Here is a 57,671-nt window from a genome sequence, read left to right on the forward strand (position 1 = left end):
TATTTATTAATATGCTATCAAACTTTAGGTATTTAACATGACTGCAAGCATGACCGCCTTCTCTCGCCAAGAAGCAGTATACGATTGGGGCACCATCAGCTGGGAAATTCGCTCAGTAAATCAACGCTATCTAGAGCCACATTTCCGTTTACCTGAAAGCTTTCGTGAGCTTGAATTCGCCTTTCGTGATGTGCTGAGAAAAAAACTCAACCGCGGTAAATTAGAATGCCAACTGCGCTTTCAAGCCGTAGACAAAGCAGCGGCAAGCCTAAATATAAACGCAAGTAATGCACAAGCACTTGCCGATGCTATTGATAATCTTGGTACTTGGTTTAAAGATTTGAACCCAGTCAACCCGCTCGATATTCTTCAATGGCCAGGCATCTTAAATAACGAAGGTAGCGACTTCGATATGATGAAAAAAGCCGTCTCTGAACTCTTTTCGCAAGGTGTAGAAGAACTTATTCAAGTGCGTTTACGCGAAGGTGAGCAACTTAAAACCATCATCGAACAACGCCTAGATGCCATTGATCAAATCGTCGTCGACGTACAGGCCAAATTGCCAGAAATTCTAGCGGCACAAAAGCAAAACCTGATCGACAAATTAGAAGCGGCCAAAGCGGATCTTGATCCAATGCGAGTAGAGGCAGAAATTGTCATGCTGGCCCAAAAAGCCGACGTAGCAGAAGAACTCGACCGCCTTGCTACACACACCAAAGAAGTACGCCGTCAGCTGCAACAAAAAGGCCCAATTGGTCGTCGCCTCGACTTCTTAATGCAAGAACTCAACCGTGAAGCCAACACGCTATCGTCTAAATCCATCGTCGTTGAAACCACTCAAAGCGCCGTGGAACTGAAGGTTTTGATTGAACAAATGCGAGAACAGATCCAGAATATTGAGTAATCACAAAAGTAAAAGGTGGCACAATGCTGAATCGAGAGGATCTAACACACACGCTAAGGCAGTTAATGCCGGAGGTTAGATTGGTCTATTTGTTTGGCTCACAAGCAGATGGCAGTGCCGCCCCTTCAAGTGATATCGACATTGCCGTGCTGCTCAAGAAAAAATTAGACCCAGTAGCACGTTTCGACCTAGAGCAAACCCTTGCCATCAAACTCGATAAGGATGTCGACTTGGTAGACTTATTAACCGCCTCAACGGTCTTACAAAACCAAGTCATCATGAATGGCGAGCTACTTTTCGGCAGCGAGAGCGAACAGGTTAAGTTTGAAATGCAGATCATGTCCATGTATCAGCATTTGAACGAGGAACGGGCTGACATTTTGCAGGAATACTTAAAATGAACGACTCAGTACTCAATAAGCTAGCAACGGTTGATCGCAGCTTGAAGCGCATCCGAGACGTTTACGATCTTGCGAAAGAGCAGTTCGATACCGATTACACTAGCCAAGATTCTATTATTCTGAACCTTCAGCGCGCCTGCGAATCCAGCATTGATACAGCTAATATACTTAACAAGCAGCACCAAACAGGCATCCCCCAAAGCAGTCGCGACAGCTTTGAATTACTCAAAAAAGCCGGTTTTATTTCTGCGCCTCTCGCGTTAAGTCTTCAGAAAATGGTTGGCTTGAGGAATATTGCAGTTCATGACTACCAAACACTAAACTTAGACATCGTGAAGTATGTGGTCGAGCATCGATTAGGTGACTTTGAAGAGTTTGTTGAGGCCGTTAAAAAAACAGCTTAGCTCACTGTTGCCTGTTGCTCATCATAAGCCAAGCTCATTAGGCTACGACTCAGCTCAATTAACTTCTAACCCGTTGTATAACATTCAATAAGCTCCATAGGATCAAGATAGAAACAACGAATTGGTGGGTAATCTTCATCGAGAATGGCTCCTTTTTCACCTCGCTCTATCATATGAACAGAATGAAAAGAGCCACTTCCTGGAAACACAAAGGCGTTCCCCACCTCAGCATTTTGAGCATAAACCTTTAATGCTTTGGCATAAAAAAACTGCTTTACGATATCCCCCCAACCTGGCGCACTTTGCATATCGCTTGCCCCATAGTATTTTGCATCGATCACGACAAAACTGTTGTATTGTGGGGCTTTCAAAACAGTATCTGTTCGCTGCGCTTTAGAAGTCGCTGGCTTAATCGTTATAAAGCTCACCGGAGTGAAGCGTCAAGATTGGATCAATTTGCAAGCGATAAGATGAGGTTAAAAACGCTTTATCGTAGGCAAAACTAAACACGCCACCTCGGCTTGAGTCGCTATAAGTAAGCAGCCCAATTAGTAAAGGCGCTTCAATTGGCTGCCAGTCGGCATAGACTTCGACGATTTCACGGCTCATTTTGAACCTTCCAGCAATTTTATGTTTTGCAGCTTGATACCCACTTCGTCGTGAGCGGCCATTTCTGCAAAGTTGCTTTCCATGCCAAGAACGGCCATCACTTTTAAGTAAGTGCCTATGGCAACGCCCGGATCACCGGCGAAGACTTTATTCACGGTTTTATGATCAAAACCAGTACGTTCACACAGTAGCTTTTTTGTAAAACCACGTCGTTTCATCGCCAACAGCAAGTCTTCACCAAAATGCGTCAGGATTTTGCGCTGCTTCGGAAACAGTACATTGTGTAAGTCACGCTTAGCCATATCACCAACCAAAGGGACTATATTCCCATTTTATTTAATATAATTGGATTTATATCCTACTTTTAGGCTTAGTTTGCGCGTTGGCCAAGGCGATGATGTGAATCCCTGAATGCCAAAGGCCATCAAATTACACTTTTATGCGCATAAAAATGTAAAAATACGCACTTTTATGCGCGTAAAAATGAGGACTGAGCTATACTACAGGCAGTTAACAGTCTTAATTGGCGGGAAATGACAATGCAGCGCAACTTACTCAACGCCCTAATAGCATGGAAAAATCAACCTGTGCGCAAGCCATTATTGATCGATGGCGCAAGACAAACAGGTAAAACCTATCTACTGCAAGAGCTGTTTGGGAATACCTTTGCCAACATCCTTCGTATCGACTTCCTTGAAAACCCAGCTTACAAAGAAGCGTTCGATGGCTCGTTGTCACCTGACGAGCTAGTAATGAACATTGAGTTGTTAACCAACCAAGCGTTCAATCCAGAAACCGACTTGCTGATATTAGATGAAATTGGCGAATGTGAACGAGCCGTAACTTCGCTGAAGTATTTTGCCGAAAAAGCACCGTCCTATTTTGTCGCAGCCAGCGGTTCGAACATTGGTTTGCTCAATACCTTCCCTGTAGGCAAGGTAGAACAATACAATTTACGACCACTGACCTTCCAAGAATTTATTTACGCATCCAACGAGCAAGCACTGATCAAAGCATTTGATAGTCAAGCAAGCACACCGGCGGTGCACACTAAATTGATGGATAAACTAACCGACTATTTTTTTACCGGTGGTATGCCGGAAGCCGTTTCTGCTTGGTATCAGTTTAAGGATTCAAGCATTCTAGAGCGTGTTGAAAAAGTCACAAAAATTCATGCCGATTTAGTTGAAGGTTATCGCCGCGATTTCGGTAAGTACGCGGGCAAGGTCGATGCCACACTGATTGAATCGGTATTTAATAGCATTCCAGCCCAGCTATCACTTGTCAGCGATGAGTCGGTTAAACGCTTTAAATTTAAGCATGTGCATGAGCGTAAATCTCGTTATAGCGATTTTGAAACCGCGATCCATTGGCTTAACTGCTGCCGCTTAGCTTTGCCAAACTACCCTATTGAAGGATTACCGAAATCTCCGTTGGCGGCCTATAAAAAAGACAATATGGTTAAACTATTTCTGTTTGATGTGGGCCTGCTCAATCATATGCTGGGCAGCAGTTATAAAGAGATTAAGCAACAAAACTATGAATACAAAGGCTATGTGGCTGAAAACTTTGTGCAACAAGAGCTCACAGCTATTGGCGTTGACCCAAGCTATTCATGGAATGACGCCCGCGCCGAAATCGAATTTATTTTGGCGACCGATGAAGGCGATATCATCCCTGTTGAAGTCAAAAGTGGTAAACGTACAAGAGCAAAATCGTTGGCATCCTACGTTGAAAAATGTACTCCAAGTAAAACCTTTAAGTTAACGGGTACACAAGGCTCTTCAGCGTTAGAACAAACCAATATCGTGATGCCTTTGTATTTCACGCAGTATTTACCTCAGAGATAGTAAAGGCACGTTGCTTAGCCCCGAGGTCTACACAAAGTGACTTTATTGGTAACAAGCTTTAGGCCTATTGAGAATAGTCGCCTTTTATAACCAGCAGCCCCCTCACTCAATGATAAAAGTGTGCGGCGGCTTTACCTATGCCGGTTGGCAGTTGTTTATCGTGTATCCATTGCTTCGGCGCTTGCCCATACATGCGTTTGAATTCTCGGCTAAATTGCGACGTGCTGACGTACCCCACATCCATTGCGGCAGAGCTGACGTTCATACCGGCGGCGATTTTCATGGCGGCGGTGTTGAGTCGCATGGCTTTGACAAATTGAATCGGTGACATGGTGGTCGCTTGTTTAAACTTACGGTGTAACACGGCCCTACTCATACCGACTTGGGAGGCCATGGTTTCGATATTAACCGGCTGATTTAGATTGGAAGATAAGTAGTCAATCGCTCTGGCAATTTCATTACCAACACCAAAAGCACGGCGCGCAGACGCCCCAGTCTCACCCTTCAATACGCTGTAATACAGCTCACGCAACCGGCCTTCACCCAAAATAGCAGACTCTGATGGAGCATCAGCTAATTCCAGCAAGCGTAATAGTGCATCAGTGAATGAATTATCCCAATGAGCCAGGGCAAAACCAGGCGGTAATGAACTTCCCTGAGGTTTATGAAGAGTCCCCATCGAGCGCTCCATTGCCAATGAAAGTTCAGTCATCACCTTAGTATCAAGAGAGATATAAACACCCAAAAGTGGGTTTTCAGGGGAAGCCATGGGGGTTCCCGCTTCCACTGGCATAGACATGGAGCAGCACATGTACTGGCGACTGTCATACACGTGTCTTTGGCCATCCAAAATCGCCTCTTTTGCACCACTAAGAATGGCAATCACAGCCGGCTCGTATACCGCAGGGGCACAGCGCATAGGGCTAGACACCCGAAACAGCTTTACCCCCTCCACGCCAGTTTCCACCATGCCATCTTGCGTGACCTTTGCTTCAATAATTTGCTTGATCTTGTCTTTGCTCATGCCACCAACATTCCTTAATAAACGCTAAGTTCAAATTAGCACTGGCAAAACAACAACTCAATCGAGCGATACAAATAGGCAATTTTTAGAGACTATTTCGCCTATTTACAGCTCCTCTTGAGAGCTATATTTGCTTGCAATGAAAACATCTGCGGCACAACAACCACAGCAAACTAATATCTAGGGATTTGAACAATGAAAACCAAATGCACCCAAAAAGGCTGGACACCCGAGCAACTTGGCTCCCTTATAGGCAAAACCTACCTGATCACTGGCGCTAATAGCGGCGCTGGATTTCAAGCCTCCCGCACCTTGCTCGCCAAGGGCGCAAAAGTCGTCATGCTTAACCGTAATGCGGCTAAATCCAACGCGGCAATTAGCGCCTTAAAACAGGAGCTTGGCCAGCAAGCAGACGTTTCTGTCATTCTCATGGATCTTGCTGCCTTAGATTCAGTACGCCAAGCAGCAAATGACGTGTTGGATAACGTACCAACTATCGACGCTCTGATTTGTAACGGGGCAATCGCACAGGTAGCTAAGCAAACTTTCACCAAAGAGGGTTTTGAAAGCCAACTAGGGGTGAACCACTTCGGGCATTTTTTACTCTGCGGTATGCTGTTTGAGCGCCTTGAAGCCAGCCAAGGTCGCATCGTTGTGGTCGGCAGTAATGCCTACAAAATGGGCCTCAAAAAAATTCAATTTAATGACCTTAACTTTGATAAAAAGTACACGGCGTGGGATTCCTACGCGCAAAGCAAACTGGCCCAGATGATGTTCGCTTACGAATTACAAGATCGCATTGCTGTGGCAAATAGAAGCGTCAAGGTCTATGTGTGTCATCCAGGTGCCTCCCGAACCAACTTACTTATGGACACTGCCAGTACTTTTAACAAGGTACTCTGGTCAGTATTGTCTCGAGTGATTGCCCAATCGGCTGAAAAAGGCGCTTGGCCTGAAATCATGTGTGCCACACAAAATGGCCTCACCTTCAAAACCCTTTATGGTCCCACTAAAAGAGCGGACACCGTTGGTCCAGTGGGCGAATGTTCATTACATAAAGTGGCGCTGGATAAGCAGATGGCGACGCAGCTTTGGACCCTATCGGAACAGAAAACAGCGTTTAACTGGTCATTATAGAAGACACATAAACATCGCCTTATTATTCAGATTAACGCTGCTTTCCAGAGGAGCGCAAACTGCGCCCCTCTCTCCTTCCCTTCCTGCCCTAATAAAACTTTATCGACCATTCCGGCATTTTTAACGATTTAAAGCGTGTTTTCCCTGATCTATCGGTTAATATAGGATATTCTGATCAGGTCATAACCAACATTCTCAGTTATGGAAAACGACAAATGACTGGCACAGGCTCCCGTTCATCGATTGTTGTCTTAATAATGCTTTTGTGCGGGCTATTGTCTTCGATCGTGAATGCGGCGCCACCGACGCTTCAGGTCAACCATGATTTTAAAAAGCTGGAACAGTTCCAGATGGGGTATTTTGTCGATCCATCCGGCAATATGCCCATTAGCCAAGTACAAAACCAACACTTTGAAGCGTCTTCTAACTCAATCACCTTGGGGTCCAACGCAAAGACAACTTGGGCAAAAATAGTACTTCAAAATACCAGCGACTCCCCGATCACTCTCTACCTTCATAATCCTTATGCTTACTACAATCATGCCATTGAACTTAATGAAGTAGTCAATGGCCAAGTCACCCGTAAGCGGCTGTTGGATATGGATAATAAAGACACCTACGAGTGGATGTATCAGGGCACTGCTGTGTTTGACATGACGCTCCCACGCCAACAGGTCACAACACTTTATTTGAAGAATGTTTCTTATATTTATCAAGTGTTTAGTGTCGAACTCTACAGCCAAGATTTATCCAAAAGAGTACTCATAAACCAATACAATGACATTACCTTGATTGTGGGTATGGTATTGGCGCTCATTATTTATAACTTCTTTCTGTTTTTGTCGTCGCGCTTAAAAGAACATCTTTTTTATGCCTGCTACTTGGTTTCAGGGGGATTTTGGATCGCCCTTTCATACGGCTTATTTGCCAGCTTTTTTGATGTCTTTGGCTCTATCACACTGAAATGGAATATCGCCCTCGGCACCATGCCGATCTGTTTGTTGTTCTTCATGATCAACATTTTTGAAACGAGAAAAAAATACCCGATCGAACACAAAGCTTTGCTGACGACCATTGCCATATTAGCCACCAATTCTATCTATGGTTTGTTTGACATTATCAGTGCGCTTGAATATGCCAGTACACTGGCCTTTATTGTTATGTCCATCAGCCTATGCGTCACCATTTCCATGTTTGTGCGTCGGCACCCTCTTGCCCTTTTATTCTTAATTGGCCATGGTTTTTTCGTTACATTTAGCGTGTTGGCTGTGCTGTTTTATCAGGGAAGAATTGGCTTTAACTATATCAATAGCCACGGAGTTGGCATTGGGATTTTGTTAGAATCGCTTGTGCTATCACTGATCATTGCCAATCGTATTCGCACATTAGAAAAGCTCGAGGCGACCCAAGCGGAGTTGCAGCTACTGGCTTCCACAGACCCATTAACACAGCTGCTGAACCGCCGATCATTTGACTTAGAAGCCAGTGCATTGTTAAACCAAGATAAACAAATACGATTCCCTCTTTCACTGGCCATTCTCGACATCGATTTCTTCAAAAACATCAATGACACCTATGGGCACAGCTTAGGAGATCAAGTCATTGTACGCGTCGCCGACGTGCTCAGAGCACAGTGCCGCCTGCAAGATATTGTTGCCCGTTATGGCGGAGAAGAGTTCGTTATTCTGATGCCAAATACCACCCGAGAAAAAGCCCACGTATTGGCCGAGCGCATTCGTACCACCTTGGCACACACTAGCGTTCAGGTTGACCAAAATCAGTTAGTCAACTTCACGCTTAGTGTGGGGATTTCCGAAGTGGATGCTAAGACCGCAGATCTACAAGCCGCTATAAATCAAGCAGATAAAGCCTTGTACAAAGCCAAAAACAGCGGACGAAACCAGTCTCAGCTGCACATTAGCTAATACTCTAGAGGCTGCGTTTTTTGCTATACCTCACAACTCACCCTGCAAAAGCCTGTTTAAAGGCGTCAAACAACCATTCATAAGCAGGGCCTCGCTGGGCGCCTTTTTTGGAGACTAGATCCACTGGCACCGACCAAGGTTTATGGTCGAAAACCACGTCTATTTTATGAATATTGTTGTCTTCTATGAGCGGCGAAACCAAGGGTAAAGGCAAGTATGCCCAGCCGACCTTCTGCATCACCAACTCCAGCGCGGCGTAATTGCTAGAGCACCACCAGACATTGGGCGTTATGCTGATCAATGCCTGAGGCTCTTTCTTACGCGTACCTCGAACCGTCACCTGACGATAAGGCGCTAGATCAGACTCTGAGCTCACTCTTTGCCCAGCTAAAGGGAAGGCTTCATGGCAAACGGCAATAAAATCGACCCCGCCCACATAGCAAAAATCGACTTGTTTATTGGCTTCAATTTCAGCAAACATCACACCTATGTCTATATTACCGGTAGCAACGGCGTTAACTATGTCTGGCGACGCCAAAGACACAAGCTCAATCTGAACGTAAGGAAACGTCAGCGCAAACTGTTGCAATACGGTTGAGACGTAAGGCGCTAATAAAGCGTCGTCTACTGCGATGGTAAGTCCGCTTTCCTCATTCCTCAAAATCGATTCTGCAATCTGTTCGAATTCATAAGATTGCGCCAAAAGCGACCTCGCGCTGCGAATTAAACGCTCGCCTTCTGGTGTCAACTTGGGGCTACGAGAGCTTCTATCAAATAGCTCAACGCCCAAGTCCAGCTCCAAATTACTAATCCCATGGCTAACCGCCGACTGCACTTTTCCAAGCCGTCTCGCGCACGCCGAAAATGAACCGAGTTCGGCCGACAACACCAGCATATTGATCTGTTCTAGACTTATCATATGAATAATATCGATAGTTAATAACTTTTAAATATCATAATAATTGATAGCATAAAGCGCAAACCTACTTTCTCCTTCCTCATACACACCGTAAGGAACTACCCTAATGAGCTGGTTATATTTGCTACTTGCCGGTCTTACTGAAATCGGCTGGCCTATTGGCTTGAAAATAGCGCAATCCGGCGGCTCCAAAATCGCAGGAATCGCCATCGCCGTGTTCTTTATGTTTATCAGCGGCACGTTACTTTGGCTCGCCCAAAAAGAGATTCCGATGGGAACTGCCTATGCAGTATGGACAGGAATCGGTGCCTCAGGCACCTTTTTAGTTGGCATTTGGTTTTATGGGGACCCAACATCCTTAATGCGTTATAGCGGCGTCTTACTCATTATTCTCGGTGTCGTTGTGTTAAAATTCGCACACTGATCACTCGAATCACAAGCAGCGTCTTGGCAACAATTATAATGCCCTTACTAACCGCGCTATAAAGTAGAATGCCGCCAACAAGCAAGCGGCATTTCCTTGATGGGTTAACAGGGAATAACACTCTCACTCTTTTCCGAATTTGGCTGATTACACTATGAATACCTTACGTCGCCTCGCACAACATGACGCCGCCTACTTGCTCGTATTTATTTTTCTTATCTCACTCAATTTGCGCGGTCCCGTTACTGGCTTGCCGCCATTATTAGACCGCATCAGCCAAGATTTACATCTCTCTAGCTCGCAATCCGGTTTATTAACCAGCTTGCCTCTGCTTATTTTTGCGCTATTCGCACCGGTGGCGTCTTGGTTAACCAGACATTTTCAGATCGAACGTATCTTAGCCACTGGAGTTGGTTTAATAGCCCTAGGGATGGTGGCTCGCTCCCTTGGATCACTCAGTACCTTGTACATGGGCGCTGTGCTGATTGGTGCCGGTATCGCCATTGGTAATGTTCTGCTGCCCAGCTTATTAAAACGTGAATTCCCAAATCACATTGTTCAGCTCACTGCCATTTATGTCCTGATGATGAGCGTGGGCGGATTCATAATGTCCAGTTTTGCGGTGCCATTAAGCGTGTTTGCTGAAGGGTCGGGCTTCACCCTACCAATGAGCAGCTGGTCATTCGCATTAGCTTGCCAAGGGTTAATGATTCTTTTGCCATTGGTGGTTTGGTTTACGTGCAAGATAACCCAGCACCACACGCCACAAATCAATAACACAGAAGTGTCCCCCAAACTGTGGCGTTCTGTTACTGCGTGGCAAGTGGCTGGGTTTCTCGCCGTTAACTCATTAGTAAATTACATCGTCGTCGCTTGGGTGCCTTCCATCTTGGTGAGCTACGGTTATACGGACTCAACCGCCGGCTTGTATCAAGGCTATTTACAGCTGGCTGGGGCGTTACCGTCGTTAATTCTCGCGCCCTTTATCCATCGCTTAGGCAGCCACCGCCGACTGTGCTTAATTGCAACAGGCTTAACTTGGTTGAGTATATTTGGCTTTTTATACCTTCCTAGCTGGTCTGGTGTCTGGGCCGTGAGCTTTGGTTTTGGGGTCAGCATGGGATTTATTTTGGGTTTATCCTTTGTCAGCTTAAGAACCAATAGTCCCAAGCAAGCCGCGGCACTCTCAGGTATGGCGCAGCTTATTGGCTACACATTAGCCGCCTTGGGTCCGGTGCTTATTGGGGCTCTTCATGACTGGCGTCATTCATGGGATGAACCGCTCTATGTGCTCTTAGTAATTGGCTTTTTGTGGATGATTCTAGGTTGGATGGCGAGCCCTAAACCGTCGAAATAACGCGATTGGCTTATAAAAGCGTAAGAAATACAGTTTTATCGGTGATCAAAAAAGTACTCAGTCGAAAAAAAAAGGGAGAGTGTTATACTCCATTTTTTCTCCATATTTGTCGCTTAGGAATCATCGGTTCATGTATCAAACGAGAGTTCGTTCACTGTTCGTCACTTTAACGGTTCAAATACTGTATCTCGTGCTGATTTTGATGGCGTCGCGCTATGTCATGTTGGCGGTTTTCTCTGAACCTAGTCAATTAGCCACTCACAGCGACGACGTACAACGCATGTGGACAACCGGTGTACGCTACGATTTGCGTGTCGGTGGTATGCTAATGGTGCCCTTTGCTTTATTGGGTCTCCTAATGGCAAGCAGTCGCATTACATGGCGCGCTTTCAGAGTCTGCTTACCTTGGATATTTGGCTTCATTGCTTTTGCCGTCGCTATGGTCGCCATCAGTAACTATTACTACTATCAGACCTACCACAATACCTTTGATGTGTTTGCTTTTGGTCTGGCTGAAGACGATACCGCCAGCGTCTTAGCGAATATGTGGGAAGGCTATCCCGTGATTCGAGGTTTGCTTGCCGCACTGGCTGCGGCCTATCTTTCCGGCCGCTTTACTCGTTATTTCCTAAAAGACAAAGCCCCTAAAAAGTGGAATCTAGCCCTCTTTGTTTTGTTCACTTTTATCATGATTCTTATCTTGGCGATTATTAGCCGCGGCAGTCTAGGCACCTTCCCATTAAGACGTGGTAATGCGCAGGTATCGCAACTTTTATTACTCAATAAAATCACACCAAATGGTTTGATGAGCCTCAACTGGGCCATCAATGACCATAACGAAGATTTGTCTTTTTCTCCGGTTAGCAAGGCCAAAGGCGAGCAATTAGAGAAACAGCTGGGCATCAGCAGTCTAATAGAAAAAACACCTAAAAACCCTTGGCTTGCAGAACACAAACCCAATGTTGTGATGGTGCTCATGGAGAGTTTCGGTAGCAACATGCTGCAATTTGATGAAGTCGGTAAGAATGATCTGCTCGGTCACCTTCGCCCACATTTTGCAGAAGATTTTGTCTTCAAACGCTTTGTCTCTGAAGACAATGGCACCGCGCCGTCTCTGGCCGCTATGTTCTTTCACAGCCCTCTGCAAAACATTAGCCACAGCTCAGCACAACACACCAAGCTAACGGGTACACCCTTCGATGTGTACAAGAAAGCAGGCTACAAAGTCATTTTCATCTCACCTGGTAATATGATGTGGCGTAACCTGGTGAACTATTTACCTGTTCAAGGCGTGGATGCGGTTTACGACCAAAACACCTTAATGAAGATGTACCCTGAATCTGCCAATGAAATCACCGATTGGGGCGTGCCTGATGACTACGCTTATCGTCTTGCAGAGAAGTTGCTAAAAGAGTCGAAAGAACCGACCTTTATCAGCATTCTGACCATTACGAATCACCCTCCTTATGTCACACCGGATCGCTACCAACCGCAACCTATCGCGCTCACGCCTGAGGTGAAACGACACGCTGAGGCACAAGGCCAAGAAGAGCTCAACATTCAAGAAACTTACCAATATGCAGCAGACGCCTTTGGTCAGTTTATTAGTTCCGTGGAAAACTCCGATAAGGCTGATAGTACCTTGATCGCCGCCACTGGCGACCATCAAATGCGCCGTCTCAAGGCCTATTACCCAGAAGAGCAAATGCTCGATCGTGCGGTGCCTTTCTATCTGCATGTGCCAAAGAAAATACTCGACAACAGCCAATGGCACTACGATCCAAGTCGCGTCGGTTCGCACAAGGATATCTTCCCAACGCTGTACAATTACTCATTATCAGACACCTCTTATCAAGCCATTGCTGGGCGTAACATGCTGGCAGTAGAAGACGATAAGCAACGTGCGTTTGGTTACAACACCACCCTTTGGATAGATGACAAGGGGGCTTATCCAATGAGTGGTCAACCGGCTTTTTACCCTTGGAAAGACGCAACCAGCTTAGAAGTTAAAAAACAAAGCCAACAGGTTCCCCCTTTTCAGCAAGCTCGCCAAAAAGCGCTGCCAGAGCTATTACGCTGGCAAATTAACGCACATATAAAAGGCTTTAAAGAGTAAACACAATCAAGGACCAAAGGCATCTAAATGCCTTTGGTCCTATCTTCTGCTTGCGTGTTTTGGGTTTGCAGCAAGGGGATGATAAGAGTAAATATCCTTCCCTCCCCTTCTTTAGACATCACTTCGATACGGCCCTTCATCAGTGCGCTCAATAAAGACAGTGCCATGCGCCCGTCTCCCAATGGCATACTCATTTCATGAACTAAGCCTGCCGCCACACTAAAAAGGGCAAGATAAGAAAGGCCACTCTGCACCTGATTGCGCCGTTAACTGCGCCATTCAAACCAGATCATTGCCTAACTAAAATAACTCGAATGGCATTTTCTTCAAATACAATGTGTTGCTTTTATACGCACACCCAAAAAGTCGCTTCCAATTCCTCAATAGAACATAAGCGGAGCGAAAAACAGCATATTATGATATAGTCATAGTCCTTATATTTTGGCTAATCTCAACTGGGTTTAAAGGTAATATGGATCGACACACGGGCAACTTATTTATCCTTTCTGCGCCTTCTGGTGCAGGCAAATCTTCTTTATATAAAGCATTATTACAAGCGGATGATAAGGTTCGTATTTCGATATCTCACACCACAAGAGCACCACGAAAAGGTGAAGAGCATGGTCGTGAATACTACTTTACTGAAGACGAAGATTTTTTAGATATGATTGCCGAAGATGCCTTTTTCGAACATGCTCAAGTGTTTGATAACTATTACGGCACTTCGAAAGCTTCGATTTTCAACATGCTAGAGCAAGGCTTAGACGTTATTCTAGAGATCGATTGGCAAGGCGCGCGCCAAGTGCGTAAGCTCTACCCAGATGCCATTGGTGTCTTTATATTACCGCCTTCTTTAAAAGCACTTGAAGAACGTTTGCATGGCCGCGGAACAGACAGTGAAGAGGTCATTCAGCGTCGCATGAGTAAAGCGGTTGCTGAGATGTCACACTATGATGAATACGATTTTGTCATCGTAAATGACGACTTTGAGACCGCGTTAACACAAATGCAGTCGATTTTTACCGCAATGCGCTCAAAAAACACCGTAATGAAACAAAAATATGGCAATCTTATCAATGATCTCTTGTCATTATGAGAAGCCGTTAAGTAGAATTACATTTGCATAAATAGATAACCGCAATACAGAGGTCAAAATGGCTCGAGTTACCGTAGAAGATTGTTTAGAAAACGTTGATAACCGCTTTGAATTAGTCATGGTGGCATCAAAACGTGCACGTCAACTTGCCACTGGTGGTGAAGAAGCGAAAGTGGCACTTGAAGACGACAAAGTAACCGTAGTTGCTTTACGTGAAATAGCTGAAAACTTGATTAACGCCAAAAACGTTGATCTTCAAAAGCAACCTATTCACGAGTTCTAATATTGATGGTGTCGCTCATACCACTGCCGTCGTGCTTTCTATTTGCTGTTGTGAGGTGAGCGATGTATACCATTGAAAATTTAGCTCAGACATTAAGTCAATATTTACCTCACGAGCAAGTCGCTCAGGTAAAACGCGCATACTATTACGCAGAACAAGCTCATGATGGGCAATGGCGTAAAAGTGGCGAACCTTATGTTACCCATCCACTTGCTGCCGCTGAAATCCTTGCGGATTTACGCATGGACAGTGAAGGGTTAACAGCAGCCCTCCTTCATGACGTTATCGAAGACACCGGCATCAGCCGTGAAGCGTTAACTGAGCAGTTTGGAGAAGGCGTTGCCAGTTTGGTTGATGGCGTTAGTAAACTGACGCATCTTGAGTTCAATAGCCAAATTGAAAAGCAAGCTCATAACTTCCAGAAAATGGCCATGGCCATGGCGGATGACATTCGAGTCATTCTCGTCAAATTGGCGGACCGTCTGCACAATATGCGCACGCTGGATTCGATGCCAGCTCACAAAAAACGCCGTATTGCTCGCGAAACTCTCGATATTTATGCCCCTATTGCAAACCGCTTAGGGATGTACAATGTTCGAGTGGCTCTGGAATCTCTCGCTTTTGAAGCTTACTACCCAATGCGGGCTCGCATGCTGCAGCGTGCTATCAACAAGAAATATGGCCACCGCAGCAAAGATACCGAAAAACTTGAAGATTTTATTCGCTCTGAATTAGCCGCCGACTATATCGACGCTCATATCAGTGTGAGAGAAAAACACATCTACAGTATTTATCAGAAGATGAGCAAAAAACGCCGCTCTCTTGATGAAATCATGGATGTGTTAGGTGTGCGTATCGTGACCGATCGCCACGACAGCTGCTATCGCATTCTCGGCATTATTCATGCCTTGTTTAAACCCATCGAAGGCCGCTTTAAAGATTATATCGCCGTTCCAAAATCCAACGGCTACCAATCACTGCATACCACGGTTGTTGGTACTAATGGCCTACCGATGGAAGTACAAATCCGCACCGAAGAGATGGATTTAGTCGCTAATAACGGCATCGCTGCGCATTGGGCTTATAAATTCAGTGGCAATGCCGCCGCGCCAAACAATCACGATCGAGCAACGAAATGGGTGAAAAGCTTGCTGGAAATCCAGCAAAAAGCAGGTAACCCAATTGAGTTTGTTGATAATGTTAAAAGTGATTTGTTCCCTGATGAGGTGTATGTATTTACTCCGAAAGGTCAGATCATCGAACTGCCATCTGGTGCTACACCGGTCGATTTTGCTTATGGCGTACACACAGAAATTGGTAACACCTGTATTTCTTGTCGCATCAACCGCCGCCTGGCACCGCTTAGCACTCAGCTCGAAAGCGGACAGACCGTTGAAATCATCAGTGCCAAAAATGCGCAACCTAACGTTGCTTGGTTAAGCTTTGCCATCACGGGTAAAGCGCGCACGAATATTCGCCATTACCTTAAAGACAAACAGCGTGAAAATGCGATATCTATCGGACATCGTCTGCTAACTCGCTCGTTAAATGCCTTTAAAACGAATATTGAAGAACTAACGAAAGAGCAAATCGATCAAGTCCTTGTGCAACATCAACTTAACACTCTGGATGATTTACTTGAGTCCATCGGCAAAGGCCGACATGTTGGTTATTTGGTCGCACGAGAGCTGTTCCCAAATTACGATGAAAACACTCTTATCACGCCGAAATCCTTTAAGGTGAACGGCTCTGAGGGAATGCTGATTTCGTATGCGAAATGTTGCTCACCAATTCCTGGAGACCCAATTGTTGGTCACGTTCAAGTGGATAAAGGGATCATTATTCATCATTTGAACTGCCCGAACATTCAAGATCATCTCTCCAGCCCTGAGCGCTTTATCCGTATGGTTTGGGGCAAAGATATTGAAGAAGATCTCAATATTAGCCTGATTGTTAGTTACATTAATGAACGTGGTGCCGTGGCAAAAATTGCCAGCTCCATCAGCGATACCGATTATCAAGTGTCTAACTTAGACATTATTGAACGTGGACGTGTCAGTCGCCTTCGTTTGAATATCACTATTTCTAGTCGTGTTGGCTTAGCAGACGTAATGCGCCGTATTAAGGCTGTTCGTTGCGTCGAGAAAGTCTCTCGTGAGACCATTGTTGGTCGTTAGAGCCTTTAACATGACCTCTATATTTTAACCCGCCTCAGTCAGAACAGACCGAGGCGATATAACATTGAAATGGGATTAAATATCATGGCAAAGCAAGTGATTCACACTGAAAAAGCACCAGCAGCAATCGGCCCTTATTCTCAAGCGGTTCGTGCAGGCAACACAGTTTACCTTTCTGGCCAAATTCCTTTGGTTGCTGAAACCATGGAAGTGATCAGTGAAGACATCGTTGAGCAAACCACGCAAGTGTTCAAAAACTTACAAGCAGTTTGTGAAGCCGCTGGCGGTTCTTTGGAAGACGTTGTGAAATTCAACATTTTCATGACAGACCTAGGCAACTTTGCAACCGTCAACGAAGTGATGACTCAGTTTATCAAACAACCTTACCCAGCTCGTGCCGCAATGGGCGTTCGTGCGCTACCAAAAGGCGTTCAGGTTGAAATCGAAGGCATCATGGTACTTGAAGACTAGTTATCCAATCATGTTGCTCGCAGCATGATGAAGATGATCTAAAAAGAGGCGCTCGACGCCTCTTTTTTTATGGCTAGTGTTCGGCTAGATAAGCGCTCACTAGCTCATCATAACCACTCACATAACTAGGGTAATGAAAACAAAATCCTGTTTCTTTGAGCGCTTGATTACTAATTCGCTTGCCTGAAGTAGGCAAAAAGTCACTGACCTTTTCAGGGAGATTCGCTTTAGTGTCTAGCAGCTTAGCAATACACAGCTTTACCTCCCACATAGTGACTGGCGTATCGTCAGTAACATTATAATGACTCGCCAATGCCGCACCACTAAGCACCTTGTCTGCCACATGACACAGAGCACGCACAACATCGTGACGATGCACACGATTGGTCCAACTGTTTGCTTCCCAAATCTCATCAGACATCACTTTGCTGAGCATTCGATACCGCTTCGGCCCATAAATACCTGAGCACCGCAGGGCAATCGAGGGCATAGCTTGCGAGAGCAATTGTTCCGTTTCTAACAAGATAGCCGCGGTCGCTTTACTGCCGAGCGGAGGTGTATTTTGATCAATCCATTCTCCTTTATTTTGCCCATAAACACTGGTGCTGGAGACAAAGATAATGGGCGTCTGGGCACTTTGATAACGCGCTACAAGACGCTTAGCCGTATCGTAATACGCGGCACGGTAAGCCGTTTCCGTTCGACCTGAAGGCGTCATGATTAACACAATAAGATCCACCTCAGGCAGATCGTCGTCTCCCAGTTGCGTGATATCACCGGTCATCCCATGAACCCCTTTGGGAAAGGCGCTGCCAGTACGACGAATACCGTAAACCTGATCCCCTCTGGCCACAAAATACGGCGCCATACCACGCCCTAAATCACCACACCCTGCGATCAGGATTCGTTTTGAATTCATGACTACCTCTTTAAGCAATAAAAGCGCAAACTAGATTATCTGGTACACTTTATCAAATTTTGTATTATCATAGTTATTAACAATGATTAGGTTGAGGGCACGATATGACATTAACTGAATTAAAGTACGTTGTTATGCTGGCAAAAGAAAAACACTTTGGCCACGCTGCCGAAAAATGCCATGTTTCTCAACCGACTCTGAGTGTTGCCGTGAAAAAGCTCGAAGAAGAGCTAGGCGCAGCCATCTTCGAACGCAGTAAAAGCTCGGTCTATATCACTCCCATTGGTGAGCAAATCGTGGCCCAAGCCAAACGCGTTATCGAGCAGGCTAACACGATTAAAGAGTTGGCGTCGTCCGGTCATAACCAACTAAAAGGTCCTATTAAAATTGGCGCCATTTTTACCATTGCGCCCTACCTTTTCCCAATGATGATCCCTAATCTACGCGCCATCACTAACGACATGCCATTGATCATTGAAGAAGATCTCACTGAGAACTTACGCCCTAAACTGCGTAATGGCGAGCTCGATGCGATTATTATCGCGCTCCCCTTCAATGAGCCCGACGTAGTGACCCAGCCAATTTACGAAGAAGAGTTCGTCGTATTAATGCCCAAGGATCACCCTTGGACTAAACTTTCTCACATCAACACGGATCAGCTTTCTACTGACAACTTGCTGTTATTAGGCAAAGGGCACTGTTTCAGTGAGCAAGTTCTAGAAGCTTGTCCTTTAGTGAAAGAAGAAGAGTTTAGCGAAGGACGCACCATTGTTAACGGCAGCTCATTAGAAACCATCCGCTACATGGTGGCATCTGGATTAGGCGTCACTGTGCTACCAAAATCCGCCGTCACAAACATCGACCATACTTTATTAGAAGTTCGCCCATTTGAAGAGCCTGCACCAAAGCGTACCGTTGCCTTAGCGTGGCGTGCAAGCTACCCACGCCCAAATGCCATCGACGTGGTAAGCCAAGCTATCCGCAACACCAGCAAGAAGCTGGATATCTAAGCTCGCCATGATAGACGACCTCGACACACAAGATGTGAGAGAGCTGAAAGGGGTTGGCGATGCCATGGCTGAAAAATTGGCAAAGCTGCACCTTCATACGGTGCAAGATTTGCTTTTTCATCTCCCCATTCGCTATCAGGACAGAACCCGAGTGCTGCCCATCGGACATTTGCGCTTTGGTGATGAGGCGGTCATTGAAGGCACTTCCACAGGTTGCGAAATAAAAATGGGCAAACGTCGCAGCTTGTTGTGTCGTATTAAGGATTCAACGGGCACCTTATGCCTGCGCTTTTTCCATTTTTCTGCGGCGCAAAAAAAGCAATTAGAGTCCGGTAATCGGATCCGTTGCTTTGGGGAAATACGTCGCGGCAGCACTGGATTTGAAATTTATCATCCTGAATACAAGATCATTAGTGACACAGACACACACTCAGACACGGATCAATTGACGCCGATTTATCCGTTAACAGAAGGCCTAACACAAGCCAAAATTCGGCAGTTGTGTGAGCAAGCATTGGAGCGTTTAACGCCCTACAATCTCAAAGAGTGGCTGCCCGATACCATACGTCAGTCATTTAGCTTGCCACCATTAGACGACGCGATTCGTTTTCTTCACCACCCGACAACTGACGCGAATTTAGAGCAATTACGAGCCGGTGCGCATCCTGCACAATACCGACTTTCTTTTGAAGAACTGATGGCCCATCAGCTGTCTTTGATTGGCAAGAAAATCAAAGCCAAAGAAGACAAGGCGATTCGTGTAACAGAACCAGGTCAACTGGCTCAAGGATTACTAGAGCAGCTGCCTTTTTCCCCTACCAACGCCCAGCAACGTGTTTTTCAAGAGCTCTTAACCGACCTCCAATCAGGCCACCCAATGCTCCGCCTAGTGCAAGGCGATGTCGGCTCAGGAAAAACACTGGTCGCAGCATTAGCGGCAGCAGCCATCGTCAATGCGGGTTATCAAGTTGCTATTATGGCGCCAACGGAGATCTTGGCTGAGCAGCACCTCGCAAACTTCACTCAATGGTTTACGCCACTGGGCTTAAATGTCGCTTGGATGGCAGGAAAGCTAAAAGGCAAAGCCCGTGAAGTCGAACTGGAAAATATCGCGTCGGGCGCCGCTCATATCGTCGTCGGCACCCACGCCCTTTTCCAAGAAAGCGTCCAATTTGATCGTCTAGCATTGGCCATCATCGACGAACAACATCGCTTTGGTGTTCATCAACGTATGGCATTGCGAGAAAAGGGCTTACAACAAGGGTTTCAGCCTCATCAGCTGATTATGACGGCTACCCCTATTCCTCGTACCCTGGCCATGTCAGCGTATGCGGATTTAGATTGCTCAATAATAGACGAACTGCCACCAGGAAGAACCCCAGTTAATACCATTGTGGTATCAGACCAACGCCGTAACGAAGTCATAGAGCGTGTAAAAATCGCCTGCCAAGAAGGCAAACAAGTCTATTGGGTATGTACCCTCATTGAAGAGTCAGAAGCCTTACAATGCCAAGCGGCGGAAGACACGGCTATTCTACTCGCAGAGCAACTTAACGGTTTGTCTATTGGCTTGGTTCACGGACGACTTAAGTCGTCTGAAAAGGCCGATATTATGGCAAGATTCAAAGCGAATGAGATACAGCTTCTGGTGGCCACCACTGTCATCGAAGTGGGTGTGGATGTGCCTAATGCGAGCTTAATGATCATTGAAAACCCAGAACGTCTGGGGCTTGCTCAGCTGCATCAATTACGCGGCCGAGTAGGTCGAGGGCAAACGGCTAGCCATTGTGTCTTATTGTATAAAGCCCCTTTAGGCCAGCAAGGGAAAGAACGCTTATCCACGATGCGAGAAACCAGTGATGGTTTCAAAATTGCTGAAAAAGATTTAGAACTGCGCGGCCCAGGTGAATTACTAGGCACTCGGCAAACGGGGCAATGGGAATTTAAAGTCGCAGACCTGCAAAGAGACAAAGCACTGCTTGACGATGTACAAAAAGCCGCCACGCAACTGCATCAGCACTACCCGGAAAGGGTCTCGCCTTTACTGGCTCGATGGCTGCCAAACCACAGCCAGTATTTGAACGTATAAACGCCTGTAGCGCCCTAAACAAAAGGCGCTGGAATATCCCTTCCGCGCCTTTTGTATTCGTTTCATATCGCTGTCATAAACCCTTATGGGATGCTAACGACCGTGGTGTTTTTCACTTCTTCCATCGCCACATACGTTCTCGACTCACGCACATGTGGTAAGGTCAGTAATGTTTCGCCAAGCAACAAGCGGTAAGAATCCATATTGGACACACGCGCTTTTAATAGATATTCGAAATCACCTGCAATCAAGTGACACTCAAGAATCTCGGGGATTTCTGTAACCGCGGTTTTAAATTCGTTGAAACCTTCTGGGGAAGTTGTTTTTAAACGAATTTCCACAAATACAAGTAAACCAGCATCCACCTTTTTAGGGTCCACTAACGCGCAATAGCCTGTGATATAGCCGTTACGTTCTAGACGTCGCACCCGCTCTAAACACGGGGTCGCACTCAAGCCTACACGACTGGCTAATTCAACGTTTGATAAGCGGCCGTTGACTTGCAGTTCACGCAGAATCTTTTTGTCCAAACGATCGAGCGGTTTAGTTGAGCTTTCCATTCGACATGGATCTCCTTAATCACACTAAAGTATTGTTAATACTATCATGTAGATAACAAAGTATGGGAAGCGCTTTCTAGAATATATTTCTACCCTAAAAACACCGTCATTTGAATTGCACCAATATAAAACAAAAGAAAATCCACGCACCAAATTGGTATTTTTTGGCTATTTTTAACCTATATCAGTAATATTGCTTCTTAGCTATGCACCATTAGGTGTCACGTTTTCTTACAAAAACACACACTTTTTAATAAACAAAGAAAACTGCCTATTTTTTAAACACCTCCCTGTTTTTATGGGCTTATTTTGTAAGAATTATGCACTAATAACCATATTTATAGCACTTTATCCTTGACTAGAGACCATCAACAGTCGTTCTATTAGGTAATGCAACATTCTTCTAGAAGAATGCTCTGTATCTAAAATTAAAAAAATAATCATGATGTTGGCAATATTTTTGCATTGTTTACCTATAAGTCCCAAGACTTATAAAAACGAAAAAAATACAACACACACAAAAGAAAGAAATGCCTGGGAGGCTATCAATGAAATCGAACGTTTGTAAACTACTCTCAACAGCCGCTGTTGCTGCCGCCATTAGTACTGGTGCTGCCGCAGGTACACTAGATGACGTTAAAGCAAAAGGTTTCGTACAATGTGGCGTAAGCCAAGGCGTACCAGGTTTCTCAAATGCTGATGACAAAGGTAATTGGACAGGGATCGACGTAGATGTATGTCGTGCTGTAGCAGCGGCCATCTTTGGTGATGCACAAAAAGTTAAATTCACGCCTCTTTCTGCTAAAGAACGTTTCACTGCACTACAGTCTGGTGAAATCGACATTCTTTCTCGTAACACCACATGGACTTATACTCGCGACGTCTCTCTAGGACTTGATTTTACCGCTACCAACTTTTACGACGGCCAAGGCTTCATGGTTCGTAAAGATCTTGGTGTAGAATCTGCTTTAGACCTTGATGGCGCAACCGTTTGTACTGAACAAGGTACAACAACAGAATTAAACATGGCTGACTTCTTCCGTAAGCACAATATGTCTTACGTTCCAGTTGTTGTTCAAAAAGCCGACGAAGCGGTATCCGCATACGACTCAGGTCGTTGTGATGTCTACACTACGGATAAATCCGGTTTGGCAGCACACCGTACTAAACTTAAAAACCCAAGCAACAACATCATCCTTCCAGAAACCATTTCTAAAGAGCCTCTAGGCCCTGTTGTTCGTCACGGCGACAACCAGTGGAAAGATTTGGTGACTTGGGTAATGTACGTACAAGTAAATGCCGAAGAAATGGGCATCACGTCTAAAAACGTTGCTAAAGTCAAAGCCGATGCGAAAGATCCAGGTATCCGTCGTCTTCTAGGTGCAGAAGGCAATATGGGTGACAGTCTAGGTCTGAATGCAGACTGGGCTTACAACGTAATCGCTGAAGTAGGTAACTATGGCGAAGAGTTCGAACGTAACCTAGGTAAAGACACTGCGCTTAACCTTCCTCGTGCCATCAACAATCTATGGAACAATGGCGGTATCATGTACGCGCCACCAGTACGTTAATATCTGAATTAGGTAACTCGCTTCGGGTTATTATCCAGCGGCCATCAGCCGCTGGATCTCTTCCCCTTTCTTTATACCTCTGACGAGCATATCTACTGCCTGAATCAAGATGAGCAATATAAAAAATACTCCTAGTAATAAAAGTTTTCTGAATGATGCCGGTAATCGCTCCCTCATTTTTCAGATCATACTTTTGGCCGTCGTTGTTTTCGTAGGTTATTACCTTTTCAGCAACCTACAAGCCAACCTAGATAATCGAGGAATTTCTACCGGTTTCTCATTTTTAAATGAGCCTGCAGGCTTTCCGATCCTTATACACCTTGTTAGTTACACAGAAGCCAGCACTTATGGACGTGCTTTCTTAGTTGCTTTGATCAATACTTTTGTGATCTCGCTCCTAGGTATTATTCTCGCCACTATTATTGGCGTTGTGATGGGCTTGGCTCGCTTATCAAAAAACTGGTTAGTTGCACGCCTTGCAACGGTTTATATCGAAACACTGCGTAACATCCCTTTGTTACTACAAATGTTTTTCTGGTACTTTGCCGTTTTAGCGGCTCTTCCAGTACCACGCAATAGCTATGAATTTGCAGACTTTCTACTGAATAAACGTGGCATTTACTCGCCAAACCCGATCGCTCAAGATGGTTTTGGCCTTGTCATAATTGGTTTCATCGTATCGTTAGCATTGGCCATTGGCGTGATTGTTTGGGCTAAAAAGCGTCAAACAAGAACGGGGCTATGGTTTCCAGCTTACTGGTCAGCATTAGGCATTATCATTGCTGTCACTTTTCTCTTTTTTGCTGCGGCAGGCTTTCCTTTAGAGTTTGATCTACCACAAAAAAGTCGATTTAACGTCACTGGAGGCATGGTATTACCGCCTGAATTTGTGGCTGTGCTAGTCGCACTATCAACTTATACCGGCGCTTTCATTGCTGAGATTGTTCGAGCAGGGATTCTATCGGTTAACTGGGGACAAACAGAAGCGGCTCGCTCTTTAGGCTTGCGCGACAGTATGACCCAACGTTTGATTGTTTTGCCTCAAGCGCTGCGCGTTATTATTCCACCGTTAACAAGCCAATATCTAAACCTTGCGAAAAACTCTTCGCTCGGTGCCGCTATTGCTTACCCTGAATTGGTGGCCGTGATCATGGGGACTACGCTGAACCAAACAGGTCAGGCGATCGAAACCATCGGTCTTTGTATGCTGGTATATGGTTCATTGAGTCTTTCGATCTCATTGTTCATGAACTGGTACAACAAAAAAATGTCATTAATTGAGCGCTAGGAGGCTAAACATGGCTATTGAATTTAAACCATCACCCAGCCTCCCACCACCGTCTACTTCGGTAGGCGCTGTGGCTTGGGTACGTCAGAACTTATTCTCTTCTCCATTGAATGTGTTCTTAACTCTGTTCAGCATTTACATTCTCTATCTGTTAATTCCGCCCATTGTTGAATGGGGCATTATTAACGCGACATGGGAAGGCTCTTCGAAAGCCGCTTGTACGGCTGGCGGAGCATGTTGGGCTTTCATCAATGTTTATTTTGAACAATTCATGTATGGCTTATACCCATCACAGGAAACATGGCGTATTAATTTAGCTGTGATCCTAATTGTTCTTCTCATTGGTATGTTCGCCATCAAGGCGATTAATAAGCTATTCCTGTCTTTGACCATTCTGCTGGTTTACCCAGTGGTTGCTTACTTCTTGTTTGCAGGCGGCGTATTTGGCTTAGAAGTAGTGGAAACATCTCGTTGGGGTGGCTTGTTCTTAACCGTCTTATTGGGTGTCGTTGGTATTGTTGCCTCCTTCCCTTTAGGGGCGCTATTAGCGTTAGGACGTCGCTCTAACATGCCTGTTGCGAAATCTGTTTCTTTGGTCTTTATCGAAACGATTCGTGCGGTACCATTGATCACTATTTTGTTTATGGCATCGGTAATGATCCCGCTGTTCTTACCAGAAGGTCTAAACTTTAATAAATTATTGCGAGTATTGATCGGTATCACTCTGTTTTCTTCTGCCTATATGGCCGAAGTAATTCGTGGTGGGCTACAAGCCATTCCAAAAGGCCAATACGAAGCCGCTGATGCAATGGGATTAACCTATTGGCAATCCATGATCCTAGTCATTCTGCCACAAGCCCTAAAGCTTGTTATTCCAGGCATTGTGAACTCGTTCATCAGCTTATTTAAAGATACAACACTGGTTTATATCGTGGGCATGTTTGACTTCTTAGGAAGGATACAAGCAGCCAACCATGATTCAAATTGGTTAGGAACAACAGTGGAAGGTTATGCCTTCGCCGCGATTGTTTACTGGGCTTTCTGCTTTGGTATGTCACGTTACAGTATGGCATTAGAGCGTAAGTTAGATACCGGACATAAGCGGAATTAGTTAAGAATTTGAGGCCTTTAAAATGACAAATACGAACATGGCACGCGCCCAATTAGAGACGGGTGAATCTACGATCATCGAGTTTAACGATGTTAATAAATGGTATGGCGACTTTCATGTACTGAAGAACATTAACTTCAGTATCAAAAAAGGCGAACGTATCGTTGTCTGTGGTCCTTCCGGTTCAGGTAAGTCCACAATGATACGCTGTATCAATCGCCTAGAAGAGCACCAGAAAGGTAGCATTCTGGTCGATGGCATTGAAATGAACAACAACTTGAAAAACATTGAAGCCATTCGTAAAGACGTTGGCATGGTGTTTCAACATTTCAATTTGTTCCCTCATCTGACCATTTTAGAAAACCTGACATTGGCACCGATTTGGGTACGTAAAATGCCTAAAAAAGAAGCCGAAGAAATGGCAATGCATTACTTGGAGCGTGTAAAAATCGCTAACCAAGCATTGAAATACCCAGGACAGCTATCAGGTGGTCAACAACAACGTGTGGCGATTGCACGAGGCTTGTGCATGCAACCTCGCATCATGCTATTTGATGAGCCAACCTCTGCCCTTGACCCTGAAATGATCAAGGAAGTATTGGACACTATGGTTCAGTTAGCAGAAGAAGGCATGACCATGGTGTGTGTTACCCACGAAATGGGCTTTGCTAAAACCGTTGCTGACCGCGTTGTGTTTATGGATGCCGGAGAAATCGTGGAAGCAAATGAGCCTCACGAGTTCTTCGATAACCCACAACACGATCGAACTCAAATGTTCTTGAGCCAAATTTTGAATCACTAATCATTCAAAAACTGCTATATTTAAAAGGCTCCTTTTAGGAGCCTTTTTTACGTTTTAAGCAACGATTCTATTTGAGCTGATTTATGAAGTTCGTAGCACCAGAATTAACCCATACCAAGAAAGTACGAGTGGTTCATTTGGCGGACCATACAGGGCGCTTACAGGTTATTTTCCCTGAAGATAGCATGCTAGACCTGGCCGCTATTGCACGTTTAACAAAGCGTCGCTTTGATCCCATCGCCAATTATAACACCGCAGGTGACCCTCTTTTACAATCTGCTAACTGCTCTAGCATCATAGAAAAAAGCCTTCTAAAAGAATCTTTTATCGAGATTCGCAGTAATGCGAACAGCCAATATCATCAGCTGTCTACTGAGGATTTTATCACCCGTTTCTCAGGCCCTCTTAGCCGTTTCGAAAACATTTCCATTCACATAGACGACATCCAAAAGCCCTCCAGTAATTATCTTAATGACGAACAACAAATGCTGGAGTCTCTCGGTCAATTCCAATCGATCCGACTCAAACAACGACTGGAAGAAACCTTAGAAATCCCGCCTCTGCCGGCGATTTCTAACCAAATAATACGACTCAGTTCCAATGAGTCATCCGGTATGGATGAGCTGTGTGATGTGATTAGCCTAGACCCAAGCTTGGCAGCACAAGTTGTCAGCTGGGCGGCCTCCCCCTATTACGGTGCAAAAGGGGGCATAGAGTCCGTTAAAGACGCGATTATTCGTGTGCTTGGCTATGATATGGTGATGAACTTGGCACTTGGTCTTTCAATGGGAAATGCTTTTGCGCAACCAGAAGACGGCCCTCGTCACTATGAAGATTTTTGGCTTAGCTCAGTCTCCCATGCCGCTTTGATGGAAGCGCTGGTCGCAGTCGTGCCTATTGCCCACCGCCCAAGTAGCGGGCATGCCTACCTAACGGGCCTGTTGCATAATTTCGGATTTCTCGCGATTAGCACTATGATGCCGCCCCATTTTTCTATTTTATCTCGCTACAAAGAAGCCAATGCCCACCTAACGTCAGACATTGTCGAAATGCAAATTTTGCGTTTCACCAAAGAACAACTTGGCTCATGGTTACTAAAGCACTGGGATATTCCAGAGAATATCTGTATTGCGATTCGTTACAGTAAATCCCCTAGCTACCAAGGTGAATACGCCAACTTAGCGAATCTTCTGTACATTACACACCAGCTTAATAGTCACCAAGAAATAGAGCCCTCTGTTCTTGAGCGCATGGGGGTTTCGTTAGAACAAGTAGAAGCCTGTCATAGCAAAGTCCAGCAATCTTCGGCAGAACTGTATAAAATGGTCGCCCTGATCAACGGTAAGAAGTCTTAAGCCCTATAATGCAGATCAACCATACCATTGCACAGCAATTAGATTACCGCTGGCACCCTATACACAGAGTGAACAAAGCAAAAATCCCAGCGGATTTATGGCCTTGGCTTTCCACTGCGGCCTCATTGACTAAGAAGTTACAACAAGCGGGAACCTTGAGCGTAGAAATCTTAGAGGACGGCTGGGGCAAGCCAACCCAAAGAGAAAGAAGAAAGTTGGGACTCTCTCCTCGGCATGCCGCTCGTATTCGCACCGTGCTCCTGAAGTTTAATGGCGAAGCTGTGATTTATGGCCGCTCGATCATTCCAGCACAATCGCTTCGAGGTCACTGGCGTAGAGTCAGCCAACTAAAAGAAAAACCGCTTGGCGGGTATTTATTTCGTCATCGCAACTTATCTCGCAGCACCATTGAAATCGCTGAATTACCGGCCTGCTTATTCCCAGACGTGAATAAAAAAATCTGGGCTAGACGCTCCGTCTTTCAACAATATGGACCAGGTATATTAGTTAACGAAGCTTTCTTTGATACTATTCTCGACATCAAGCCTATTCTGAGACCTCTATGAGTAAACTACACGATTACGCTGATCTAACTCGCTTTAATCGCCCAATTGGGTCGTTATTATTAATGTGGCCAACACTATGGGCGCTTTGGCTAGCGGCCGATGGCTGGCCCCAGTGGCAATTGGTGGTGATCTTTGTCTTGGGCGTTTTTAGTATGCGTTCCGCGGGTTGCGTTATTAATGACTACGCCGACCGCAAAATTGATGGCCATGTTGATCGCACTAAAAATCGCCCTCTTCCATCAGGGCGAGTCAGTGAGAAAGAAGCATTAGGACTGTTCGCTGGCTTGGTCGTATTAAGCTTTGTGCTGGTGTTATTTACCGATCTGCGTACGATTCTTTTGTCGTTTGTCGGCCTTGGTCTCGCGGCGTTATACCCTTTTATGAAGCGCTACACTCACCTTCCTCAGCTGTTTCTGGGGCTCGCATTCTCTTGGGCCATTCCAATGGCTTACAGCGCGCAGGGAGGCGATTTACTAGACCCCCAGCTATGGATGCTGTTTTTAGCAAATTGCCTGTGGACCATCGCCTACGACACCTACTATGCCATGACGGATCGCCCTGATGATCTCAAGATTGGCGTTAAATCAACCGCCATTCTCTTCGCACAATACGATCTGCTGGTAATCCTTTGTTTGCAAGCATTGACCCTATCTCTGCTACTGTGGATTGGGGTGCTTTCGCATTTACAATGGCCGTACTTTTTGTCCATTTTGGTTGCTATTGTTCTGTTTTACATGCAGTTTAACAAAGCGAAAGACAGAGAACGCTTACCTTGTTTCCATGCATTTTTAGACAATAATCGCATCGGATATTGTATTTTCATCGGCTTGGCCGTCAGTTATTTGGTTTAAATATGGCAAACATGTGACAATGTAACCTAATTGTCACATTTTGCGGATTAAATAAAACCGTTCCTGAGATGAGGGTGAATCCTGTGACCGGTAAAAAAGTATTAATCATTGATGATGAGTCTTCCATTCGCGAAATGATCGCGGTTGCCCTAGAAATGGCTGGGTACGAATACATGGAAGCCGAAAATAGCCAACAAGCCCATGAAATTATTGTGGACCATAGACCAGACTTAATTCTCTGTGACTGGATGATGCCAGGCGGTAGCGGAATTGAGCTGACTCGACGCTTAAAAAAAGACAGCACCACAGCGGAAATCCCCGTTATTTTATTGACCGCGAAAAGCGAAGAAGACAATAAGATTCAAGGTTTAGAAGTCGGTGCGGATGACTACATCACCAAACCTTTTTCACCTCGTGAACTGGTCGCTCGCTTAAAAGCCGTGTTACGCAGAGCAACGCCACAAGGGGTTGATGAACCGATTGAAATTGATGGTTTGGTGCTTGACCCAATTAGTCAACGAGTCACCATTGGCAGCACGCCCTTAGACATGGGACCAACCGAATACCGTTTGCTTAAGTTCCTCATGACGCATCAAGAAAGAGCCTACTCCAGAGCGCAGTTGCTCGACCAAGTATGGGGCGGTAATGTTTATGTTGAAGAAAGAACCGTTGATGTTCATATTCGTCGTCTCCGTAAAGCCATTGGCACAGATCACGACTCGTTAATTCAAACAGTCCGAGGCACGGGCTACCGATTCTCAGCTAAACGGACCGCATAACATATGAAAACCATTTGGCGACAATCTATTATCCGCTGGCTACTTGGGCTAGCGGCCTGTGTCGTTATCGGGTTAATTATTAAGCAGACTTTTCTTGTTGTCTTAATCTATCTGCTTGGCTCTCTTTATCACCAACTTTATCAGCTTTACCAATTCCATAACTGGTTACGCTATTCCGGCAAAGCACCACCGCCGGAAGCATCTGGTATCTGGGGGGATATCTTTGATGCCGTCTATCGCTTGCAGAAAAAACAACGCAAATCTAAGCGTCGTATGCAGCAAGCATTAACCAGAATCGAGCATTCTACCGCGGCGCTAAAAGAAGGCGTCATCATGGCAGACAGCGAGGGAAATCTGGAATGGTGGAACAATTCCGCCGGCCATTTTTTTGGCCTCATGCGACCGGTTGACCGTGGCCAAGCCATTACCAATATTATGCGCAACCCCAGCTTTTTTCGTTACTTCACACAGAAGCGTTTTGGGGAACCGCTGATCATCAAGTCCCCTGCGAAAGAAGGGGTGTATTTGGAAATTCAAACCACGCTCTATGATAAGAATGACCATCTCATTTTTGTCCGCGATGTGACCCGACTTCACTTGCTAGAACAAATGCGCAAAGATTTCGTTGCCAACGCTTCTCACGAACTAAAAACCCCTCTTACCGTAATCAAGGGCTACTTAGAGACCCTAGACATGTTCAAGGAAAACCTGCCTCCTAGCATGCAAAAAGGCATAGTAAACATGTCTGATCAGTCGGTTCGAATGGAACACTTAATCGAAGATCTATTGTTGCTATCTCGGTTGGAAAGTAACGAAAAACGCGAAGAAGATCAGTGGAATGCCATGCAAGATTTCTCGTCAGCCATCCAAAAAATGGCCACTCCGATTCTTTCAGAGAAACATCAGATACGTTTTGAGATCACCACTAATGATCGCATCTATGGCTCCTATAATGAGCTCTATAGCGCTTTCTCTAACCTAGTTGTGAATGCCATTAAGTACTCACCTGATGGCGGAGAGATTGTCGTGACATGGGAGTCGAGTGAGTTTAACGGTGTCTTCTCTGTGAAAGACAATGGCTTAGGCATTGACCCAAGACACATACCACGCCTTACTGAGCGCTTCTTTCGTGTCGACAAGGGACGTAGCTCTAAAACAGGAGGCACAGGCCTCGGACTCGCCATCGTTAAACATGTGCTCATGCATCATGATGCGAAATTACAAATCCGCAGTGATTTGAATCAGGGCAGCGTCTTCTCATGTCATTTCCCTGCAAGCCGAGTACGCAGTGACAGCATCCCTTCTGTCTCCGTTTCTAGCGCCCCGATATCCGAAGAATAAAAAAATGGCCCGCTAAAAAGCGAGCCATTTTCTAATAAGATGAACGCTTAGAAGTGATTAAATAACTTACCAATAAACGCCTCTTTTTCCGCATCTTGATCAATAAGCCCTAAGATCACGGTAAGAAAAGTGGAGTCGTGTTTCTTTTCTGTCGTGGCCACCGATTGAATATAGTAATTCAGCCGGTTCACTTGGCCAGCTAGCTCTAAATCTAATACCGCCTGCCCTAGTACCTGAGGCACCACATCATCGCTCTTAATCAGAATAGTCACATCCTGTTTACTCAGCTGAATGACCATGCAGCGAAACTGCTTCTCTTCAAATCTCACCATGGTTGGTATTTTCACGTCTTTACTCGTGACAGCCGTCGCTGCCGGATGAGTAAATTTCGTCGCCTGTACTGGCCGAGTCGATTTGCCAGCTCCCATTAGGACATCGATCGAAGCCGCCGCAACACCACCTTGTCCTGCCGCATTCGCTGCATTTCGAGGCTTTTCGGCAGCAAGCTTACTTTCCATTTTATGTTTTTTGGACGCGCTTAAAATTTTATTAACCAGCTGTTCGCTCGAAAATGGCTTACCTAAATAATCCGTAACCCCGGATTGCACCGCTTCCACCACATTACTTTTATCGCCACGACTGGTAATCATAATAAAAGGGATATCTTCCTTTTTATAATTTGCCTGCTCACGACACCATTTGAGCAGTTCAACACCCGTCATTTCCGGCATTTCCCAATCACACAAAACCATGTCAAATTGGCTTTTTTCAAGCATTTTCTGAGCTTTTCGGCCATTTACGGCTTCTTCCACAACAGACGCTGGGAATTGCTGGCGTATTGTTCGTTTGATCAAATCACGGGTAAAGGACGCGTCATCCACGACAAGAATTTTTATCGACATTATAAAAGTCCACTCGTACGGCCCACTAACGAAGACACATCTCCGTGTTGTGGTCTAAATACCGAAATCCACAATAAAGTCGCGGCAACCACCGCAATCGGCATCACAAATAAGTTAAGCAAAGGTATCGTTAGACACACCATAACGATGCCACCGAATGTCCAACATAACAAAGGTTTAGTGCGCAACATCTGACGCATATCGTGAAAGGCTACCTTATTGTTATCAAAGGCATAATCCATATATTGCAACGATAGCATCCAAGCAGAAAAGAGTAAGAGCAAGACAGGCGCAACAACATTGACGAGGGGAATAAATGACAGCATCAGCAGTAGAATAAAACGCGGTAAGAAATACAGTATTTTTTGCAGTTCACGCTGTAACGTTCGTCCCGTCATCACCAATATGGCTTTGGCATTAAGCGCCTCATCGAATACTTTTCCGGTTTGACGCTCTTCCACTTTTTCGGCAAGAAACGCCATAAAAGGCGCGGCCAAGATGTTGATACCAACCGAGAAGCTGTAAAACAGTAACACTGTGATAATGGCGGCAAAAATCAGATAGAACAACCAGTGCAAAAAGGCCAGCCAACCGGGTAGATAATCCATCGCGATGGTAATCAGATCATTGAAATAACTCAATGCCACCATGTAAAGCAGAGCCATTAAGGCAAAGTTTGCTAACAAGGGCACCACAATAAATATTCTCAACCCAGGTGAAACGGCCAAAGGTAATGCTTTCAAAAACGCACCTGCGGCCTTAAATGGCTGTGTAATCACTCTTCCTACCTTAAATTTAGTCAATTTTTATCATCAATCCTCAGAGAGTAACACGCGCTTATCATGGGCTCCATACAGAGTCTCGACTATCCAGATGACACGCCGCTATTTCCCCCTTAAGCCGCTTGAAAAGCGTCTTTTTAACCGGCTTAAACAAGGTCGATTTTATCCCCAGCGTTTATTTGACGCATAGCTTGATGCGGAATTTCGATTGTGACCTTTTGTAAATTGATGAACTATGAAAGCTCAGCAGTCGCTTAATGCCATGCGATGCACGGCTACCATTATAAAAATACATAAACAAAAGTTAACTACGAAGGGAACACTATGAAAATGACAAAAACGTTACTTGCGAGTGCGGTTATCGCAGCATCGTTTACCGCTATGCAAGTACACGCAGCCGATGTGCCGGCGGGTGTAAAGCTAGCGGACAAACAAGAATTAGTAAAAGGCGGTGAAGGAGAACCAGCGACACTAGATCCGCAGAAGATCCAAGGAACGCCTGGTTCTCTTCGCGCTAAAGATCTTTTTGAAGGACTTTACAGTGAAGGCGAAGGTGGCAAGCTAGTACCTGGCGTGGCCACAGGCTATACGGTAAATGACGACAATACCGTTTACACTTTTAACTTACGTCACGATGCAAAATGGTCCGACGGCACCCCAGTCACAGCCAATGACTTTGTGTATGGCTTCCAGCGCCTTGTCGACCCAAAAACCGCCTCTGTTTACTCTTGGTACGCGGCCCTTGCTGGTATCATTAATGCGCAAAACATCATCGACGGTAAGGCTAAACCGGCTGACATGGGGGTTAAAGCACTGGATAAATACACTTTCCAAGTCACTCTAGATCATCCAGTACCTTACTTCGTTAAAATGACCGTGAACTCGGCCATGTACCCAGCGCCCAAAAAAGCCATTGAAAAATTTGGTGACAACTGGACGAAACCAGGCAACTTGGTCAGCAACGGCGCTTACAAGTTAGACACTTGGATTGTTAATGAGAAAATGGTGTTTGTCCGTAACCATGATTACTGGAACGACAAAAAAACCATTATTAACAAGGTGACTGTCTTACCGATTAAAGATTCAACCGTCGAGTTCAGCCGTTACCAAGCTGGGGATTTGGATGTTACCTCTTTTTCAGGTATTCCGACTAACCGCTACAAAGAATTATTGAAAACCACGCCGGACGAAGTAAAAGTCACACCGCAATTAGCGGCCTACTACTACGACTTTAACAACCAAAAACCGCCTTTTGATGATGTTCGAGTCCGTAAAGCGCTTTCTTACGCGATCGACCGTACTATCATCACCAAATACGTCACTGGCGTTGGGGAGATCCCAGCCTATACATTTACGCCTCCTTCTGTTGATGGTTTTAAAGCAAAACAGCCTGAATACGCGAAGTGGACACAAGCTGAACGTAATGCAAAAGCAAAAGAACTGCTGAAAGAAGCCGGTTACGATAAGAACAACCCACTTGATTTCACCTTGTTGTACAACACCAACGATGGCCATAAGAAAATTGCCATCGCGGTGGCGTCCATGTGGAAAAAAACCTTGGGAGTCAACGCAACACTTGAAAACCAAGAATGGAAAACCTTCATCGACACTCGTAACCTAGGCAACTTTGGCGTAGCGCGTGATGGTTGGGTAGGTGATTACAACGAAGCCTCTACTTTCTTGGATTTGTTTAAATCTACCAATACCAGTAACAACGCCCATTACAACAACCCAGAATACGATGGTTATATGGCACAAGCGGCCAAAGCGAAGGACCCTGCGCCCTTCTATCAAAAAGCAGAAGATTTAGTGATTGATAAAGACATGGCCGTTGCGCCTATTTACCAATACTCAATCAAACGCCTAGTGAAAACCTACGTCGGCGGTTACCAACCCAACCTTGAAGACAATATCTACACTCGCGATATGTACATCATCGCCCATTAAGATTGCTTCGACCTCTCCCAGCGCAGTCATGCGCTGGGTATTTACTCCCAATTAACGGTTCCTAGTATTAGCCGCCTAGCGGCGACCTAATCAGGTGTTTTTTATGCTCAGATTTATTATTAAGCGCTTGCTTGAAGCGATTCCTACGCTGCTTGCTTTAGTGACTCTTTCGTTCTTTTTAATGCACTTTGCTCCGGGCAGCCCGTTTACCTCAGAGCGTGGTGTGCCGCCCGCCGTGTTGGCAAATTTGCAAGCCAAGTACCACATGAATGAATCCCTAATGAGTCAATATTTTCATTACCTTTGGGATCTGCTGCACGGCAACTTAGGGTATTCCTTTCGTTTCACCGACTTCACCATCAACCAATTGGTCGCACAAAGCTTTCCAGTCTCTGCTGAAATCGGCTTTTGGTCTTTTGTCGTTGCTGTCTCTATCGGTGTGTTATGTGGTGTGTTTGCCGCATTGCGTCAAAACTCTTTGCTCGACTATGGGGTGATGGCCTTTGCCAACATCGGCATGGTACTGCCAAACTTTGTAATTGCCCCCTTGTGCATTCTCTTTTTCTCCATTCATTATCACTGGTTGCCAGCCGGTGGTTGGAATGGCGGAGCTTGGCCTTACTTGATCATGCCTGTTATTGCCATGTCCACCAGCTACATTGCACAAATTGCCCGTATCACTCGCGGCAGCATGATAGAAACCATGCATTCCAACTTCATCCGTACCGCCAGAGCAAAAGGCCTGCCGAAGTCGCACATTATTATTCGTCATGCACTGCGCCCAGCGATGCTGCCTGTGGTGTCTTATCTAGGCCCGGCTTTTGTCGGCATTATCACCGGCTCCGTGGTGGTGGATCAGTTTTTTGGTACCGGGGGCATTGGCCAGCATTTCGTAAATGGTGCGATCAATCGTGATTACTCTATGGTCATGGGCATCACCATTTTGATCGGCACGTTGACCATTCTTTTTAACGCCATTGTCGACATCGTTTATGTCTTCATTGACCCAAAAATTCGTTACTAGAGCACGTCACCATGATAACAAATAAAGAAAATATAACGGCCGTAACACAATTCGCCGAGCAGGTTGTCGAAGTAGAAGGCCGCAGCTTATGGCAGGATGCTCGACGTCGTTTTTTCAGTAATAAAGCCGCGGTAATTAGCTTAATCATACTGTCGATAATCGCCGGATTGTCCATCTTTGGCCCTATATTAAGCCAATGGAATTACGCTGATATCGACTGGGAAGCCCTCTCCGATATCTCAACATTAGGCAGCCCTAGCATCGCCTCAGGGCATTATTTTGGCACCGACCCACTAGGCCGAGATATCTTTGTACGCACCATGCAAGGCGGTCAAATATCCTTAATGGTCGGGGTGCTCGGCAGCTTTGTCGCCATCGTCATTGGCACTCTATATGGCGCCACATCTGGCTATATGGGCGGCCGCGTAGACAGTGTGATGATGCGTTTTCTTGAAATCCTTAACTCGTTTCCTTTTATGTTTTTCGTGATCATTATGATGACGGTATTCGGTCGTCATATTTTATTGATCTTCGTCGCCATTGGCGCCGTTTCTTGGTTGGACATGGCGAGGATCGTTCGCGGCCAAACCTTAAGTTTAAAAAACAAGGAATACATTGAAGCCGCTTACGCTTGTGGTGTCTCCACACCCAAAATCATTTTGCGTCATATCGTGCCAAATGTGTTGGGCGTGGTGATCATTTACGCGACCTTATTGGTGCCGAATATGATTCTCCTAGAGTCCTTTATTAGCTTCTTAGGGCTTGGCGTACAAGAGCCAATGACAAGCTGGGGAGCCTTGATTTCAGAAGGCGCTCCAAACATGGAAATTGCTGTTTGGCAGCTAGCTTGGCCCTTGGCCTTTTTGGTCGTCACCCTGTTTTGTTTTAACTTCCTAGGCGACGGTTTACGCGACGCTCTAGATCCAAAAGACCGCTAGGAGGCGACCATGACATCCTTGAACAATACGCCCAAACAGGCGACCAACAATATTCTAGAAGTCGACCATCTGAGGGTCAATTTCACTACACCAGATGGCCAAGTAACCGCCGTCAACGACCTTAATTTCAATCTCGCTCAAGGCGAAACACTTGGCATCGTTGGTGAATCCGGTTCAGGCAAAAGCCAAACCGCCTTTGCACTCATGGGGTTGCTCGCCGGTAATGGCCTAATCGAAGGCGAAGCTCGCTTTGAAGGACAGAACATTCTTAGCCTAAATGAAAAGGCAATGAATAAGATCCGTTCGGAAAAAATTGCGATGATTTTCCAAGACCCTATGACGTCATTAAACCCTTACATGAAAGTCGGTCAGCAATTAATGGAAGTGCTGATTTTGCACAAAGGCATGAGCAAAGCCGATGCGTTTGAGGCGTCTGTGAAGATGCTCGACGCGGTCAAGATGCCAGAAGCCCGTAAGCGGATGAAGATGTATCCTCATGAGTTTTCAGGCGGCATGCGCCAACGAGTGATGATAGCAATGGCGCTATTATGCCAGCCGAAATTGCTCATCGCCGATGAACCAACAACGGCGCTTGATGTAACAGTACAGGCGCAGATTTTGACGCTCTTAAATGAACTGAAAGCGGAGTTCGATACCTCCATTATTATGATCACCCACGATTTAGGTGTGGTGGCTGGGCTCTGCGACAAGGTACTGGTGATGTACGCGGGTCGTACCATGGAATATGGCCTAACAGACGATATTTTCTACCATCCGACTCACCCTTATACGCAAGGCTTATTAGAGGCGATTCCTCGTCTCGATAGCAATGAGGGCACGTTGGCCACCATCGCAGGCAACCCACCCAATTTATTAAACCTACCCACTGGTTGCCCATTCCAAGAACGCTGCCAGCACGCAGAGGACCGCTGTCGTAAAGAAGCACCCACGCTAGAAGAGTACCAAGCAGGAAAATTGCGCGCTTGTCATAAACCGATTCATTGGGAGCAGGCTGTATGAATAACGCAACCAACACTGTATTGATGAAAGTAGAAGATCTAAAAGTCCATTTTAATGTCAAATCTGATAACGCATGGCCGTGGCAAAAAGGCCAAACGTTAAAAGCCGTCGATGGTGTCGACTTGACCATTTTTGAAGGCGAAACCCTAGGCGTCGTAGGCGAATCAGGCTGTGGTAAATCCACGCTAGCACGCGCGTTATTGCGCCTTGTGCCGATTACCGAAGGTCATGTTGTTTGGCTAGGACAAGACCTAACCGACCTCGACAAAAAACAAATGCGCGACAAACGCCAAGAACTGCAAATGATCTTCCAAGATCCGTTGGCGTCATTGAACCCACGCATGACAGTCGGTGACATCATTGCAGAGCCATTACGCACCTTTAAGCCTCATCTGTCCAAGCAGGAAGTGAAAGATCAGGTACGCGCTATCATGGACCGTGTTGGCTTATTGCCCAATGTCATTAACCGCTACCCTCATGAGTTCTCTGGCGGCCAGTGCCAACGCATCGGCATTGCTCGCGCTTTGATTCTCAAACCCAAATTGGTGGTCTGTGACGAACCCGTGTCGGCATTGGATGTGTCTATTCAGGCGCAGGTCGTAAATTTGCTTAAAGAGCTCCAAGCAGAAATGAGTTTGTCCTTGGTCTTTATCGCTCATGATTTGAGTGTCGTAAAACACATATCAGACCGTGTTCTTGTGATGTATCTTGGCAACGCAGTCGAATTGGCAAGCAAGCATGCTCTGTATGATAACCCTCGTCATCCATACACCCAGGCCTTGTTATCTGCCGTGCCAGTGCCAGACCCTAAGCATGAGAGAAACAAAAAGATCCAACTCCTTCTCGGCGACCTCCCCTCCCCGATCAATCCACCATCAGGCTGTGTCTTTCGTACTCGCTGTCCGCATGCGAATGAAGAATGTACCCAGCAAAAACCGGTTCTCGAAAAGCTATCAGACCAACACCAAGCGGCATGCATTCGCCTTGCTGAACTTGCGTAACCAAGCTTGACTCTCTCCTAACAGCGCCCTATATAACTTACTGGGCGTTTGTTATAACCATAGACGTTATTGTGCTCAATCACGTTCTCTGCAAATTGTCCGCACTTTGTTATGATGAAGAATGACTAAATCATAAGGGATCTATGTATGCGTGCATTTCTATTATCTGTGATGCTACTTTTCGTCACACCAGTGTTTGCACTGCCTCAGCCTACTGGACCCGTACTATTAACCTTAACGGGTAATGTCGCCAATACGAACGTTGGCGACAGCGCACAACTCGACAGAAAAATGCTGGAGGCCTTGCCTCAGCATAAGCTCACCACAACCATGGGTTGGGTTAGCAAAAACGAACGCCCACACGACTATATTGGCTTTTCCGCCATGGACTTACTAAAGCTAGTGGGTGGCACAGGCGCCACGTTAAGAATCAGGGCGCTTAATCAGTATGTCATTGATATTCCAGTTAGCGATTTTGTGAAGTACGGCGCTATTTTTGCCATTAAAAAAGACGGTAAAAACATTAGTATCAGAAACCTAGGGCCAATAATGGTGCTCTACCCATTTGATGATAATGAGCATTTGCGCAATGAGGTTTACTATTGGCGAGCCATTTGGCAAGTCAGCTCGATCAAGGTACTCACCAATAGCGCTCAGGAAGAATAAAATATGCTAACGCGATTTATGCAAAAACTCTTTCCGCCTAAATTGCAGCACTGGTACCTTTACGGGTTAGCCACTTTTTTCATTAGCACTCTATTACTCTCCTTCAGTCTTGTTATCTATTCTAGCGATGGCTCACAAGCGACCAAGCAACGAATTTATGAAGACTCTCTTTGGAACTCGTTACAGTTTCAGTTGCAGTCCTATCGCTTTCTTAACTATCTGGTAGAACTCGATAAAAACGATCTGCCTCTAAACGGCGCTGCCTATGCGCAATACGATCTATTAATGAGCCGTGTCGACCTGTTACGTAACGGTGAAGTGGGTTATCTGATTCGCGGCTTAACCGGTGGCAGAACCGTACGCCTGCTCAATATCATTACTGGTGAACTGGAGCTGATCAGTTTAAACCTGTCGAAAATCGAAGAAGGCGACCTTTCCTATCTCAATGATATGACGACTCGGTTAAAGCGACTCGATAACCAGGTTAACGAATTTACCGTACTAGTCAGTCAAGGCACCAATAAATACATCGCCCGACAAAGACGCGCCCTAGGGGACAACCTAGAACGCGTCCGCATCCTCATGGTGTGCTTTCTTGCGAGCTTGTTTTTACTCTGCTTTTGCATTGTGAAAGGCTTATCTGTGTTCAGAAAGAATCAGAAAAAAAACCAACAGTTGGTTCAAGAAGTTCAAGATATTCATGATGAAAAAGCCAAAATATTGGCGCTTGTCGTGCAAGAAACACGACCTCAAATCCAGGCGTTATTAGGGCAACCCTCCAGCTCAGCAGGCAAAAACAACGGCTCCAGCCCCACCTTCTCAACGAACGTTAAAGAATCGGCAAATGAGCTGCTGCATACGATTAATATGTTTTCTGATTTGGTCTTGATGGACGCGCAAAAGCTCAACTTGGTGACAACCACCGAATCATTGCAAAAGAACCTCGACGACTATGTGCATATTTTCGCCCATAAATTACAACCCAAAGGCTTAAAATTAGTGAGCTATATTGATCCTGCCTTACCCTCCATGATCAATCTAGACTTCAAACGCATAAAGGAAATCCTCTTAGAGCTACTGCAAAACGCCATTAGCCATACCTCAAAAGGCAGCATTAGCATTCATGTCAGACCTTCTAGCTTGGCGCCCCCGCAGAACAGCAACGGGGGCAATCGCTTTGCTATGTTACAAATAGCCATAAAAGACACGGGCTTTGGGTTAGAAAACTCGCTTCAAAAACACTTACGCTCGTCTCCTCTAACACAAAATGACCAGCACTCTATATTACAAAGCGACATTGGGCTGGGTCTGTCCCTTTGCTATCAGCTCGTTCACTTAATGGGGGGCGACATTCACTTCTCGAGCGAACCCAATACGGGAACCGAGTTCTGGGTTGATATTCCTTATGAGACAGACCAAGAGCACACAGAAGAGAGAGAGACTTTCGTTTGTTCTTTGCAAAAAAGAGCGCTTATTTTCACCAAAGACATGCATTTAGCCCAATTTCTACGCATGCAATTAGGGGATTTGAATATTGAGGCGGGATACTATTCGGAAGGCCCTCATCACGAAGAAGAGGAAATTGATCTGGTGATCATCACTGAACCTGACTTGATCAGCCCAGAAACAGAAGCCAGTATTCTACAATGGCAAAAAAATGGCGCGCTGGTTTTATACGATCATCTCCTTGAGCTGGATGCAGAACACTGCCCTTACTTAGCGAGCGCGCAAAGTATCACTTTTCCCCTAACGCAATCTCAGCTAAACATACGCATCAAGCACTTTTTCCAGCGCTCATAGCATTGTCTTAATGTCTTATCTCACCGCGCTATGGCCGCCAGTGTGGCGGGCAGCAACCTCATTCTTCAAGCAAGGCCAAAGCGCGTAACAACACCTTATCTTACAGCGACCAAGTGAAATCCGTTGCGGCCACAAACGTGTCAACCAATCTCTCTAAACCGATTTGATCCGTTGCCGAGAAGCGTGCTGTTGATGGGCTGTCCATATCAAACACTCCCACTAAGCGCCCCTCAACCACAACCGGGATAACCACTTCAGACGCCGACGCGGAATCACACGCGATGTGGCCTGAGAAGGCATGCACATCTTCAACGCGTTGGGTTTCTTGGTGTAAGGCAGCGGCGCCACATACGCCTCGTCCAAAAGGTATCCGAGTGCACGCTACTTTGCCAACATAAGGCCCTAAAACCAGCGCTTCGTTGCGGGCAAAGTAAAAACCCGCCCAATTTAAATCCGCTACCGTTTGCATAATAAACGCAGAAAACTGAGCGGCGTTGCAGATCAAATCACGCTCCCCCGTCAACAAGCCGGCCAACTGGTCGTTCAATTCCTGATAATACACTTCAGGTGTGCTATTCGAGTTGACGTCTATCTCAAACATGGGTGCTTACCTAATCAATGAAAATAATCATCGAATGATAGGCAAAGTCAGATCAAGAACCAATATGAAATACGTAAAAGAATGGGGAATTGAGAGGCGCGATAGGGAAAAGCTGCCCTTGGTCACAACGCGACCTAGAGCAACTCATACTCATCAAAACAAGCGATCAATATAACAAGGTGATTACTGGTTTACTTGGGCAGCAATCTCATGGGCTGGCGTATGACGAACATCCACCCCTTTCACCATAAACACCAAATGCTGGCATACATGACGTGAGTAATCGCCAATTCGCTCTAAGGAGCGTAAGACCCAGATAACGTTCAATACACGAGAAATACTGCGAGGGTCTTCCATCATGTAAGTAGCCAAAGAACGCAACGCCGTTTTGTATTCTTGGTCCACCGAGTGGTCTTGTTTTACAACGGCAATCGCGGCATCGATGTCTAAACGGGCATAAGCATCCAAGGTATCGCGAATCATACGTGACACCATTTGACCAATACGGTTGATCTCTACATAACCGCGAGGAGACTCACCTTCATCAATCAATTTCAGCGTTAATCGTGCAATTTTCTTCGCTTCATCACCCATACGTTCAAGCTCACTGACAGCTTTACTGATGGATAAGACCATGCGTAAGTCACCAGCGGCTGGCTGACGTTTTGCCAGTATACGGTTACATTCCTGATCGATGATGCCATCCAGCTCGTTTACCGTAGCGTCTTTGTCTTTCACATCTTCAGCTAAAGAACCATTGCTATCAATCAAAGCTTGAACGGCATTCTGTACTTGTAATTCAACCACACCACCCATCGTCAGAAAGTGCTGACGTAAAGCTTCCAGCTCGTTGTTAAACTGTTTCGATGTGTGATCTGATGTTAGTTCTTTCATAATTAGTCCTTCCGCCTCGATGCCTTAATGACTGTAATGCGGTTTAATGGAAACCCGTTGATTGACTGTATTGCTTTAGCGTTTGGTTTTTCATCAAGGCTTAAAAAGCCATTAAGCAGTCCTTCCCAAGAAAATAAACAGAACACCAATATAAGATATTTGCTTACTCTATCACCAGACTACTCATATTAAGCCCGAACTATAACGCCACTGTGTTACAGAAATGTTAAAAATAGACTTTCCAGCACACCGCTCAGGGACTATTTCTCATCATAAGAAGATTCCCATATATTCCGATATCCCATAGACTGTTTCCATACAGTAATATTCTACGTAAACAACAATTACAACTACGGTGATAAGCGAGAGTTTTATGAAAGCAATGCAGATAATGAATTATGGCCCAGCAAGCGATCTAACATTGGTTGACGTTGACACGCCAACAATAAATGCAGATCAGGTATTGGTAAAAGTCGGCGCGGCCGGCGTCAACCCTGTCGATACTTACATTCGCTCAGGCGTAAATAATTATTCTGCGACCTTTCCTCATACACCAGGTTCAGACGGTGCCGGTACCGTTATGGAAGTGGGCGCAAACGTTGTTGGTTTTACCGTCGGACAACGCGTGTATTTTAGCCGCAACCTAGGCGGTTCTGCCGCTGAATACACCATTTGTGCGCCAGATAGACTGTTCCCTCTGGCGGACTGCCTAAGCTTTGAAGAAGGTGCTTGCCTTGGTGTTCCTTTCACAACGGCGCATCGCGCACTGTTTGGACGTGCGCAAGCAAAAGCCGGCGACAAAGTATTGATCCATGGAGCCACTGGCGCCGTTGGTACGGCAGCAGTACAACTTGCGTTAGCCGCAGGAATGGAAGTTGTTGCCAGCGCAGGCACTCAAGCGGGTGTTGAACTGCTTAATCAACTGGGTGTGACGAACGTCATCTTGCACAATGAAGACAATCATTTAGCGCCTTTTCAGTCACTTGAAAACGGCTTTAATGTGATCATTGAGATGCTCGCCAATCACAACCTAGATCAAGATTTAAAAGCCTTGGCTTTTGGTGGTTGTGTGGCCGTTGTTGGCAACCGAGGAACCGTGGAGATTAACCCTAGAGACTTAATGGCTCGTGACGCCTCAGTTATTGGTGTCGCCTTGGCAAATGCTCAACCAAAAGATCTACAACTTATTGCCAAAAGCATGCTGCCGCTGTTTCAAAAAGGCGTATTAAAACCCGTCGTTCGTAAAAGTTACCCATTAACCGAACTCGCACAAGCGCACGATGACGTCTTATTATCAGGCGCATTAGGCAACTTAGTGGTTCAAGTTAACTAGCCATTACCGACCGAAGACACCTTATAGATCAATAAGGTGTCTTTACTATCACGCAACACCGTGAGAACGAACTAACGGACTGAATAAATCTCATCATCTCCCCTCTACTAAAGGCCTATTAAGACAGCTATACTTGGGATTATTTTCCACTACTATATTGATGAGTTTATGTACTTTGACTTCTTCTGAATCTGACGTTTTCAGTTTGCCTAATGAAGCCGATACTCACGACCATGATTACCATCAACTTGTGGTGGTGGTTGATGGTAAGACCGACTTCGATATTGAGGGTAAAAGCAGACAGCTTCCTACTGGTGGTGGCTGTATTTTGCCGTCTGAAAACAGTCATGCCTTTGCGGGCCTAGGCGACAATCAGATCATGGTGGTTAACCTTCCTATTCCACCACAAAAAGCCATTACCGACGAAGAATATGAGATAGTGTCACGGCTCTTTGACCAAGCGGCCTACTTTCAATTAAATCCTAGATTACAAATTCTAGCCTCCGCCTTATCTGGCGAGCTACAACAATACCCAAACGACCCAATGTTAGCCCGAGCCTGTGGTAACACCTTACTCAGCGCTATTCGCCATCAGTTGACGAATAACAAAGACGTAAGAGTCCGAGGCAACCAGCTGGACATTACTAAGCTGGATCAGTTTATCGAGCTCAACTTATCGCGCCGTGTTCATATTAGTCAGTTAGCCAATTTTTGTTTCTTAAGTGTGAGCCAATTTCACGAACGCTTTAAAGAACGAACCGGTATGACGCCTCACCAATATTTAATGCGCAAGCGCTTAGAACGCGCTCAAAAATTATTGAGCGAAGGGTTTCCGCCTATTCAAGTGGCAGAGATGTGTGGTTTCTCAAGTCAAAGCGCAATGACGAATGTGTTTTCTCAAACATTGGGGATTACGCCACTGCGTTATCAAAAACAATTTCCAAAAAGTTAATATTTCCACTTTTTTGGAAAATATTCCATTTCGCTAAATGACAATATCTAAAAACCACTTGCGCACCATTCGTAAGCATTTCGATCATTTTAGCGACAGTTTTTGCACAGTTATCGAGCGATGTACGTTTTCTTCCATTAAAATCGGATTTTCTTATAAAAAAAACCGACTTTTTCGAAAGACAGTTTCTACACTCTGTCACTAAAGTGTGTCCATTATCCAGACATGCAATTTTTTGAAAATTAACAGTAAAAATGAACCGTTAATAAAAAAGCAAAAAATCGCCTGATGCTCTATAACAACACACGGTCTAATCAAAAAAAGCCAACCGGCTTTTTGATTTGTAGCGGGAGAATCCGACCATGTTTAAAGCAATTGAAGTATTACAACCCAACTTCATTCAGCGACCACTAAACGAATTGTGGCAGCTCATTTCTCCTCTTTACAATACGGATGAGGAAAAGTGGTTAAACGAATTATTACCTTTAGCTAAACCGACTGACGCTGCGCTAAAAACCTGCACGGATGCTGCTACACAATTGATCGAACAAGTGCGTAAAGACGATGACAGCATGTCTATGATCGACGCCTTGTTGCTGGAATACAGCCTAGACACAAAAGAAGGCATTTTGCTGATGTGTTTGGCCGAAGCACTAATGCGTGTGCCAGACAAAGCCACTGCAGATGCTTTCATCAAAGACCGTTTAAGTGTGGCCGATTGGGCTTCTCACGCTAAAAACTCTGATTCCTTCTTCGTTAACGCGTCAACATGGGGACTTTTGCTAACCGGCAAAATCGTCACTATGGACGAAAAAAGCGATGGCACACCAGCCAACCTAGTAAACCGCATGGTAAACCGTGTTTCTGAGCCAGTGATTCGTAAAGCGATGAACCAAGCGATGAAAATCATGGGACATCAGTTCGTACTGGGTCGCAACATCGAAGAAGCCTTGTCTCGTGGCAAAAGCTACCGTGACAAAGGTTACACCTACTCTTTCGACATGTTGGGTGAAGCCGCACTAACTTCTGCAGATGCAGACAAATACCTAAAGTCTTACGAGCAAGCGGTTGAATCCGTTGGTCGTGATACGTACACCAAAGGCTACCGCCCAACCATCTCCATCAAACTGTCTGCACTGCACCCACGTTACGAAGTGGGCAGCGAAGAACGCGTGATGACTGAGTTGTTCGAAAGCGTAAAAGGCCTTATCACGAAAGCACGTGCATTGAACGTCGGTATTACTATCGATGCAGAAGAAGCAGATCGTCTTGAACTGTCTCTTCACCTGTTCGAAAAACTGTACCGTGACGAAAGTGTTCGTGGCTGGGGCTTATTTGGTTTGGTTATTCAAGCCTACTCAAAACGCGCGCTACCTGTTCTCGCTTGGCTTGCCGCTTTGGCTAAAGAACAAGGTGACCGCATCCCTGTTCGTCTTGTAAAAGGCGCTTACTGGGATTCTGAGATCAAACTTTGCCAACAACGTGGCATCAATGGTTACCCGGTTTACACTCGTAAAGAAGCGACAGACACTTCTTACTTGGCTTGTGCCCGTTTCCTATTGAGCGAACACACTCGCGCGAACATCTTCCCGCAGTTTGCGAGCCACAACGCACACACAATTGCGACCATCAGCTGCTTAGCACAAGAGCTAGGTGCGACCACGCAAGAATACGAATTCCAACGCCTTCACGGCATGGGCGATGCGTTATACAACAGCCTAATCAAAGGCAATGACATCTGTGTACGTATCTACGCACCAGTAGGTAGCCATAAAGATTTGCTACCTTACTTGGTTCGTCGTCTACTAGAAAACGGCGCCAACAGCTCTTTCGTTCACCGTTTGATCGATGCTCGTTGCCCGATTTCTGAATTGGTAGATCACCCAGTAACAACGCTAGAAGGCCGCAAGTCTCTATCGAACCCAAACATCAAACTGCCAATCGACATGTTTGAAGACCGCAAAAACTCGTTTGGTCCAAACATCGAGATCGAATCTGATTGGGGTCCATTTAAAGCCAAAATTGATGCCTTCATGACGCAAGACACTCAATGGCGTGCTTTCCCTATCGTGGGTGGCGAAAAAGTAGAAACAGGCCAAACACATACCATTACTAGTCCATATGACCACAGTGAAACTGCGGGTCAAATCGACTGGGCGGACGCAGCAACGGTTACTAAAGCCATTGATCTAGCGGATGCGGCTTTCCCTGCATGGTCTGCACGTCCTGCCTCTGAGCGTGCTGATTGCTTAGACAAAACTGCCGACCTAATGGAAGAAAACTACCCAGAGCTAATCGCGCTTTGTCATCGTGAAGCGGGTAAAACCATTCAGGACAGTATTGACGAAGTTCGTGAAGCCGTGGATTTCTGCCGTTACTACGCGCAACAAGCGCGCAGCAACTTCGCAGCGCCTCACACCTTTACTAACTACCTAGGTCAAGAACAAAGCGTTCAAATGACAGGTCGTGGTGTCTTCACTTGTATCAGCCCTTGGAACTTCCCATTGGCGATCTTCTCTGGACAAGTTGTAGCGGCATTGGTTGTTGGTAACACAGTGGTGGCGAAACCGGCTGAACAAACCAGCTTAATCGCGATTCGTGCGGTTGAATTGATGCACCAAGCCGGTGTTCCTACTGATGTACTTCACCTACTTCCAGGTGACGGTGCAACCGTTGGTGCGCCAATCACAAGCGACAAACGCATTGCAGGTTTGGCCTTCACAGGTTCAACCGGCACAGCACAATTGATCAACCGTACCTTGGCAGCTCGTGGTGTTGCACCGGTTCCTGTTATCGCAGAAACAGGTGGTCAGAATGCCATGCTAATCGACTCTACTTCTCTGCCTGAGCAAGTCGTTCGTGATGCCGTGCGTTCCGCCTTCGCTTCTGCTGGTCAACGTTGTTCAGCTCTGCGTGTTATGTTTGTTCAAGAAGACATCGCTGATCGAGTTATTCCGATGATCAAAGGCGCCATGCAAGAACAATCTGTTGGCTTACCTTACCTACACAGCACAGACGTGGGTCCAGTGATCGACAAAAAAGCCCAAGCCATGTTGCTTGAGCACATTGAACGTATGAAAGTAGAAGGCAAATTGATCGGCGAAACCGCATTGCCGACGTTTGCTGACAAAGGAACCTTTGTTGCACCTACTGCGTTTGAAATTGCCACTATTGATCAGCTAACGGATGAGAAATTTGGTCCTATCTTGCACGTGGTTCGCTACAAAGCGAAAGACCTAGATAAGATCATCGATACCATCAACAACTCAGGGTTTGGTTTGACCATGGGTGTTCACAGCCGAAATGAAACGACATGTGCACGTATCGCACGTCGCGCTCGCGTTGGTAACTTGTACATTAACCGCGACCAAGTTGGTGCCGTTGTTGGTGTACAGCCATTCGGTGGCCAAGGCTTATCAGGTACCGGTCCTAAAGCGGGCGGTCCACATTATCTACAACGCTTCGCTATTGAAAAGCAACTTTAAGGCGAGCAGAGGAGACAAGGCAATGACAATCGTACAACCTGTTCAAATTCAAGTAGCAGACAAAGTATTTGAAGCATGGGATTCTCTAGGTGTAGAAGGTCGTGACGAGCATTTAGCTCGCACCCTTACCCTATTCCCTGAAGCGCAACGTAAAATGGCGGTTTGGCAGATCGACAACGCTCAGCGTGAAATCGCTGAAACGTTAACTATGGTAGGACCAACAGGTGAAAGCAATGAGCTTTCTACTCAAGGTCGTGGTGCTTTCCTATGTCTTTCTAACGATGACAGTAAAGCGGCTATCGTTGGTTTAGTTGGTCAAGTGTTTGCGGCCTTGATTGCGGGTAACCCAGTCATCACCGTGGGCCCTAAAGGCCAAGAAATCATGGATAAAATCGCCACGTCGGTTCCTGAAGGTGTGATTCAAAACATCGCAGAATCAGCACTAGATTCTATCGTTGAAGCGAATAACCTAGCGGGCATCGCCATTTTGTGTGATGACGCAGAAGCGCAAGCATTAAACCAACGCCTAGCAGCAAAAAGCGGCTTGATCTGTCAGCTAGTCATTGAAAATGACAGCCAGAACTTAACGACTATTGCGGCACCGCATTACATTTTGCGCTTTGTTACAGAGCGCGCTATCTCTATCAACACCACAGCAATCGGCGGTAACGCTACCTTGCTTGAATTGGGTAGCTTAGACGAGTAATGCAAACGACTCAGAGACCCATGTCTCTGAGTCAAAGTTTCTTTTTCAATAGAGACCTCCCTATTGAACTGATTTACCCTCTTTCCTCGAAAGAGGGTTTTTTTTGTCTTGAAAAACAGCGCTAGCCTAATCTTGGTGTGTAATCCCAAGCCACTCGCTGGCCGGTTTCGGCGGATTGCTCCGCTAAACATAAGCCATAAATAAGTTGGCAAGCCTGCTCCATGGAAACAGGGGCATCACCTTTACCGGCAATGGCATGGCCTAATTGACGATAAAAAGCCGCGTAGTCGCCCTGTGTGGCGGACTCTTGGAACGTTTCTATGTCATTTTGAGTGTGGGCGACAAAACGAGTGTTATGCTGCTGTGCGGCTTGTGAGGGGAATTCAGACTGCCAGGGCATTTGCCCAGCACGTAACGCTTCTTCTTGTGGGTCTAACCCCACACATTGCCAACTGCCTTGTGTAAAACGCGCATTAAAACGACGCATGTCACCTGCTTCAAATGGCGTTGATCCTAAACGAATGCGCTTATCGTCGTAGCCTAGCTCCAGCTCAAACCAGTCGTGTGTTTGGCAGCCTTCTCGCAGGCAATCGATACTCGCATGAAGCCATTTTGGCGCGCCGAAAAGAAACAAGACTTGGTCTAATATGTGCGGTCCAAGGTCCCAGAAAATCCCCGTCCCCACACCAGGCTCTTCACGCCAACGGGCTTGAGCCAGAGGCCGAAAGCGGTCAAAACGAGAATCTAGGTGCTTTAATTCACCCAGTTCTGCGCCATCAATGAGGGCTTTCAGGCGCTGCAAATCCCCATCGAAGCGACGATTCTGATACACGCAAAACACCAAACCTTGCTGCTTGGCTAAGGAGCAAAGCGCTTCGATCTGGCTCACACTCGTTACCGATGGCTTTTCTAACAACACATGTTTACCGCTTTCGAGCGCACGTTTGGCTTGCTCAAAATGCAACGCATTCGGTGTCGTAATCACCACCAGATCCACATCAGAAGCGGTAAAAACCGCCTCTGCTGTCGATACTACAGTCACTTCTGGCAGCGCGGTGTGCACCTCTTCTACCTTAGAGCTGCACACATACGCCATCTCCATATCAGGATCATTGATCACAAACGGCGCGTGAAAAACACGCCCAGATAAGCCGAAACCAATCAAACCAACACGAATTGCCATGCTCTACCTCTTCCTTTTACTCTTTATTGTTATAAACAGTTTACAGGCAATAAATGAAATTTGCTGTAAGCAAAGAAATAGCCCAACACTCTGGACTTAGTAGCTAAAGAATGGAGGGAAGAGAGCGAGTAAGGGGTTTATTCAGGAAAAAAGACCCTGCAGACTTTTTTAAATTATCTCGCTGTCTGATTTGCGCTGAGCTTGCGAAGCAAGCGCAAGCAAATCAGACAAGGAGATATTTCATCTACACCGAAGCTACAAAACTTCCAATTTAGCGAACGACAAGACGAGCCACTTGCTGCCTTCGTCATCGAAGTTCACTTGCACACGAGCCTGTGGGCCTTGGCCTTCGTAGTTGATGACCAAGCCTTCCCCAAACACCGGATGCTTAACCCGATCTCCCATGCTGACATTCACTTCTGGCGCTTTGAAGTTGTTCAGTACCGTACTGTTTTGCAGACGATTTTTCTCTGTCTGATAATCAGGACGCTGCATAGAAACAGGTCGGCTCACTTGTGAACGCAGGCGAACTTCTTCTAAGCACTCGACTGGGATCTCTTTGATAAAGCGCGATGGGCTATTGAAAGACTCGCTGCCAAACAAACGACGAGACTCTGCGTAGGTGATGTAGAGTTTTTCCATCGCGCGAGTGATGCCCACATAGCAAAGTCGGCGCTCTTCCTCGAGGCGACCCGGCTCTTCAAAGGACATCTTGCTAGGAAACAGATTTTCTTCCACCCCAGTCAAGAACACCAGAGGGAACTCCAGGCCTTTCGCAGAGTGCAGAGTCATCAATTGCACCGCGTCTTGGTATTCATCCGCTTGCGCATCGCCAGCGTCTAATACGGCTTTGTCTAAGAAAGCCATCAAGGGCGAACTGAACTCTTCGTCTTCATCACTCCAGCTAAAGCCACCTGCCGCGCCGACCAACTCTTTCAAGTTCTCGATGCGTGCTTCGCCTTTCTCACCTTTCTCTTTTTCATGGAACGGGATCAAACCTGCTTCTTCAATGATTTGCTCAAAGATGTCATTTAAGTTGAGGTCTGGTTGCTGAACCGTCGTGTTTAAACCTTCGATCAAATGTAAGAAAGACTTAATGGCATTGGTTGCGCGAGCCGGCATCAAGCTCTTCTCTACAATCATTTGCGCGGCTCGCCACATAGAGCAGCCTTCATCACGAGCCATTTCTCTCAAGGTGCCAATACTGCGCTCACCAATACCACGAGGCGGCACATTGACGACTCGCTCCATCGCCCCATCGTCATTTGGATCAAGCGCTAAACGGGCGTACGCCAAGGCGTTCTTGATTTCTAGACGATCATAAAATCGATGACCACCGTAAATGCGATAGGCAATCTGTTCGCGCACCAAACATTCTTCCAGCACTCGGGATTGCGCATTGGAACGATACAAAATGGCCATATCACTCAGCGACGTGCCTTTGTCGCGCCATTGCTTAATGATGCCGATGATAAAACGCGCTTCGTCTTGCTCATTGAAGCCAGCATAAAGAGAAATAGGGTCCCCTTCGCCACTTTCTGTCCAAAGCTCTTTGCCAAGACGATCGTCGTTATTTTTGATCAAGCCATTGGCGGCATTCAAAATATGCCCCGTCGAGCGATAGTTTTGCTCCAGACGAATGGTTTGTACATCTTTGAAATGCTTAGTGAAGTTTTGAATATTTTCGATTTTTGCGCCACGCCAACCGTAAATGGATTGGTCATCATCCCCCACCGCGGTAATAGTGCCTTGATCACCAACCATAACGCGTAACCAGGCATATTGGATGGTGTTGGTGTCTTGAAACTCGTCCACCAGCACATGGCGAAAGCGCTCTTGATAATGACGCAACAATGGTGGGTTCGTCAGCATTAACTCATGGGCGCGTAGCAGCAACTCGCCAAAATCCAACAAGCCACCATTTTCACACGCCTCTTCATAATGATAATAAAGTTCTCGCATGCCTTTCGAAAAAGGGTCGTGGCTGTCTGGCACATGGGCTGCGCGTCGGCCTTCGTCTTTTTGCGCGTTGATAAACCAACAGACCTGCTTCGGCGGCCAGCGAGTGTCATCAATATTCATGGATTTCATGATGCGCTTCACTAAGCGCAATTGATCGTCACTGTCCATGATCTGGAAGTTTTCTTTCAGACCAGCATCACGCCAATGGGCACGCAATAATCGATGGGCTAAACCGTGGAACGTTCCCACCCACATACCTTGTGGTGGCACTCCAACAAGCTCTTCAATACGCCCTTGCATTTCACGCGCGGCTTTATTGGTAAAGGTCACCGCCATCAGGCTATAAGGCGACAATTCATAGGCGTGCATTAACCACGCGATGCGATGCACCAATACGCGAGTTTTACCAGATCCTGCCCCCGCGAGTACTAGGCTATTTTGCAATGGTGCGGCCACTGCATCACGCTGTTTATCATTTAACGAGTCGAGGATAAAAGAAACGTCCATTACATTCCGCCGTAATTATTTAATATGTTTGTCATAAAAAAGCGCAAAAATAGGTTGATTTTTGATCGATTAGCGTTTTTTATAAACTTGAAAACGAGTTGTCTGTCTATTTTGACTTTTTTCAACAGTCGATGACAGTGATCTGTGCATTTCAGTGTCATCGAATTAGCCAAAGGGTATAGCGATGAATCATATTTCTGAAACTTTGACTGAAGTAAAAACCGACATCCTTCACGCTTCTATTAGCCTAGAGAAGGAAAAAAGCGAACGTAATCAAAAGGAAGACAGTGTACGCATGCTAAAAGCACGTCGTGCCATTGAACAGCATTTAGAGGAAAAACGCTTACACCAAGCGATTTCTGACGGGTGGGACGAGTAAGACGCTTTTTCAATTGTCTCACTAAAAAAGTAATTTATTAAGCAGCAGACACCCTATCTGCTGCTCAAGCTCGCTGACCTTTTCTTCCAGCGATGCTCTCTTTTTCGCTAAGATTTTTGCTTGGCCGCTTTTTTTTACGCTCAAAAACGCACTAAGTATTGATATAAAACAACAGAAAGACACTGCCTATTCGCCCTTCTTTGCTCCCTTTTTATAGCGGTTATGTCTGTGTTGGAGTACCATACGCCCTGATTTCTGATCTTTTAACCGATAATAAAAACAGCAAATAACCCTTTTGGGGAGTCACCATGTTTGAACATATCCAAGCTGCTCCTGCAGACCCTATTCTTGGCCTAAATGACGCTTTCCGTAATGATCTAAATCCCAATAAGATCAATTTAGGTGTGGGTGTATACAAGGATGAACAAGGCGCTACGCCGATATTAAAATCGGTAAAACAAGCAGAAGAGCGCTTGTTGAACCAAGAACTAACAAAAAGCTACTTAAGTATCGAAGGCGCACCAGCCTATCGACAAGCGGTACAAAAACTTCTGTTTGGTGAAGAACACAACATCATTACCAAACAACTTGCACAGACCGCCCATACACCTGGTGGTACTGGTGCACTTCGTGTTGCAGCAGAATTCATTAAAAAACATTTGCCAGAAGCCACCATGTGGGTCAGTAACCCAACATGGGCAAACCACCAAGCGGTTTTCCAATCCGTTGGTTTGGAAGTCGGCAGCTATGCTTATTACGATGCCAACACCAAAGGCTTGGATTTCGAAGCCTTACTGGCCAGCCTTTCTCAAGTGCCTGCTGGCGACGTGGTTCTGTTTCATGGTTGCTGCCATAATCCGACTGGCATAGATCCAACACCAGAACAGTGGTACCAATTGGCCAAGCTTTGCAGCAAACAAGGGTTCTTGCCTCTGTTTGACTTCGCTTACCAAGGGTTTGGTGAAGGCATTGAAGAAGACGCTAAAGGCTTGCGTACCTTCCTTGAACATGTTCCTGAAATGTTGATCGCAAACTCCTTTTCGAAAAACTTTGGCCTCTACAACGAACGCGTTGGCGCCTTGACGATTGTTTGCGAAACCGCAGAACAAACCGACGCGGCTTTCACTCAAGTGAAACGCTGCATCCGTACGAACTATTCGAATCCACCGTCCCATGGCTCTGCCATTGTCGCTGAGATTCTTAACAGCAAAGAGCTGCGTAGTTTGTGGGAAATGGAGCTGAAAAGCATGCGTTCTCGTATCCATGAGATGCGCAGCTTGTTCGTCAATACACTGCGAACTAAAGGCGTAACACAAGACTTCTCCTTTATTTCTAAGCAACGCGGCATGTTCTCTTTTTCAGGTTTGACACCAGATCAAGTGGCTCAGCTTCGCAAAGACTTTGGTATCTATATTGTGGGTTCTGGACGTATCAACGTCGCTGGAATGACCCATGAAAACATGGATCCTTTGTGCGATGCGATCGCGGCGATTCTCAAAGACTAGCGCGAATTTCACCGAACCTAGAGTGAAATAACGCCACTTAAAAGGCCATTTTAACCATGTTAAAATGGCCTTTTTTAATGTCTTTCTTCGGGTAAATTACGCAAAAAAATACTGTTCAGTGAAGAGTCAGGCTGTTAGCCTTGAAGGCTTTCTTTTATTCATTTTTTGATGGAAATCACCTATGACAGCCACACTAATTTACTGTTATGACCCTATGTGCAGTTGGTGTTGGGGATTTCGCCCTACTTGGACCAAACTGCAAAAAAGCCTGCAACCTTTAATCGATTCGAAGCAGCTTTCGATTCAGCCTATGTTAGGTGGGCTAGCCGTCGATTCAGACACGCCCATGTCAGAAGACATGAAAGCCAAGCTAGAAGGAACCTGGCAGCACATTAGTGCGTCTCTTGGTACGACCTTTAACTTTGATTTTTGGCGCAATGCTCAGCCTCGTCGCTCGACCTATCCTGCGTGCCGCGCTTGCCTGGTCGCCAGAGATTCAGACCTTGAAGATGAGATGTACCATGCGATCCAAGAAGCCTATTATCTTAACGCGCAGAACCCATCAGACCTAGACACACTAACCGCGTGTGCCGAACACATTGGTTTAAAAGCAGCCGGATTCGAAAAGGCCATGGCCCATGTGAAAAATGAAAAATTGCTAGAGCAGGAAATCAATCAAGCGCGTCATTTGGGCTTGAATTCATTCCCTTCTCTGGCCTTATTGCTGGGAGATCACCTAACGCCTATTCCATTGGATTACCAAGATTCAACCACCATGCTAGCGGCCATTAAAAAGGCGCTCGCTTAGCCAAAATCGTGGTTAATCAGATCCAACATTGGGTTATAAAGAGGATTAGCAGACGCATCATGGTGTTTTCTGTCCTCTTTTTTATCGACTGCCTCAGAATCCGTTAAAGGCGTGCTTTTTATCGCTTTTTCAGGACGATCCAGAGGTTCAGATTTAGCGCTGTCAGCGGTGTTTGTTAGGTTGGTTTCTGGTCCGCTTTTGGCCTTCAAAGACAAGCGTTCAGCCAGTTTTTTAGCCAGTGGCTCTATATCATCTAAGGTAACGTTAATCGCCATCCAGTGATCTGCCTCTGGCTCGTCACTGATCAACTGACCTGGCACGATAACATGGCGGTAATTGGCCAGTAATGCTGTCATATCCTGTTGATTTAGTGGCGCCTTTAACTTCATCCAAAGTCCGATTCCTCCCTTACTAGCGGCAAAACTGACTTGCCCTTGTAAATGGGTTTCAAGGTGCGCTTTTATACGCTCAGAATTGGCCCAAACCTGACGAGCTCGACGCACTAACGAGCGTTTTCCTGTCGATAATAACGCCTCGCTCAAGGCGTGTTGCTGGGCATCGCTCAAGGCCATGTCCACCGACAGAAATGCGCCTTCTAACGCACTCTGATGGCGACCTGGCAAACACCAGCCAGCAGAACGATTTACCCCTTTTGTCTCTACTCCTCCGATATAAACAATATGATCGGACGAATCTAACGATTTATAGGTCATTAGCGAGCCTGCTCGATGCGCCAAATGCGAACACAGATCCCATTCAATGGTTGGCAGTTTTAGCTCATCAATAATGGCCACCCAGCGACGCAAGCTTAAATTACTGATCGCAAGCCCTGCAGGGAAGGCAAACTGCCCAGGTAAAATCAGCAGCTTTATTTCATTTTCCTGCAAACAGCGAACCACTAGATCAAGGTCCACACCTCGGTCTCCAGCCGCTATGCTGATCACTTGGCGGCCCAAACTTTGTAATGTAGATGCTAAACGAGGATCGCAAGGCGTAATGACCAACACAGTGTCATCACGCTGAGTCAGTGTTTGAATGCTTTGTGTCAGCATGGTCAAGGGGGAATGCCCCAACCATAATTGCGAGGCGTGATTTTTAATCCCTAACCCTTTGAGGTGTTCACTGACGGTTTCACGGACAGTCAGGTGGCCCTTTCCTAAAACGGGTATATCCACTTCTTCGGAACGCACAGAAGACGCTAGGAAAGCATCGCTTTGATCGACCAAGGCACCGCGGTGGGCAAGGCAAGACCACGCCGCTTTACTGCCTACAGGCGTTAATTTACGCAATGCTTCGCCAGCCAATAAAAGCGCCGGTTTAATATCGCTCCGGTGACAAACAAAGTAACCAGATTTAGGTCGAGATTCGATCCAACCTTCTTCCGTTAATATCTCATAGCCATGGATCACAGTGTTTAAGCTAAGACTAAGCTGCTTAGCCAACGCTCGTAACGAGGGCATGCGATCACCAGGTGCAATCGCTTCTTGTGAGACTTGATCTAAAAACCAGTCCACTACCCCTTTGTATAAAAAATCCGCCACCGCTTTGTACCTTTTCTAGTTTGTCATCTACTATCTGTTATCAAAGAGTAAGGGGGTTATCAAAAAAGACAAGCAAAAAAGGCAAGTAAAATACCAATAATTCCCAATGACCCTAGGAAGTTAAGGTACAATTTCATTAAGTTAACAGCAGTATTGGCGCTTTTTAGGCTTTTACCTAACACTAATGCGTGCTGCAACACGCTTATTTAAGACCACCAGCAACGCAAAAAGTAGACTGTCTATGGCTTTTGATTCTTATACCTTGCGCAACCAGTTCCCCATTCTTCAGCAAACGGCGTATGGGTACCCGTTGGCTTACCTCGACAATGCGGCAACAACGCAAAAGCCATTGTTCGTCTTAGATGCTATCCAAGACTACTATCGCTCTTTTAACGC

The 57,671-nt window shown here is 45.9% G+C and carries 54 protein-coding genes (1 of these 54 only partly in view); 39 read left to right on the forward strand and 15 right to left on the reverse strand.

Going from position 1 to position 57,671, the window contains the following annotated elements; genetic code table 11:
• Positions 1-37: 37 nt before the first annotated feature.
• From E0D71_RS04750 to E0D71_RS04760, 3 genes are read left to right on the forward strand one after another with little or no spacing between them, the layout of a single operon-like run.
• Positions 38-904 (forward strand): YicC/YloC family endoribonuclease, encoded by an 867-nt coding sequence (locus tag E0D71_RS04750; RefSeq protein WP_133002178.1) that lies wholly within the window; start codon positions 38-40, stop codon positions 902-904.
• Between the two features lie 23 nt (positions 905-927).
• Positions 928-1,305 carry a nucleotidyltransferase domain-containing protein gene (locus E0D71_RS04755; protein WP_133002179.1) on the forward strand — a complete coding sequence of 126 codons (378 nt, stop codon included), beginning with the start codon at positions 928-930 and terminating at the stop codon, positions 1,303-1,305.
• Positions 1,302-1,709, forward strand: a complete 408-nt coding sequence (locus tag E0D71_RS04760) for a DUF86 domain-containing protein (RefSeq protein ID WP_133002180.1) — start codon at positions 1,302-1,304, stop codon at positions 1,707-1,709. Before E0D71_RS04755 ends, E0D71_RS04760 begins: the two co-directional genes overlap by 4 nt.
• Before the next feature lie 65 nt (positions 1,710-1,774).
• Here the strand turns inward: E0D71_RS04760 and E0D71_RS04765 are convergent, their stop codons facing one another.
• From E0D71_RS04765 to E0D71_RS04775, 3 genes are read right to left on the reverse strand one after another with little or no spacing between them, the layout of a single operon-like run.
• The gene (locus tag E0D71_RS04765) at positions 1,775-2,137 is read right to left on the reverse strand and encodes an LlaJI family restriction endonuclease (RefSeq protein ID WP_133002181.1); all 363 of its coding nucleotides are present in this window, start codon (positions 2,135-2,137) and stop codon (positions 1,775-1,777) included.
• Positions 2,118-2,318 carry a hypothetical protein gene (locus E0D71_RS04770; RefSeq protein ID WP_243711937.1) on the reverse strand — a complete coding sequence of 67 codons (201 nt, stop codon included), beginning with the start codon at positions 2,316-2,318 and terminating at the stop codon, positions 2,118-2,120. Before E0D71_RS04770 ends, E0D71_RS04765 begins: the two co-directional genes overlap by 20 nt.
• The gene (locus E0D71_RS04775; protein WP_036984862.1) at positions 2,315-2,620 is read right to left on the reverse strand and encodes a helix-turn-helix domain-containing protein; all 306 of its coding nucleotides are present in this window, start codon (positions 2,618-2,620) and stop codon (positions 2,315-2,317) included. The genes E0D71_RS04770 and E0D71_RS04775 overlap by 4 nt, the downstream gene beginning before the upstream one ends.
• A gap of 237 nt (positions 2,621-2,857) precedes the next feature.
• Between E0D71_RS04775 and E0D71_RS04780 the strand changes: the two genes are divergently transcribed.
• A complete protein-coding gene (locus tag E0D71_RS04780) occupies positions 2,858-4,168 on the forward strand; it encodes an AAA family ATPase (RefSeq protein WP_133002748.1) in 1,311 nt (436 codons plus the stop codon).
• A 106-nt stretch (positions 4,169-4,274) separates the two neighbouring features.
• On the opposite strand, the gene E0D71_RS04785 is transcribed toward E0D71_RS04780, so the two are convergent.
• A complete protein-coding gene (locus E0D71_RS04785; protein WP_133002182.1) occupies positions 4,275-5,192 on the reverse strand; it encodes an AraC family transcriptional regulator in 918 nt (305 codons plus the stop codon).
• 195 nt (positions 5,193-5,387) lie between these two features.
• Between E0D71_RS04785 and E0D71_RS04790 the strand changes: the two genes are divergently transcribed.
• Both E0D71_RS04790 and E0D71_RS04795 read left to right on the forward strand, forming a co-directional pair.
• Complete coding sequence (locus tag E0D71_RS04790; RefSeq protein WP_133002183.1) at positions 5,388-6,329, forward strand: SDR family oxidoreductase; 942 nt, start codon at positions 5,388-5,390, stop codon at positions 6,327-6,329.
• Positions 6,330-6,544: 215 nt separating this feature from the next.
• Positions 6,545-8,254 carry a diguanylate cyclase gene (locus tag E0D71_RS04795; protein WP_133002184.1) on the forward strand — a complete coding sequence of 570 codons (1,710 nt, stop codon included), beginning with the start codon at positions 6,545-6,547 and terminating at the stop codon, positions 8,252-8,254.
• A gap of 37 nt (positions 8,255-8,291) precedes the next feature.
• On the opposite strand, the gene E0D71_RS04800 is transcribed toward E0D71_RS04795, so the two are convergent.
• Positions 8,292-9,173, reverse strand: a complete 882-nt coding sequence (locus tag E0D71_RS04800; RefSeq protein ID WP_133002185.1) for a LysR family transcriptional regulator — start codon at positions 9,171-9,173, stop codon at positions 8,292-8,294.
• A 106-nt stretch (positions 9,174-9,279) separates the two neighbouring features.
• Here E0D71_RS04800 and E0D71_RS04805 point away from each other — a divergent pair, with 106 nt between their 5' ends.
• From E0D71_RS04805 to E0D71_RS04815, 3 genes are all read left to right on the forward strand, one after another.
• Entirely contained in the window at positions 9,280-9,597 is a 318-nt protein-coding gene (locus E0D71_RS04805; protein ID WP_133002186.1) for a multidrug efflux SMR transporter, read from the forward strand.
• A 154-nt stretch (positions 9,598-9,751) separates the two neighbouring features.
• Complete coding sequence (locus E0D71_RS04810) at positions 9,752-10,954, forward strand: MFS transporter (RefSeq protein WP_133002187.1); 1,203 nt, start codon at positions 9,752-9,754, stop codon at positions 10,952-10,954.
• Positions 10,955-11,084: 130 nt separating this feature from the next.
• The gene (locus E0D71_RS04815) at positions 11,085-13,070 is read left to right on the forward strand and encodes an alkaline phosphatase family protein (RefSeq protein ID WP_133002188.1); all 1,986 of its coding nucleotides are present in this window, start codon (positions 11,085-11,087) and stop codon (positions 13,068-13,070) included.
• 23 nt (positions 13,071-13,093) lie between these two features.
• On the opposite strand, the gene E0D71_RS04820 is transcribed toward E0D71_RS04815, so the two are convergent.
• Positions 13,094-13,324, reverse strand: a complete 231-nt coding sequence (locus tag E0D71_RS04820; RefSeq protein WP_133002189.1) for a hypothetical protein — start codon at positions 13,322-13,324, stop codon at positions 13,094-13,096.
• 218 nt (positions 13,325-13,542) lie between these two features.
• Here E0D71_RS04820 and gmk point away from each other — a divergent pair, with 218 nt between their 5' ends.
• From gmk to E0D71_RS04840, 4 genes are all read left to right on the forward strand, one after another.
• The gene (gene gmk / locus E0D71_RS04825; protein ID WP_133002190.1) at positions 13,543-14,166 is read left to right on the forward strand and encodes a guanylate kinase; all 624 of its coding nucleotides are present in this window, start codon (positions 13,543-13,545) and stop codon (positions 14,164-14,166) included.
• Between the two features lie 58 nt (positions 14,167-14,224).
• On the forward strand, positions 14,225-14,449 hold the full coding sequence (gene rpoZ / locus E0D71_RS04830) for a DNA-directed RNA polymerase subunit omega (protein WP_133002191.1): 225 nt from the start codon (positions 14,225-14,227) through the stop codon (positions 14,447-14,449).
• Between the two features lie 62 nt (positions 14,450-14,511).
• Entirely contained in the window at positions 14,512-16,626 is a 2,115-nt protein-coding gene (locus tag E0D71_RS04835; protein ID WP_133002192.1) for a bifunctional (p)ppGpp synthetase/guanosine-3',5'-bis(diphosphate) 3'-pyrophosphohydrolase, read from the forward strand.
• Between the two features lie 84 nt (positions 16,627-16,710).
• The gene (locus E0D71_RS04840; protein ID WP_133002193.1) at positions 16,711-17,097 is read left to right on the forward strand and encodes a RidA family protein; all 387 of its coding nucleotides are present in this window, start codon (positions 16,711-16,713) and stop codon (positions 17,095-17,097) included.
• A 73-nt stretch (positions 17,098-17,170) separates the two neighbouring features.
• Here the strand turns inward: E0D71_RS04840 and E0D71_RS04845 are convergent, their stop codons facing one another.
• The gene (locus E0D71_RS04845) at positions 17,171-18,016 is read right to left on the reverse strand and encodes an NAD-dependent epimerase/dehydratase family protein (protein ID WP_133002194.1); all 846 of its coding nucleotides are present in this window, start codon (positions 18,014-18,016) and stop codon (positions 17,171-17,173) included.
• Between the two features lie 104 nt (positions 18,017-18,120).
• Between E0D71_RS04845 and E0D71_RS04850 the strand changes: the two genes are divergently transcribed.
• Entirely contained in the window at positions 18,121-19,026 is a 906-nt protein-coding gene (locus E0D71_RS04850; RefSeq protein ID WP_133002195.1) for a hydrogen peroxide-inducible genes activator, read from the forward strand.
• Between the two features lie 7 nt (positions 19,027-19,033).
• On the forward strand, positions 19,034-21,115 hold the full coding sequence (recG, locus tag E0D71_RS04855) for an ATP-dependent DNA helicase RecG (protein ID WP_133002196.1): 2,082 nt from the start codon (positions 19,034-19,036) through the stop codon (positions 21,113-21,115).
• Between the two features lie 83 nt (positions 21,116-21,198).
• Here the strand turns inward: recG and lrp are convergent, their stop codons facing one another.
• The gene (lrp, locus tag E0D71_RS04860) at positions 21,199-21,675 is read right to left on the reverse strand and encodes a leucine-responsive transcriptional regulator Lrp (protein ID WP_133002197.1); all 477 of its coding nucleotides are present in this window, start codon (positions 21,673-21,675) and stop codon (positions 21,199-21,201) included.
• Positions 21,676-22,223: 548 nt separating this feature from the next.
• On the opposite strand from lrp, the gene E0D71_RS04865 reads away from it, so the two are divergent.
• The 9 genes from E0D71_RS04865 (at position 22,224) to phoR (ending at position 31,339) form a co-directional block, all read left to right on the forward strand.
• Positions 22,224-23,246: an amino acid ABC transporter substrate-binding protein gene (locus E0D71_RS04865; protein WP_133002198.1), complete on the forward strand. Its 1,023-nt coding sequence runs from the start codon at positions 22,224-22,226 to the stop codon at positions 23,244-23,246.
• A 109-nt stretch (positions 23,247-23,355) separates the two neighbouring features.
• Positions 23,356-24,534 (forward strand): amino acid ABC transporter permease, encoded by a 1,179-nt coding sequence (locus E0D71_RS04870; RefSeq protein ID WP_133002199.1) that lies wholly within the window; start codon positions 23,356-23,358, stop codon positions 24,532-24,534.
• A 10-nt stretch (positions 24,535-24,544) separates the two neighbouring features.
• Positions 24,545-25,645, forward strand: coding sequence for an amino acid ABC transporter permease (locus E0D71_RS04875; RefSeq protein ID WP_133002200.1), 1,101 nt, complete (start codon positions 24,545-24,547; stop codon positions 25,643-25,645).
• 22 nt (positions 25,646-25,667) lie between these two features.
• The gene (locus E0D71_RS04880) at positions 25,668-26,447 is read left to right on the forward strand and encodes an amino acid ABC transporter ATP-binding protein (RefSeq protein WP_133002201.1); all 780 of its coding nucleotides are present in this window, start codon (positions 25,668-25,670) and stop codon (positions 26,445-26,447) included.
• A gap of 83 nt (positions 26,448-26,530) precedes the next feature.
• On the forward strand, positions 26,531-27,802 hold the full coding sequence (locus tag E0D71_RS04885; protein WP_133002202.1) for an HDOD domain-containing protein: 1,272 nt from the start codon (positions 26,531-26,533) through the stop codon (positions 27,800-27,802).
• Positions 27,803-27,810: 8 nt separating this feature from the next.
• Positions 27,811-28,368 carry a chorismate lyase gene (locus E0D71_RS04890; protein ID WP_243711938.1) on the forward strand — a complete coding sequence of 186 codons (558 nt, stop codon included), beginning with the start codon at positions 27,811-27,813 and terminating at the stop codon, positions 28,366-28,368.
• Positions 28,365-29,219 (forward strand): 4-hydroxybenzoate octaprenyltransferase, encoded by an 855-nt coding sequence (gene ubiA / locus E0D71_RS04895; protein WP_133002204.1) that lies wholly within the window; start codon positions 28,365-28,367, stop codon positions 29,217-29,219. Before E0D71_RS04890 ends, ubiA begins: the two co-directional genes overlap by 4 nt.
• Before the next feature lie 83 nt (positions 29,220-29,302).
• Complete coding sequence (phoB, locus tag E0D71_RS04900; RefSeq protein WP_133002205.1) at positions 29,303-29,998, forward strand: phosphate regulon transcriptional regulator PhoB; 696 nt, start codon at positions 29,303-29,305, stop codon at positions 29,996-29,998.
• Positions 29,999-30,001: 3 nt separating this feature from the next.
• On the forward strand, positions 30,002-31,339 hold the full coding sequence (gene phoR, locus E0D71_RS04905) for a phosphate regulon sensor histidine kinase PhoR (protein WP_133002206.1): 1,338 nt from the start codon (positions 30,002-30,004) through the stop codon (positions 31,337-31,339).
• 47 nt (positions 31,340-31,386) lie between these two features.
• Here the strand turns inward: phoR and E0D71_RS04910 are convergent, their stop codons facing one another.
• Together E0D71_RS04910 and cysZ are read right to left on the reverse strand one after the other, a co-directional pair.
• Positions 31,387-32,241 carry a response regulator gene (locus E0D71_RS04910; protein WP_133002207.1) on the reverse strand — a complete coding sequence of 285 codons (855 nt, stop codon included), beginning with the start codon at positions 32,239-32,241 and terminating at the stop codon, positions 31,387-31,389.
• Positions 32,241-33,020: a sulfate transporter CysZ gene (gene cysZ / locus E0D71_RS04915; protein ID WP_133002208.1), complete on the reverse strand. Its 780-nt coding sequence runs from the start codon at positions 33,018-33,020 to the stop codon at positions 32,241-32,243. Before cysZ ends, E0D71_RS04910 begins: the two co-directional genes overlap by 1 nt.
• A gap of 327 nt (positions 33,021-33,347) precedes the next feature.
• Between cysZ and E0D71_RS04920 the strand changes: the two genes are divergently transcribed.
• The 7 genes from E0D71_RS04920 to E0D71_RS04950 all read left to right on the forward strand — a co-directional run bounded on the left by E0D71_RS04920 (position 33,348) and on the right by E0D71_RS04950 (position 41,419).
• On the forward strand, positions 33,348-34,970 hold the full coding sequence (locus E0D71_RS04920) for an ABC transporter substrate-binding protein (RefSeq protein WP_133002209.1): 1,623 nt from the start codon (positions 33,348-33,350) through the stop codon (positions 34,968-34,970).
• Positions 34,971-35,073: 103 nt separating this feature from the next.
• The gene (oppB, locus tag E0D71_RS04925; protein ID WP_133002210.1) at positions 35,074-35,994 is read left to right on the forward strand and encodes an oligopeptide ABC transporter permease OppB; all 921 of its coding nucleotides are present in this window, start codon (positions 35,074-35,076) and stop codon (positions 35,992-35,994) included.
• A gap of 11 nt (positions 35,995-36,005) precedes the next feature.
• On the forward strand, positions 36,006-36,932 hold the full coding sequence (gene oppC, locus E0D71_RS04930; protein WP_133002211.1) for an oligopeptide ABC transporter permease OppC: 927 nt from the start codon (positions 36,006-36,008) through the stop codon (positions 36,930-36,932).
• A gap of 9 nt (positions 36,933-36,941) precedes the next feature.
• Complete coding sequence (oppD, locus tag E0D71_RS04935; RefSeq protein WP_133002212.1) at positions 36,942-37,952, forward strand: oligopeptide ABC transporter ATP-binding protein OppD; 1,011 nt, start codon at positions 36,942-36,944, stop codon at positions 37,950-37,952.
• Complete coding sequence (oppF, locus tag E0D71_RS04940; protein WP_133002213.1) at positions 37,949-38,953, forward strand: murein tripeptide/oligopeptide ABC transporter ATP binding protein OppF; 1,005 nt, start codon at positions 37,949-37,951, stop codon at positions 38,951-38,953. The genes oppD and oppF overlap by 4 nt, the downstream gene beginning before the upstream one ends.
• A 147-nt stretch (positions 38,954-39,100) precedes the next feature.
• Positions 39,101-39,619: a hypothetical protein gene (locus E0D71_RS04945; RefSeq protein ID WP_133002214.1), complete on the forward strand. Its 519-nt coding sequence runs from the start codon at positions 39,101-39,103 to the stop codon at positions 39,617-39,619.
• 3 nt (positions 39,620-39,622) lie between these two features.
• The gene (locus E0D71_RS04950; protein WP_133002215.1) at positions 39,623-41,419 is read left to right on the forward strand and encodes an ATP-binding protein; all 1,797 of its coding nucleotides are present in this window, start codon (positions 39,623-39,625) and stop codon (positions 41,417-41,419) included.
• Between the two features lie 100 nt (positions 41,420-41,519).
• Here the strand turns inward: E0D71_RS04950 and E0D71_RS04955 are convergent, their stop codons facing one another.
• Both E0D71_RS04955 and phoU read right to left on the reverse strand, forming a co-directional pair.
• Entirely contained in the window at positions 41,520-42,020 is a 501-nt protein-coding gene (locus E0D71_RS04955) for a GAF domain-containing protein (protein ID WP_133002216.1), read from the reverse strand.
• A gap of 183 nt (positions 42,021-42,203) precedes the next feature.
• The gene (gene phoU, locus E0D71_RS04960) at positions 42,204-42,914 is read right to left on the reverse strand and encodes a phosphate signaling complex protein PhoU (RefSeq protein ID WP_133002217.1); all 711 of its coding nucleotides are present in this window, start codon (positions 42,912-42,914) and stop codon (positions 42,204-42,206) included.
• A gap of 373 nt (positions 42,915-43,287) precedes the next feature.
• On the opposite strand from phoU, the gene E0D71_RS04965 reads away from it, so the two are divergent.
• From E0D71_RS04965 to E0D71_RS04980, 4 genes are all read left to right on the forward strand, one after another.
• Complete coding sequence (locus tag E0D71_RS04965; protein ID WP_133002218.1) at positions 43,288-44,247, forward strand: NADPH:quinone reductase; 960 nt, start codon at positions 43,288-43,290, stop codon at positions 44,245-44,247.
• 175 nt (positions 44,248-44,422) lie between these two features.
• Positions 44,423-45,199, forward strand: coding sequence for an AraC family transcriptional regulator (locus tag E0D71_RS04970; protein ID WP_133002219.1), 777 nt, complete (start codon positions 44,423-44,425; stop codon positions 45,197-45,199).
• A 362-nt stretch (positions 45,200-45,561) separates the two neighbouring features.
• Positions 45,562-48,684, forward strand: a complete 3,123-nt coding sequence (gene putA, locus E0D71_RS04975) for a bifunctional proline dehydrogenase/L-glutamate gamma-semialdehyde dehydrogenase PutA (protein WP_133002220.1) — start codon at positions 45,562-45,564, stop codon at positions 48,682-48,684.
• A gap of 22 nt (positions 48,685-48,706) precedes the next feature.
• A complete protein-coding gene (locus E0D71_RS04980; RefSeq protein ID WP_133002221.1) occupies positions 48,707-49,390 on the forward strand; it encodes a 1-pyrroline-5-carboxylate dehydrogenase in 684 nt (227 codons plus the stop codon).
• Between the two features lie 121 nt (positions 49,391-49,511).
• On the opposite strand, the gene E0D71_RS04985 is transcribed toward E0D71_RS04980, so the two are convergent.
• Positions 49,512-50,573, reverse strand: coding sequence for a Gfo/Idh/MocA family oxidoreductase (locus E0D71_RS04985; RefSeq protein WP_133002222.1), 1,062 nt, complete (start codon positions 50,571-50,573; stop codon positions 49,512-49,514).
• Between the two features lie 255 nt (positions 50,574-50,828).
• Positions 50,829-53,042 carry a DNA helicase II gene (uvrD, locus tag E0D71_RS04990; RefSeq protein ID WP_133002223.1) on the reverse strand — a complete coding sequence of 738 codons (2,214 nt, stop codon included), beginning with the start codon at positions 53,040-53,042 and terminating at the stop codon, positions 50,829-50,831.
• Between the two features lie 184 nt (positions 53,043-53,226).
• Between uvrD and E0D71_RS04995 the strand changes: the two genes are divergently transcribed.
• From E0D71_RS04995 to E0D71_RS05005, 3 genes are all read left to right on the forward strand, one after another.
• Positions 53,227-53,421 (forward strand): hypothetical protein, encoded by a 195-nt coding sequence (locus tag E0D71_RS04995; RefSeq protein ID WP_133002224.1) that lies wholly within the window; start codon positions 53,227-53,229, stop codon positions 53,419-53,421.
• Positions 53,422-53,729: 308 nt separating this feature from the next.
• Positions 53,730-54,926: an amino acid aminotransferase gene (locus E0D71_RS05000; RefSeq protein WP_133002225.1), complete on the forward strand. Its 1,197-nt coding sequence runs from the start codon at positions 53,730-53,732 to the stop codon at positions 54,924-54,926.
• 181 nt (positions 54,927-55,107) lie between these two features.
• Entirely contained in the window at positions 55,108-55,734 is a 627-nt protein-coding gene (locus E0D71_RS05005) for a DsbA family protein (RefSeq protein ID WP_133002226.1), read from the forward strand.
• On the opposite strand, the gene E0D71_RS05010 is transcribed toward E0D71_RS05005, so the two are convergent.
• Complete coding sequence (locus E0D71_RS05010; RefSeq protein ID WP_133002227.1) at positions 55,731-57,275, reverse strand: GntR family transcriptional regulator; 1,545 nt, start codon at positions 57,273-57,275, stop codon at positions 55,731-55,733. The genes E0D71_RS05005 and E0D71_RS05010 overlap by 4 nt on opposite strands.
• Positions 57,276-57,516: 241 nt before the next feature.
• Between E0D71_RS05010 and E0D71_RS05015 the strand changes: the two genes are divergently transcribed.
• Positions 57,517-57,671, forward strand: partial view of a cysteine desulfurase gene (locus E0D71_RS05015; RefSeq protein WP_133002228.1) — the 5' portion only. It continues 1,063 nt past the right edge of the window; 155 of the gene's 1,218 nt are visible here — the first part of the coding sequence; its start codon is at positions 57,517-57,519; the stop codon falls past the right edge of the window.

It is taken from the genome of Marinomonas sp. KMM3893, assembly GCF_004352855.1.
GTDB lineage: Bacteria > Pseudomonadota > Gammaproteobacteria > Pseudomonadales > Marinomonadaceae > Marinomonas > Marinomonas arenicola.

Excerpts from the sequence above, each read along its gene's own strand:
- E0D71_RS04750 (WP_133002178.1), top strand. The coding sequence starts at position 38 with ATGACTGCAAGCATGACCGCCTTCTCTCGCCAAGAAGCAGTATACGAT.
- E0D71_RS04755 (WP_133002179.1), top strand. The coding sequence starts at position 928 with ATGCTGAATCGAGAGGATCTAACACACACGCTAAGGCAGTTAATGCCG.
- E0D71_RS04760 (WP_133002180.1), top strand. The coding sequence starts at position 1,302 with ATGAACGACTCAGTACTCAATAAGCTAGCAACGGTTGATCGCAGCTTG.
- E0D71_RS04770 (WP_243711937.1), bottom strand. The coding sequence starts at position 2,318 with ATGAGCCGTGAAATCGTCGAAGTCTATGCCGACTGGCAGCCAATTGAA.
- E0D71_RS04775 (WP_036984862.1), bottom strand. The coding sequence starts at position 2,620 with ATGGCTAAGCGTGACTTACACAATGTACTGTTTCCGAAGCAGCGCAAA.
- E0D71_RS04780 (WP_133002748.1), top strand. The coding sequence starts at position 2,858 with ATGCAGCGCAACTTACTCAACGCCCTAATAGCATGGAAAAATCAACCT.
- E0D71_RS04785 (WP_133002182.1), bottom strand. The coding sequence starts at position 5,192 with ATGAGCAAAGACAAGATCAAGCAAATTATTGAAGCAAAGGTCACGCAA.
- E0D71_RS04790 (WP_133002183.1), top strand. The coding sequence starts at position 5,388 with ATGAAAACCAAATGCACCCAAAAAGGCTGGACACCCGAGCAACTTGGC.
- E0D71_RS04795 (WP_133002184.1), top strand. The coding sequence starts at position 6,545 with ATGACTGGCACAGGCTCCCGTTCATCGATTGTTGTCTTAATAATGCTT.
- E0D71_RS04800 (WP_133002185.1), bottom strand. The coding sequence starts at position 9,173 with ATGATAAGTCTAGAACAGATCAATATGCTGGTGTTGTCGGCCGAACTC.
- E0D71_RS04805 (WP_133002186.1), top strand. The coding sequence starts at position 9,280 with ATGAGCTGGTTATATTTGCTACTTGCCGGTCTTACTGAAATCGGCTGG.
- E0D71_RS04810 (WP_133002187.1), top strand. The coding sequence starts at position 9,752 with ATGAATACCTTACGTCGCCTCGCACAACATGACGCCGCCTACTTGCTC.
- E0D71_RS04815 (WP_133002188.1), top strand. The coding sequence starts at position 11,085 with ATGTATCAAACGAGAGTTCGTTCACTGTTCGTCACTTTAACGGTTCAA.
- gmk (WP_133002190.1), top strand. The coding sequence starts at position 13,543 with ATGGATCGACACACGGGCAACTTATTTATCCTTTCTGCGCCTTCTGGT.
- rpoZ (WP_133002191.1), top strand. The coding sequence starts at position 14,225 with ATGGCTCGAGTTACCGTAGAAGATTGTTTAGAAAACGTTGATAACCGC.
- E0D71_RS04835 (WP_133002192.1), top strand. The coding sequence starts at position 14,512 with ATGTATACCATTGAAAATTTAGCTCAGACATTAAGTCAATATTTACCT.
- E0D71_RS04840 (WP_133002193.1), top strand. The coding sequence starts at position 16,711 with ATGGCAAAGCAAGTGATTCACACTGAAAAAGCACCAGCAGCAATCGGC.
- E0D71_RS04845 (WP_133002194.1), bottom strand. The coding sequence starts at position 18,016 with ATGAATTCAAAACGAATCCTGATCGCAGGGTGTGGTGATTTAGGGCGT.
- E0D71_RS04850 (WP_133002195.1), top strand. The coding sequence starts at position 18,121 with ATGACATTAACTGAATTAAAGTACGTTGTTATGCTGGCAAAAGAAAAA.
- recG (WP_133002196.1), top strand. The coding sequence starts at position 19,034 with ATGATAGACGACCTCGACACACAAGATGTGAGAGAGCTGAAAGGGGTT.
- lrp (WP_133002197.1), bottom strand. The coding sequence starts at position 21,675 with ATGGAAAGCTCAACTAAACCGCTCGATCGTTTGGACAAAAAGATTCTG.
- E0D71_RS04865 (WP_133002198.1), top strand. The coding sequence starts at position 22,224 with ATGAAATCGAACGTTTGTAAACTACTCTCAACAGCCGCTGTTGCTGCC.
- E0D71_RS04870 (WP_133002199.1), top strand. The coding sequence starts at position 23,356 with ATGAGCAATATAAAAAATACTCCTAGTAATAAAAGTTTTCTGAATGAT.
- E0D71_RS04875 (WP_133002200.1), top strand. The coding sequence starts at position 24,545 with ATGGCTATTGAATTTAAACCATCACCCAGCCTCCCACCACCGTCTACT.
- E0D71_RS04880 (WP_133002201.1), top strand. The coding sequence starts at position 25,668 with ATGACAAATACGAACATGGCACGCGCCCAATTAGAGACGGGTGAATCT.
- E0D71_RS04885 (WP_133002202.1), top strand. The coding sequence starts at position 26,531 with ATGAAGTTCGTAGCACCAGAATTAACCCATACCAAGAAAGTACGAGTG.
- E0D71_RS04890 (WP_243711938.1), top strand. The coding sequence starts at position 27,811 with ATGCAGATCAACCATACCATTGCACAGCAATTAGATTACCGCTGGCAC.
- ubiA (WP_133002204.1), top strand. The coding sequence starts at position 28,365 with ATGAGTAAACTACACGATTACGCTGATCTAACTCGCTTTAATCGCCCA.
- phoR (WP_133002206.1), top strand. The coding sequence starts at position 30,002 with ATGAAAACCATTTGGCGACAATCTATTATCCGCTGGCTACTTGGGCTA.
- E0D71_RS04910 (WP_133002207.1), bottom strand. The coding sequence starts at position 32,241 with ATGTCGATAAAAATTCTTGTCGTGGATGACGCGTCCTTTACCCGTGAT.
- E0D71_RS04920 (WP_133002209.1), top strand. The coding sequence starts at position 33,348 with ATGAAAATGACAAAAACGTTACTTGCGAGTGCGGTTATCGCAGCATCG.
- oppB (WP_133002210.1), top strand. The coding sequence starts at position 35,074 with ATGCTCAGATTTATTATTAAGCGCTTGCTTGAAGCGATTCCTACGCTG.
- oppC (WP_133002211.1), top strand. The coding sequence starts at position 36,006 with ATGATAACAAATAAAGAAAATATAACGGCCGTAACACAATTCGCCGAG.
- oppD (WP_133002212.1), top strand. The coding sequence starts at position 36,942 with ATGACATCCTTGAACAATACGCCCAAACAGGCGACCAACAATATTCTA.
- oppF (WP_133002213.1), top strand. The coding sequence starts at position 37,949 with ATGAATAACGCAACCAACACTGTATTGATGAAAGTAGAAGATCTAAAA.
- E0D71_RS04945 (WP_133002214.1), top strand. The coding sequence starts at position 39,101 with ATGCGTGCATTTCTATTATCTGTGATGCTACTTTTCGTCACACCAGTG.
- E0D71_RS04950 (WP_133002215.1), top strand. The coding sequence starts at position 39,623 with ATGCTAACGCGATTTATGCAAAAACTCTTTCCGCCTAAATTGCAGCAC.
- E0D71_RS04955 (WP_133002216.1), bottom strand. The coding sequence starts at position 42,020 with ATGTTTGAGATAGACGTCAACTCGAATAGCACACCTGAAGTGTATTAT.
- phoU (WP_133002217.1), bottom strand. The coding sequence starts at position 42,914 with ATGAAAGAACTAACATCAGATCACACATCGAAACAGTTTAACAACGAG.
- E0D71_RS04965 (WP_133002218.1), top strand. The coding sequence starts at position 43,288 with ATGAAAGCAATGCAGATAATGAATTATGGCCCAGCAAGCGATCTAACA.
- putA (WP_133002220.1), top strand. The coding sequence starts at position 45,562 with ATGTTTAAAGCAATTGAAGTATTACAACCCAACTTCATTCAGCGACCA.
- E0D71_RS04980 (WP_133002221.1), top strand. The coding sequence starts at position 48,707 with ATGACAATCGTACAACCTGTTCAAATTCAAGTAGCAGACAAAGTATTT.
- E0D71_RS04985 (WP_133002222.1), bottom strand. The coding sequence starts at position 50,573 with ATGGCAATTCGTGTTGGTTTGATTGGTTTCGGCTTATCTGGGCGTGTT.
- uvrD (WP_133002223.1), bottom strand. The coding sequence starts at position 53,042 with ATGGACGTTTCTTTTATCCTCGACTCGTTAAATGATAAACAGCGTGAT.
- E0D71_RS04995 (WP_133002224.1), top strand. The coding sequence starts at position 53,227 with ATGAATCATATTTCTGAAACTTTGACTGAAGTAAAAACCGACATCCTT.
- E0D71_RS05000 (WP_133002225.1), top strand. The coding sequence starts at position 53,730 with ATGTTTGAACATATCCAAGCTGCTCCTGCAGACCCTATTCTTGGCCTA.
- E0D71_RS05005 (WP_133002226.1), top strand. The coding sequence starts at position 55,108 with ATGACAGCCACACTAATTTACTGTTATGACCCTATGTGCAGTTGGTGT.